Origin of the sequence: Botrimarina sp. (assembly GCF_040219535.1) — a bacterium.
Taxonomy (GTDB): domain Bacteria; phylum Planctomycetota; class Planctomycetia; order Pirellulales; family Lacipirellulaceae; genus Botrimarina.
Genome location: NZ_JAVJSH010000003.1, coordinates 1 through 57,262, shown reverse-complemented (window position 1 = coordinate 57,262; position 57,262 = coordinate 1). Strand labels below are relative to the sequence as shown.

At 71.3% G+C, this 57,262-nt stretch carries 50 protein-coding genes (1 of these 50 cut by a window edge); 20 read left to right on the top strand and 30 right to left on the bottom strand.

The annotated features are described in order from the left end of the window. From RIC11_RS00890 to RIC11_RS00840, 11 genes are all read right to left on the bottom strand, one after another. A protein-coding gene (locus tag RIC11_RS00890; RefSeq protein ID WP_350207936.1) for an FAD-dependent oxidoreductase crosses the window boundary here: on the bottom strand, positions 1-474 show its beginning. The gene continues 1,158 nt to the left of window position 1, outside the view; 474 of the gene's 1,632 nt are visible here — the first part of the coding sequence; its start codon is at positions 472-474; the stop codon falls past the left edge of the window. A 44-nt stretch (positions 475-518) separates the two neighbouring features. Next, positions 519-2,474 (bottom strand): hypothetical protein, encoded by a 1,956-nt coding sequence (locus RIC11_RS00885; protein WP_350207935.1) that lies wholly within the window; start codon positions 2,472-2,474, stop codon positions 519-521. Between the two features lie 247 nt (positions 2,475-2,721). Next, positions 2,722-4,899 carry a hypothetical protein gene (locus RIC11_RS00880; protein ID WP_350207934.1) on the bottom strand — a complete coding sequence of 726 codons (2,178 nt, stop codon included), beginning with the start codon at positions 4,897-4,899 and terminating at the stop codon, positions 2,722-2,724. 34 nt (positions 4,900-4,933) lie between these two features. Then, the gene (dcd, locus tag RIC11_RS00875; protein WP_350207933.1) at positions 4,934-5,506 is read right to left on the bottom strand and encodes a dCTP deaminase; all 573 of its coding nucleotides are present in this window, start codon (positions 5,504-5,506) and stop codon (positions 4,934-4,936) included. Between the two features lie 174 nt (positions 5,507-5,680). Beyond that, complete coding sequence (locus RIC11_RS00870; RefSeq protein WP_350207932.1) at positions 5,681-6,652, bottom strand: dihydroorotate dehydrogenase; 972 nt, start codon at positions 6,650-6,652, stop codon at positions 5,681-5,683. Positions 6,653-6,791: 139 nt separating this feature from the next. After that, positions 6,792-7,064: a hypothetical protein gene (locus RIC11_RS00865; protein ID WP_350207931.1), complete on the bottom strand. Its 273-nt coding sequence runs from the start codon at positions 7,062-7,064 to the stop codon at positions 6,792-6,794. 218 nt (positions 7,065-7,282) lie between these two features. Next, positions 7,283-7,816: an HU family DNA-binding protein gene (locus tag RIC11_RS00860; protein ID WP_350207930.1), complete on the bottom strand. Its 534-nt coding sequence runs from the start codon at positions 7,814-7,816 to the stop codon at positions 7,283-7,285. A 450-nt stretch (positions 7,817-8,266) separates the two neighbouring features. Continuing rightward, positions 8,267-8,701, bottom strand: coding sequence for a YkgJ family cysteine cluster protein (locus tag RIC11_RS00855; protein WP_350207929.1), 435 nt, complete (start codon positions 8,699-8,701; stop codon positions 8,267-8,269). A 195-nt stretch (positions 8,702-8,896) separates the two neighbouring features. Beyond that, positions 8,897-11,845 (bottom strand): FAD-binding and (Fe-S)-binding domain-containing protein, encoded by a 2,949-nt coding sequence (locus RIC11_RS00850; protein WP_350207928.1) that lies wholly within the window; start codon positions 11,843-11,845, stop codon positions 8,897-8,899. Between the two features lie 258 nt (positions 11,846-12,103). Further along, positions 12,104-12,829: an LON peptidase substrate-binding domain-containing protein gene (locus RIC11_RS00845; RefSeq protein ID WP_350207927.1), complete on the bottom strand. Its 726-nt coding sequence runs from the start codon at positions 12,827-12,829 to the stop codon at positions 12,104-12,106. 22 nt (positions 12,830-12,851) lie between these two features. Beyond that, entirely contained in the window at positions 12,852-13,613 is a 762-nt protein-coding gene (locus tag RIC11_RS00840; RefSeq protein ID WP_350207926.1) for a Bax inhibitor-1/YccA family protein, read from the bottom strand. A gap of 207 nt (positions 13,614-13,820) precedes the next feature. Between RIC11_RS00840 and nth the strand changes: the two genes are divergently transcribed. From nth to RIC11_RS00790, 10 genes are all read left to right on the top strand, one after another. Beyond that, positions 13,821-14,498: an endonuclease III gene (gene nth, locus RIC11_RS00835; protein ID WP_350207925.1), complete on the top strand. Its 678-nt coding sequence runs from the start codon at positions 13,821-13,823 to the stop codon at positions 14,496-14,498. Between the two features lie 278 nt (positions 14,499-14,776). After that, complete coding sequence (trpS, locus tag RIC11_RS00830) at positions 14,777-15,751, top strand: tryptophan--tRNA ligase (RefSeq protein ID WP_350207924.1); 975 nt, start codon at positions 14,777-14,779, stop codon at positions 15,749-15,751. A gap of 8 nt (positions 15,752-15,759) precedes the next feature. Next, a complete protein-coding gene (locus tag RIC11_RS00825) occupies positions 15,760-16,056 on the top strand; it encodes a nucleotidyltransferase family protein (protein ID WP_350207923.1) in 297 nt (98 codons plus the stop codon). After that, positions 16,053-16,217 (top strand): ribonuclease HepT family protein, encoded by a 165-nt coding sequence (locus RIC11_RS00820; protein ID WP_350207922.1) that lies wholly within the window; start codon positions 16,053-16,055, stop codon positions 16,215-16,217. Before RIC11_RS00825 ends, RIC11_RS00820 begins: the two co-directional genes overlap by 4 nt. A gap of 159 nt (positions 16,218-16,376) precedes the next feature. Then, positions 16,377-16,631 (top strand): hypothetical protein, encoded by a 255-nt coding sequence (locus RIC11_RS00815; protein WP_350207921.1) that lies wholly within the window; start codon positions 16,377-16,379, stop codon positions 16,629-16,631. A gap of 182 nt (positions 16,632-16,813) precedes the next feature. Continuing rightward, the gene (locus RIC11_RS00810) at positions 16,814-17,794 is read left to right on the top strand and encodes a FliH/SctL family protein (RefSeq protein WP_350207920.1); all 981 of its coding nucleotides are present in this window, start codon (positions 16,814-16,816) and stop codon (positions 17,792-17,794) included. A gap of 117 nt (positions 17,795-17,911) precedes the next feature. After that, entirely contained in the window at positions 17,912-18,121 is a 210-nt protein-coding gene (locus RIC11_RS00805) for a type II toxin-antitoxin system HicB family antitoxin (RefSeq protein ID WP_350207919.1), read from the top strand. After that, positions 18,118-18,303, top strand: coding sequence for a type II toxin-antitoxin system HicA family toxin (locus RIC11_RS00800; protein ID WP_350207918.1), 186 nt, complete (start codon positions 18,118-18,120; stop codon positions 18,301-18,303). The genes RIC11_RS00805 and RIC11_RS00800 overlap by 4 nt, the downstream gene beginning before the upstream one ends. 7 nt (positions 18,304-18,310) lie before the next feature. Then, positions 18,311-19,483, top strand: a complete 1,173-nt coding sequence (locus RIC11_RS00795) for a trans-sulfuration enzyme family protein (protein ID WP_350207917.1) — start codon at positions 18,311-18,313, stop codon at positions 19,481-19,483. Between the two features lie 203 nt (positions 19,484-19,686). After that, a complete protein-coding gene (locus tag RIC11_RS00790; RefSeq protein WP_350207916.1) occupies positions 19,687-20,598 on the top strand; it encodes a sugar phosphate isomerase/epimerase family protein in 912 nt (303 codons plus the stop codon). A 237-nt stretch (positions 20,599-20,835) separates the two neighbouring features. Here RIC11_RS00790 and RIC11_RS00785 read toward each other — a convergent pair whose 3' ends face one another. From RIC11_RS00785 to RIC11_RS00740, 10 genes are all read right to left on the bottom strand, one after another. Beyond that, entirely contained in the window at positions 20,836-21,807 is a 972-nt protein-coding gene (locus tag RIC11_RS00785; RefSeq protein WP_350207915.1) for a polysaccharide deacetylase family protein, read from the bottom strand. Beyond that, positions 21,785-23,215: an NAD(P)/FAD-dependent oxidoreductase gene (locus tag RIC11_RS00780; RefSeq protein WP_350207914.1), complete on the bottom strand. Its 1,431-nt coding sequence runs from the start codon at positions 23,213-23,215 to the stop codon at positions 21,785-21,787. The genes RIC11_RS00785 and RIC11_RS00780 overlap by 23 nt, the downstream gene beginning before the upstream one ends. Before the next feature lie 73 nt (positions 23,216-23,288). Then, the gene (locus RIC11_RS00775) at positions 23,289-24,140 is read right to left on the bottom strand and encodes a glycosyltransferase family 2 protein (protein WP_350207913.1); all 852 of its coding nucleotides are present in this window, start codon (positions 24,138-24,140) and stop codon (positions 23,289-23,291) included. A gap of 103 nt (positions 24,141-24,243) precedes the next feature. Continuing rightward, a complete protein-coding gene (locus RIC11_RS00770; RefSeq protein WP_350207912.1) occupies positions 24,244-25,302 on the bottom strand; it encodes a glycosyltransferase family 2 protein in 1,059 nt (352 codons plus the stop codon). 19 nt (positions 25,303-25,321) lie between these two features. After that, complete coding sequence (locus RIC11_RS00765; RefSeq protein ID WP_350207911.1) at positions 25,322-26,755, bottom strand: O-antigen ligase family protein; 1,434 nt, start codon at positions 26,753-26,755, stop codon at positions 25,322-25,324. Beyond that, complete coding sequence (locus RIC11_RS00760; RefSeq protein WP_350207910.1) at positions 26,748-28,052, bottom strand: MATE family efflux transporter; 1,305 nt, start codon at positions 28,050-28,052, stop codon at positions 26,748-26,750. Before RIC11_RS00760 ends, RIC11_RS00765 begins: the two co-directional genes overlap by 8 nt. A 38-nt stretch (positions 28,053-28,090) precedes the next feature. Beyond that, the gene (locus tag RIC11_RS00755) at positions 28,091-28,810 is read right to left on the bottom strand and encodes a CpsD/CapB family tyrosine-protein kinase (protein ID WP_350207909.1); all 720 of its coding nucleotides are present in this window, start codon (positions 28,808-28,810) and stop codon (positions 28,091-28,093) included. A gap of 50 nt (positions 28,811-28,860) precedes the next feature. Beyond that, the gene (locus tag RIC11_RS00750) at positions 28,861-30,429 is read right to left on the bottom strand and encodes a GumC family protein (protein WP_350207908.1); all 1,569 of its coding nucleotides are present in this window, start codon (positions 30,427-30,429) and stop codon (positions 28,861-28,863) included. Positions 30,430-30,459: 30 nt separating this feature from the next. Further along, the gene (locus RIC11_RS00745) at positions 30,460-31,848 is read right to left on the bottom strand and encodes a glycosyltransferase family 4 protein (protein WP_350207907.1); all 1,389 of its coding nucleotides are present in this window, start codon (positions 31,846-31,848) and stop codon (positions 30,460-30,462) included. 80 nt (positions 31,849-31,928) lie between these two features. Further along, positions 31,929-33,086 (bottom strand): sugar transferase, encoded by a 1,158-nt coding sequence (locus RIC11_RS00740; protein WP_350207906.1) that lies wholly within the window; start codon positions 33,084-33,086, stop codon positions 31,929-31,931. A gap of 421 nt (positions 33,087-33,507) precedes the next feature. On the opposite strand from RIC11_RS00740, the gene RIC11_RS00735 reads away from it, so the two are divergent. After that, positions 33,508-34,278, top strand: a complete 771-nt coding sequence (locus RIC11_RS00735; RefSeq protein ID WP_350207905.1) for a GGDEF domain-containing protein — start codon at positions 33,508-33,510, stop codon at positions 34,276-34,278. Positions 34,279-34,485: 207 nt separating this feature from the next. Further along, positions 34,486-37,425, top strand: coding sequence for a DUF4332 domain-containing protein (locus RIC11_RS00730; RefSeq protein ID WP_350207904.1), 2,940 nt, complete (start codon positions 34,486-34,488; stop codon positions 37,423-37,425). 91 nt (positions 37,426-37,516) lie between these two features. On the opposite strand, the gene RIC11_RS00725 is transcribed toward RIC11_RS00730, so the two are convergent. The 6 genes from RIC11_RS00725 to rimO all read right to left on the bottom strand — a co-directional run bounded on the left by RIC11_RS00725 (position 37,517) and on the right by rimO (position 45,606). Further along, positions 37,517-40,783, bottom strand: coding sequence for an efflux RND transporter permease subunit (locus RIC11_RS00725; protein ID WP_350207903.1), 3,267 nt, complete (start codon positions 40,781-40,783; stop codon positions 37,517-37,519). A gap of 25 nt (positions 40,784-40,808) precedes the next feature. Beyond that, positions 40,809-42,110 carry an efflux RND transporter periplasmic adaptor subunit gene (locus RIC11_RS00720; protein WP_350207902.1) on the bottom strand — a complete coding sequence of 434 codons (1,302 nt, stop codon included), beginning with the start codon at positions 42,108-42,110 and terminating at the stop codon, positions 40,809-40,811. Between the two features lie 160 nt (positions 42,111-42,270). Then, complete coding sequence (locus tag RIC11_RS00715) at positions 42,271-42,609, bottom strand: DUF167 domain-containing protein (protein WP_350207901.1); 339 nt, start codon at positions 42,607-42,609, stop codon at positions 42,271-42,273. Further along, positions 42,606-43,466 (bottom strand): CPBP family intramembrane glutamic endopeptidase, encoded by an 861-nt coding sequence (locus tag RIC11_RS00710; RefSeq protein ID WP_350207900.1) that lies wholly within the window; start codon positions 43,464-43,466, stop codon positions 42,606-42,608. Before RIC11_RS00710 ends, RIC11_RS00715 begins: the two co-directional genes overlap by 4 nt. A 10-nt stretch (positions 43,467-43,476) precedes the next feature. After that, positions 43,477-44,070 (bottom strand): CDP-diacylglycerol--glycerol-3-phosphate 3-phosphatidyltransferase, encoded by a 594-nt coding sequence (gene pgsA, locus RIC11_RS00705; protein ID WP_350207899.1) that lies wholly within the window; start codon positions 44,068-44,070, stop codon positions 43,477-43,479. A gap of 147 nt (positions 44,071-44,217) precedes the next feature. After that, positions 44,218-45,606, bottom strand: a complete 1,389-nt coding sequence (rimO, locus tag RIC11_RS00700; protein ID WP_350207898.1) for a 30S ribosomal protein S12 methylthiotransferase RimO — start codon at positions 45,604-45,606, stop codon at positions 44,218-44,220. A gap of 230 nt (positions 45,607-45,836) precedes the next feature. Between rimO and RIC11_RS00695 the strand changes: the two genes are divergently transcribed. Beyond that, positions 45,837-46,607, top strand: a complete 771-nt coding sequence (locus tag RIC11_RS00695; RefSeq protein WP_350207897.1) for a M78 family metallopeptidase domain-containing protein — start codon at positions 45,837-45,839, stop codon at positions 46,605-46,607. 27 nt (positions 46,608-46,634) lie between these two features. Here the strand turns inward: RIC11_RS00695 and RIC11_RS00690 are convergent, their stop codons facing one another. Both RIC11_RS00690 and RIC11_RS00685 read right to left on the bottom strand, forming a co-directional pair. Further along, a complete protein-coding gene (locus RIC11_RS00690; RefSeq protein ID WP_350207896.1) occupies positions 46,635-47,438 on the bottom strand; it encodes a hypothetical protein in 804 nt (267 codons plus the stop codon). A gap of 76 nt (positions 47,439-47,514) precedes the next feature. Next, the gene (locus RIC11_RS00685; protein ID WP_350207895.1) at positions 47,515-48,198 is read right to left on the bottom strand and encodes a hypothetical protein; all 684 of its coding nucleotides are present in this window, start codon (positions 48,196-48,198) and stop codon (positions 47,515-47,517) included. Positions 48,199-48,493: 295 nt separating this feature from the next. On the opposite strand from RIC11_RS00685, the gene RIC11_RS00680 reads away from it, so the two are divergent. The 3 genes from RIC11_RS00680 (at position 48,494) to RIC11_RS00670 (ending at position 51,949) form a co-directional block, all read left to right on the top strand. Then, positions 48,494-49,924, top strand: a complete 1,431-nt coding sequence (locus RIC11_RS00680) for a hypothetical protein (protein WP_350207894.1) — start codon at positions 48,494-48,496, stop codon at positions 49,922-49,924. A 348-nt stretch (positions 49,925-50,272) separates the two neighbouring features. Next, entirely contained in the window at positions 50,273-51,424 is a 1,152-nt protein-coding gene (locus RIC11_RS00675; RefSeq protein ID WP_350207893.1) for a UDP-N-acetylglucosamine--N-acetylmuramyl-(pentapeptide) pyrophosphoryl-undecaprenol N-acetylglucosamine transferase, read from the top strand. A gap of 144 nt (positions 51,425-51,568) precedes the next feature. After that, complete coding sequence (locus RIC11_RS00670; RefSeq protein ID WP_350207892.1) at positions 51,569-51,949, top strand: response regulator transcription factor; 381 nt, start codon at positions 51,569-51,571, stop codon at positions 51,947-51,949. A 22-nt stretch (positions 51,950-51,971) separates the two neighbouring features. On the opposite strand, the gene RIC11_RS00665 is transcribed toward RIC11_RS00670, so the two are convergent. Then, positions 51,972-53,096, bottom strand: coding sequence for a sulfotransferase domain-containing protein (locus RIC11_RS00665; RefSeq protein WP_350207891.1), 1,125 nt, complete (start codon positions 53,094-53,096; stop codon positions 51,972-51,974). Positions 53,097-53,371: 275 nt separating this feature from the next. On the opposite strand from RIC11_RS00665, the gene RIC11_RS00660 reads away from it, so the two are divergent. From RIC11_RS00660 to RIC11_RS00645, 4 genes are all read left to right on the top strand, one after another. Then, a complete protein-coding gene (locus tag RIC11_RS00660) occupies positions 53,372-53,542 on the top strand; it encodes a hypothetical protein (RefSeq protein WP_350207890.1) in 171 nt (56 codons plus the stop codon). A 46-nt stretch (positions 53,543-53,588) separates the two neighbouring features. Next, on the top strand, positions 53,589-55,472 hold the full coding sequence (locus RIC11_RS00655) for a sulfatase-like hydrolase/transferase (RefSeq protein ID WP_350207889.1): 1,884 nt from the start codon (positions 53,589-53,591) through the stop codon (positions 55,470-55,472). Between the two features lie 582 nt (positions 55,473-56,054). Further along, a complete protein-coding gene (locus RIC11_RS00650) occupies positions 56,055-56,639 on the top strand; it encodes a hypothetical protein (protein ID WP_350207888.1) in 585 nt (194 codons plus the stop codon). A gap of 106 nt (positions 56,640-56,745) precedes the next feature. Then, entirely contained in the window at positions 56,746-57,039 is a 294-nt protein-coding gene (locus RIC11_RS00645; RefSeq protein WP_350207887.1) for a hypothetical protein, read from the top strand. The last annotated feature ends 223 nt before the right edge of the window (positions 57,040-57,262 follow it).

Genomic DNA, 57,262 nt, shown 5'->3' with positions numbered 1-57,262 from the left:
GCCCGCCAGCCGCGCGCCGTAGCGGACGGCGACCCCTGCCTCGGCGAGCATCTCGAGGAAGACCGCTTCGGCGACGCGCGACTGCCAGACGCGCGCGCCGCGGGGGTCGGGGTCGGTCCCGCTGCGTCGGGCCGCTTCGCGGGTGAAGCGGTCGCAGAGGCCGCCGAGGGTCTGGCGGTCGAGGTGCTCGCCCTCGTCGCGGTTGAGGCCGCTGGTGCTCATGCCGCCCACGTGGCGCGTGGGCTCGAGCAGCACGACCGACGCCCCCTCGCGCGCGGCGGCGATCGCCGCGGTGATCCCGCCGGGCGTGCCGCCGTAGACGACCACGTCCCACGGGCCGCTCGCGCCGGCGCCCCGCTCGGGCTGCGGCTGCGCGACCGACTCGGCGCCCCGCGCCGGCGACACAGCCAGGCCGAGCCCGATCAGCAGCAGCGTGGCGAGGAGCGACGAGCTCTTCACGTTCGTTCGAGTCATGGGCGCTTGGCGGCGGGCGCGGGAGGGAGCGACGACTTGCTCGGTCACGGCCGGCGAGACCGCGCCGCGAGCGAGGCCAGCAGCGCGGCGACCAGGCCGGCGGCCGCGGAGGGCTCGGGCACGGAGGCCGCCGTGGCGGTCGCGCCGTAGTTGTCTCGCCAGGTGTCGTAGTCGGAGGGGGTGAACGTGTCGCCGAGGCCGTCGCGCCACACGGTGTAGTCGGCCGCGTCGACGCGGCCGTCGCCGTTGAAGTCGCCGGGCAGCCCCTCGGCGCCGAAGAACGAGCCGGCGCGGCTGAGCGGGTCGCCCGTGTTGTAGACCGCCGCGGCGAAGAACTCGGCGAACTCGGTCTCGTCGAGGCCGGCGGGCATCACCAGGCCGAGGTCGACCAGGCCCGAGAGGTTGACCCCGGCGGGGGCGGCCTCGGGGGTGAGGTTGATCCAGCTCAGCTCGCCCAGCAGGGCCGTGCTGAGGCCGCCGGTCTCGGCCGGGTCGTTGAACGAGGCCGGGCCGAAGCCCGATCCCTCGGACGCCAGCAGCGAGAAGCCGGTGAGCTGCGCGCCGCCGGCGTCGATCCGCAAGCGGCCGGTGGCCGAGTCGTACAGCAGCGCCGCGCCGGCCGGACCGGGCCCGGACAGGCTGGTGAGCACGCCGACCATCGCGTCGGCGACGGTCACCGCGCCGTCGTTGATGGTGTCGCCGTCGACCCAAGATACTTCGCGCAGCGGGTCGCCGATCTGGATCGACTCGTCTTCGATCATCGACAGGCCGACGTTGCCCAGCAGCGGGCTGAGGGTCAGGTCGTCGGCCGTGACCGATCCGTTGCGGTCGAGGTCGCCGATCCGGTAGGCGGCGGCCGCGAAGCGGCCCAGGCCGACCTGTTGGTTCGCGTCCTCGTTGGCCGGGTCCTCGTCGACCGAGGTCTGGTTGATTTCGATGTTGCTGTTGGCGCGGATGATCGTCGGCAGGATGCCGCCCGTTTCACCCGACACGTCGCGCCAGCGGCCTTGCAGTCGGAGGGTGGTGATGTCGCCGATCGGGTCGGTGAGCACGAGGGAGTCTTGGCTCTCCGGGTCGGCGAGCACGCTGCCGGCGCCCAGGCCGTTGGAGCGGAGCGATCGCCAGTTGCCGTCGCCGCTGGCGTCGGGGTTGAGCGTGCGCCACTCGACCTCGTACTGGAAGTCGCGGAAGTCGTTGAGGCGGACGACCGCGCGTTGGTCGAACAGGGTGTTGAGCACCGGCTGGTCGCCGTCGGCGTCGGTCGGGTCGTCGTCCGGCGGTTCGACGCCGTCGCTAAACAAGAACGCGCCGTTGAGCTCCCGGTAGTTGAGGTTGGCGAAGTCGAGCTGGCCGTTGGGGGAGTTGCCGTCGAGCACGTCGCGGACGACCGGCTGCTGCGTGGTCGGGTCGATCACGACCTGGCCCCCTCCGTCGACCTGGTAGAGCGCGCGGCGGGGCTTGGTCTGGTTGGCGCGGGTGCCGCCAGAACCGGCGCTGTTCTTGGTGTTCCAATTGTTCCCCAGCCGCACGCCGGTCCCCTGGTCGTCCTCGAGGGTCAGGTCGAGGTGGGCGATCTCGGTCGAGCCGGCGGCGAAGTTGGAGAAGCTCGAGAACTCGAGCCACACCACGTGCGTGTCGAACTGGCTCTGGGAGAGCGAGAACGGGCGGGTGGCCTTCTGGAACACGTCCCACTGCTGGCCCGAGTCGATCGGCTGGCGGATGTCGTAGGTGAGCACCGTGGGCCCAGCGCCGCCGGTGATCGGGTGCGGCTTGCCCGTCTCGGTCCCGTCGATCTGGCGGCCGATCTGCCAGGTGCTGATGTCGATCAGGCCGTTCTTGGCGCGGCGCACGTCGATCGGGTCGAGCTGCCCGAGGTCGCCGATCAGGTTGGTCCAGCCGCTGGGGTCGCCGGCCGTGTAGTCCTCGACAATCCCCTGGGCCGGAGCGGTCGCGGCGCCGAGGGCGGCCAGCGCAAAGTATCCGAGCATTCCCTTTCGCATCGGGGGTCTCCGGTCGGGGTGTGGTTTAGCGAAGAGGTGTTCGATGAGCGTCGTGCCGGCGAAGCGGCAGCGCAGCTGCGCGCGTCCGCTAGATCGATTTTCGCGGCTGGATGCGCTAGCAAGCGGGGAAGGGATACCGCCGCGCGGCGCCAGAAAAGTCCGCCTGGGCCCGCGATGCGCCGGAATCTACCACCTAGGGGATGCCGCACGCGAACGGTTTGGGCGCGCGGGGCCGCTGCGCGGGCGTTCAGCGGACCGGGTGACCTGGGCCTTGGGCTGGGCCTTGGGCTGGGCCGAGTTCGTCCGGGAAGCCTACCAGTCCCTCGCGCCGCACGACCCAGCCCGGCGGGAAGCCCGGCGTGGCGGGGCCGCCGTCCCAGCCATACGCCATCAGCGCGACGGCGGCCAGCACGCCGCCGTTGGCTGGCAGGTAGCAGGGCAGGCGGTCGCTCTGCCGGCAATGCCCGTTGGCGAGGAAGCGGTTCTTTGGCGAGTCGAGCAGCAGGCAGTCGATGGCCGCCTCGGGCCGGACGAGCCGGGCGGCGGTCATCGCCATCATCGGGCAGTCCCACCCCCAGGTCGATTCGAGGTCCCAGTTGCGACGAACGTCGTCGAGCGTGGCGCCCATCGTGGCCGGGTCGATCAACCCAACCGGGGGCGTGACGCCCAGCGCGGCCAGCATCGACGGGTGGTCGATCCGCCGCGTGTACGGCGGCGACTCGATCGCCGTGTAGACGCCGTCGCGCACGGTCGGGGCGGCGATCCCTTCGGCGACCGCGCGCCATCGGGCGGGGGGCTCTTCGCCCAGGCGCCGCATCCACTCCGACGCGACCCGCAGGGCCCACCGCCACTGGGCCAATTCGAACGTTGGGTTCATCACCGGCTGCCCGTCGACGGGGCGGTAGCACTCTTGGGCTGGGATCAGCACCGGGCCGAGCGCGTAGCAATCGTTCTCTGGGTCGTGCGACGCGTAGTCGGCCATGAACTGGGCCGTGGCGCGGACCACTTCGCGGAAGCGGTGGAGGGTCTGGTTGTTGGGCCGCGCACGGTAGACCTGGGCGGCGAAGAAGATCGGGTGCGGCTGCTGCCAGACGAGGAACTCGCCCACGCCGCTCGGGCTGCTGAGGCCGTCGGGGCCGGTCATCTTCGGCCACCGCACTCCGCGGTAGCCCTGCCGCTGGGCGATCGCGCGGGCGGCGGGGAGTGTGCGGTCGTACCAACCGAGGCTGCGCTCGAGCAGCGCCGGCCGCCCCCACGCGGCGAAGTGGGCCGCGTGCCACCAGTGCATCTCGAGGTGGCTCTTGCCGAACCAGCTGTTGCCCATCAGGCCGGTCTCTTGCGGCGGCATCGATCCCGCGCAATGAACGGCCGTGAGGAACTGCGACAGCACAACGCGCCGCTCGAGCTCGCGCCATCGCGGGTCGGCGCTGCGCGACAGGTCGACGGCGGCGCCGCCCTGCCAGAAGCGCCGCCAGTGTTCGGCGGCGGCTCGGCGGGCCGAGCCGAAGCGTGGCGGCGGGGGTCCGTCGGTCGGCCCGGCGGCGCCCGGTCGCTCGAAGAGGAACGTCGCTTCGAGCCGCTCGGCGCACGGCTGAATGAATCGCAGCAGGTGCGGGTCGTCAGCCGCGCCGGCGGGTTGCGCGGCGGTGGCGATCCGGACGCGGTGGGTGGGGTCGTCGATCGCGCGGTCGACCCGCCAACCGTCCTCGGCGGGCGACACGCGGGTGGTGTGGCTTTCCGGGCGGTCGTACCGCACGCTCGCCGGGCCCCACTCGCCGGTTGGGTAGCCGAAGCGGATCGCCACGCCGAGGCGGCGCTCGGCTACCAACCGCGACTCGACCCGCACGGCGACCGCGTCGACGCGCGGGTGGACAACCGTGCGGACGACGACCGGCACGCCGTCGAGCGTGAAACGGCTCTCCGCCGCGCCCAACCAGAGCGACACGGTCTGCGACACGTCGGTCAGGTCGTCTGCGGCGATCGCCGCGCCTGCCGGGCGCCACAGCGAGATCCTGCCGAGGTCGATGCGGTGGGGATTGGCGCGGAAGTACTCGCCGGCCTCGGACTGCTGGCGGTCGGCGTAGGTGACCTGACGGCCGTGTGCCTCGTACGGCGTGAGCGTCTGCTCGTACCGGAGGCCCGCCGTATTCGGGAAGCGGCTCCACGCCCATTGGGCCATCGTCCCCAGCGGCTGGGCGCCGGCGGCAGGAGTGGGGAGCGTTTGCAGACCGGTGACGTCGAACGAGACGGCGAATTCCCCGTTGCCGAGCGACGCCGGCGCCTCAGGCCGGTAGCGATCGAAGCGGAGCGTGTGCCGCTCGACGAGTTCGCGGCGGTCGATGGCTTCGCGGCCGTCGAGGGGCTCGCCGGCGGAAACCGCGACAGCGGCGATCAGCGCGAAGGCCGCGCCGGAATGGCTACGCATCGTGCAAGAGATCGTTCAGGAGAGGGCCACGGCGTCAGCGGACCGACCGCTCCACGCCGAACGCGAGCGGCAGTTGCTTGTCGTCGGTCTTGTCTTGCAGCTCTTCGAAGAGGAGGCTCGGCTGGATGTCGCGGTTGTGCTGGTACTTGCTCGCGTACTCGGTGATTTCTCCGGTCAGCTCGTGGTAGAAGATCTGGCAGATCGGCACGCCCGCGTACACACGCACCGGCTGCACGGCGAACATCTCGAGCGTCCAGAAGCCAGAGAAGCCGACGTCGCCGAAGCCGGCCGTCACGTGCACGAACAGCCCCAGCCGGCCGACCGAGCTGCGGCCCTCGATCTGCGGCACCAGGTTGTGCGTGGTCGTGCGCTCGGTGGTGCGGCCCAGGTAGAGCTGGTTCGGGCTCAGCACGAGGCCGTCGTCGGGGATCGTCAGGCGGCGTACGCGGTTGGGCTTGGCCATGTCGAGCACGACCTCTTCGTAGACCATCAGCTCGTTGTGGAGCGTGAGGTTGTAGCTGTTCGGGTTGAGCCGCGCAGGGTCGTAGCCCTCGATGACGATGTCGCCGCCCAGGCGGCGTTCGATTTCTCGGCCGGAGAGGATCATGCGAAGGCGGAAAGGGGAAAGGGGAAAACGGAAAGGAGAGCTCCGTCACGACGCGAATCTCGAGGCTGGGCCGTCATCTGTATTCCGCATTCCACTTTCCTCTCTCGAAGCGCCGTTCGGATCGGCCCTCAGTGTAGGGTCGGAAGCGCCACGGCGCGTTGCGCCTGCGCAATGTCACGTGTCCGTAGCGAGCGTGCCGACCACGTCGGCGACGCGCTTCGCGCCGAGGCTCGCCAGCGCAGCCGGCAGGGCTTCGAGCACCGCTGCGGCCGCCGTGGGGCGGTAGAAGTTGACGGTCCCGAGCTGCACGGCCGACGCGCCGGCCACGAGGAACTCCATCGTGTCGTCGATCGTAGCGACGCCGCCCACGCCGACGATCGGCGTGCGGACCGCTTGGCTGGCTTGCCACACGCAACGCAGCGCGATCGGCTTGATCGCGGGGCCGCTGAGGCCGCCGACGACGTTCGCCAGCAGCGGCCGGCGCTTGCGCCAGTCGACGCCCATCCCGAGCACCGTGTTGATCAGTGTGATCGCGTCGGCGCCGCCGGCCTCGGCTGCGCGGGCCATCACGGGGATGCTGGTCACGTTCGGAGTGAGCTTGGCGAGGACCGGCAGGTCGGCGGCGGCGACCGCTTCGCGGACGACCGCTTCGCAGCGCGACGGGTCGCTGCCGAAGTCGACCCCGCCCGACACGTTCGGGCAAGAGAGGTTCAGCTCCACCGCGGCGGGGCGGATCGCCGGGTCGGCTTCGGCAAACCGCCGCGTGAGGCCGACGAACTCCTCGTGCGTGCGCCCCGCGACGCTGACCACGATCGGCGCGCCGACCGACGCCAGGTACGGCAGGTGGTGCAAGAGGAACGCGTCGGCGCCGTCGTTGTCCAGGCCGATCGCGTTGAGCATGCCGGCGGGCGTCTCGACGGTGCGCCACGGCGCGTTGCCCTCGCGCGGCGTAGCGGTGACGGTCTTCGGCAAGATCCCGCCCAGCCGCCCCAGGTCCACGAGCGACGCCATCTCCCGCGCATAGCCAAACGTGCCCGAAGCGACCAGCACCGGGTTGGGCAGGCGCAAGCGGCCGAGCGTGACCGACAGGTCAACATCGGCCGGGTCGCACGACACGGCGGCGGGGAGTTCGGTCCCGGCTGGCATGCGAGCGGGCGGGGGAAGCGGCGGCAGGGCGGGGCTGACATCCCGGAGCCTACCCGCTGGCCGCATCCCGTCCCAGCGGCCCCCCGCGGCGCGATGCCGGCGCGGAGCGTGCTTGTTCGCTTGTTCGCCCGCGCGACGGCTACAAGACCAGGCCGCTGGTGCGGTAGGGCTTCATGTGGCTCGGCGAGTCGAGGAACCAGACGCGTTCCCACTCGTCGAGCAGGGTCCGCAGGTCTTCCGACGTGTACAGAAGCTGCTGCGCGCGGCGGGCCGGGTCGGCCGAGTACATCGGGATCAAGCAGCCGGTGCTCGAGCCGATCGTGCCCAGCGCCAGCAGGCAGAGCAGCCACGCCCGGGGGCGGAGGGCTCGAGAGCCGGCAAGGGTTCGACGCTTTTGCGAGACGGGTCGCATGGGATGTCACTCCTCCGTGAGTGCGGGGCGAGGGGCCCCGGGTCGAGGGTCGCTAGTCGCTCGGTCCGCCGACGGCCTTCCTGGCTTGGCGTGACCTAATCCGTTGTGAGCTGGTCGTTTAGCGGCGGTCGAGGGTGTCGGCGCCGGAGATTCTCAAAGCGGTGCGTCAGGTAGGCAAAGGCGTCAGTTTGGCCCGGAGCCTCAGGTTGGCCCGAGAGTCAAGTAGGGGAGTCGCCGGGGGCGCGGTTGTAGCCGGTAAACGGCGCCGAGTCGCCTGCGGCGTCGGTCGGCGGGGCGTCGGGGTGGTGGTCGGGAGCGTACGCGCCGCGTCCATTGGCCGAGGCCTCGCCGGCGCCCCTTGGCGGGGCGCCCTGCGACGGAGAATTCTGTGGCGGATTGCCGCCGGCGGCGGCGCGCTGGGCCGCTTCGGCTTCTTGGCGCTCGCGAAGGGCGGCCTCTTCGGCGGCGCGGCGCTCCAGCTCCCGGACCCGCTCCTCCATCTCTTTGCCCGGCTTGAACGTCACGACGAACTTCTCGGGCACCGAGACCTTCTCGCCGGTGCGCGGATTGCGGGCTTTGCGAGCCGCGCGGCGCTTCACCTCAAACACGCCGAAGTTCCGTAGCTCGATCCGGTGGTCCTCGACCAGCGTTTCGACGATCGCGTCGAAAGTCTTCTGGACGATTTCCTTCGTCTTCAATTGCGTCAGGCCGATCTCGTCGGCGATCGTTCGCACGATCTCTTTCTTGGTCACGACCGACTCCCCGGCTCCGAAGGCGAAGCTCCCTTGCCAGCAGCCCAGACGCCGGGCCGAGAGGGGCTTCTGAAAAGCCTTCTTAAGACTGGAACTGTCGCCCCAAGTGTAAGTCTGGCAACGATTAGTGTCAACATTCGTCGCCCCAACCCCGCGCGCCGGCGCACGCTCGGCGGGCGCCGAGGGGCCGTCGGTGTTCGATCGTTGAAGGGACCTAAGTGACATACAGGCCGGTAGTTACGACGATTCGCTTGGTCTGGTTTTTGGGTCTAGGCCGTAAGTCGTTGTCATCCAATGACTTGCGGCTGGCTACGCACGAACGGCCCGCCGGCGCTACGGCGCCAGATAACCGTTACGAACCTCATCGGCGCCCGCGCCCGCGTTCTTTAGCCAACCCGCAAAGTCGGCAGATTTCGCGCGACCGCTCCGGCCTCGCTGGGTATGAGCGGCTCAGATCCGGATCACACGCCGCAGGTCCTCGATCTCCTCGGGCGCGTAGAGCCGCCCCTGCCCGCTTCCGGGGCACGCCTGGCAGGCCTCGGCCCAGGCTTCGGGAGATTTGAGGTTGGAGTCCCAGAAGGGCCACGTGCGGCATTGCCGCGGCCGCGCGGAGTAGACGGTGCAGCGGCGGGTTTCCGCGTCGAGCATCACGCAGTCGCCGTCGGCGCGCTCGGCGAGGCTCTTGCGGACGCCCACCTCGATGACGTTCTCCGCTTCGAACCGGTCGACTGTTTGGCCCCGCAGCTCGGCCATCGCGGCGATCTCGGCCTTGTTCAGCCACACGTAACCGGGGTCGCCTGCGCAGCAGTCACCGCAGGCGGTGCAGGTGAAGCGGAGGCCATCGCGGCGCCACTGTTGGTCGTCGACGCCAGTCGGTTGGGCCATCGGACTCGGTGCTCGGGGTCGAAAAGGTGCGGACGGGCCGGATCGTACCGCTGGAGACGCGTTGCGTGGTAGGTGGTGGGATGTTGGCGGTTCTCAGTGGTCCGTTGTCAGTTGTCAGTTGTCAGTTGTCGAATCACGTTGGCGACGACCTAGAGACCACGGTCAACGGACCACGGACAACGGACCACTGACAACTCACGCCGTCAGGCTGGCGAGCAGCTCGCGGATCTCGGGCATTTCGCCGTAGCTTGCGGCGAGCAGCTTGATGGGGTGGATCGTGGGGACGGGCGAGTTTTGTTCCATCTGGGTGCGGCACGAGCCGCACTCGGTCGAGCCGAGTTGGTGCCGGCCGCTACGCATCTCGGACAGCAGTGGCAGCCCCGCGCGGAGGCTGCTGCGGTAGTTGCGCCGCGCCAGGCCGTACGTGCCGGCCATGCCGCTGCAGCCTTTCTCGATCCGCACCAGACGCAACTCGGGGATCAGCCGCAGCAGGTTCTCCGCCGGCGAGCCGATGCGCAGCGCCTTCATGTGGCAGGGGGTGTGGTGGGCGACGTGGTACGGGAGCGGCTGCAGGTCGAGCCGCAGGCGGGCTTCGACGTGCCGGCGCCACAGGTAGTGGCAGGCCTCGAACGTGTTGGCGGCGACGAGCTGGGCGTCGTCGTCGTCGGGCAGCAGGTGGAGGTACTCGTGCGTGATCGCTAGCACGGCCGAGGGCTCGGTCGCGACGATCGCGTAGCCGTCGCGCACGGCCTCGGCGAGCCGCGACACGTTGCGCCGCGCCAGGCGCCGGGCGGGCTTCAGCGCGCCTTGGCTGATGAAGGCCATGCCGCTGTGGGTCTGGTCGGCGGGGGCGTAGAAGCCGACGTTGTGGCGGCGGACGATCCGCTCCAGCGCGACGCCCAGCTGCGTGTCGAAGTGGTTCGCGTAGGTGTCGACGAAGTAGAAGACCTTCTCCGCGGCGGGCGAGGGGCGGTTGAGCCGCCGCGACGCGGCCTGGCTGAGGTAGGTCCGCCGGGCGACGGGCGGCAGCTGGCGCCCGGCCGCAAGGCCGACGGTGCGCTCCAGGACCCAGCGGCCGGCCGGGCTCGACAGCACCGCGTTGGACAGCGCAGGGCTGCGCGACGCGACCTTCGCCAGCGCGTCGATCCGGGCGGCCCACCAGGCCTCGCGCTGCAGGCCGTTGGTGGTCACGTAGCTGGCCTTCGCTTCGAGCATTAGCCGCGGGATGTCGACCTCGGCCGGGCAGTCCAGGCGGCACTGGTGGCAGTTCACGCAGAGGTCGGCGACCTGCTTGGCGTTGTCGAGCAGCAGGGTCTCGGGGGGCAGCTCGCCGGAGAGCACGGCCCGCATCAGGTTCGCCTTGGCGCGGGGCGAGGCCTCTTCGCGCGGCGTGTAGCGGAAGATCGGGCACATGCGGACCTCGTCCCCCTTGGAGCGACAGGCGCCGCACCCGTTGCACGCGCGGGCCGCCTCGGCCGCTTCGCCCGGTTTCCAAGCGAGCTGCAGCTCGACCAGCGGCTTGGCCGGGTCGGTCTCTCCGGTCGCGTCGCCGGCGGCGTCGCCGGCGGGGGATCGGACGGGCGCCTCGTGGCCGGTCGTGCGCAGGTGGTGGGTCATCCGCCCGCCGGGCGAGGGAACCACCTTCGCCGGGTTGAGCACGCCGGCCGGGTCGAACGCGGCCTTGACCGCGCGGAACACGTTGACGAGCGGCCCGTGTTGGCGCGACGCGAACGGCGTCCGGCTGAGGCCGTCGCCGTGCTCGCCGCTGATCGACCCGCCGAGCAGCCACACCGTGTCGTAGAGGTCGCTTGCGAGGGCCTCCAGTCGACGCACGTCGGCGTCGCTGCTGAGGTCCAGCAGCGGGCGCACGTGGAGCTGGCCGTGGCCCGCGTGCCCGTAGACCGACGCGGTCACCTCGCGCCGCTTGAGGATCTGTTGCAGCCGCAGGAAGAACTGGGGAAGGGCCGCGGGCGGGAGGGCGACGTCCTCGACGCCCGGCACCGCCTTCCGCACCCCCTTCAGCCCGTGCAACGCGGAGACCAGGTGGCGCGCCATGAGGCTGAAGAGGGCCTGGTCTTCGGGCGTTTCGGCGATGATCACGTCGGCCGCGAGCGACTCGTGGCTGCGGGCGAAATCGGCGAGCCGCGCGAGTTTCCCGCTCAGCTCGGCCTGGTCGTCGGCGAACACCTCGACGTGCAGCACGGCCTCGGCCGCGCCGGAGAGCATGACCTCGAGCCGGGGGTCGATCTCACGCGCGAGGTTCAGCAGGCGGCGGTCGATGAGGTCGCACGCGCACACGCCCATCGGCGTGAGCATCTGGGCCGCCTCGGCGGCGACCTCGAGGCTGGGGAACGTCAGCAGCATGGCGCCGGTCGCGCCGGGCGCCGGCACGGTCGAGAGCGTCAGGTCGGTGATCAGGCCGAGCGTGCCCTCGCTGCCGACGAGCAGCTGTGTGAGGTCCAGCTCGCCGGCGCCCAGCGCGCGGTCCAGCGCGTAGCCCGACGTGCTCACGCACCCGCGCGGCGTGTACTCTCGGATCGTGGGGCGGAGCGGGTCGAGCATGCCCAGCAGCCGGGCGGAGAGCGCGGCGGCGGCCGGGTCGGCGTCGGCCGGACGGGTCGACACGACGCGCCCTCCGCCGGTGACCAGCGTCACGCCGACCACGTGCTCGCGCGCCGAGCCGTACGCCAAGCGGCGGCTGCCGCTGGAGTCGACGGCCGCCACGCCGCCGAGGGTCGTGACCTGGGTCATCTCCGGGTCGGGCCCGAACAAGCGGCCCGACGGGGCCAGGCGGCGGTTCAGCTCCGCGTGCACCAGGCCCGGCTGCACGCGGACCGTCGGGCCGTCGTCCGACACGATCCGCCGCATGTAGCGCGAGAAGTCGACCACGATGCCCGGCCCCAGGCACCCGCCCGCCAAGCCCGACCCCGCGCCGCGGGCGTGGACGGGCGTTTCGACGCTGGCCGCGTAGCGGACGGTGGCGACCACGTCGTCGGTGAACCGCGGCCGCACGACCACCGCGGGCTGAACCTCGTAGAGGCTCCCGTCGGTCGCGTACAGACGCCGCGACAGCTCGTCGCTGAGCACGTCGCCGGCGATCAGTCCGCGGAGGTCCTCGGCGATACGGCTGGGGACCTGGGGCATGCAGCTCGGGAGAATCGGCGCCGCGCGGGTCGCGCGGCGGGGGCGGAGGTGGACGACTCTCTCTTATCTTACTCGTGTGCCGCTAAGGATTCTCTGGGGGCGGTCCACGCCGTGTGCTGAGAACTCCTTGCTCAGCGCGGCGGCGCCGACTGGGCGGAATAGCGTGAAGCGATGGGAAGAGCACGGCCGCGGAGGAGCGAAGGGCGGGGGCCCTCGCTTCGGTTGCCCGAGGCTACGGCCGGCGACTCGGGCGCCGACTCAATTCGCGCTGAAGGGCGGGGGGAATCCGCGGGGCGGGGCCGATCGGTCGCCGAGCGGCGCGCCGAGCGCGGCGAGCAGGTCGGCCGCGCGGGTCGCCGCGTCGAGCTCGGCCAGGGCGGCTTGCTTCGCGTCGCGCGGCAGCGGCAGGGCGTAGGCGGCCAGGTCGGCGAGCAGCCCCAGCGGCGTGTCCCCCTCGAGCAGCTCGCGGAGCGCGTCGGGCGTCTGCTCGGTGGGCAGGGCCGCGCGGAACGCGCTTATCAAGCGGCTGCGGAGCGCGGCGGCGAGGGCGTCGGTCGCAGGGGGCTCGGCCTCGCTCAGCAGCTCGACCCGCGCCCGGCGGAACGCCAGCGGGGGCTCGATCTCGTCGAGCAGCCGCACCCGCGCCACGCCCGCCAGCAACAGGTTGTAGCGGCCGTCCTCGAGCCGGTGGTGGGTGACGATCGACCCCAGGCAGCCGATCGCCTCGAGCGGCGGGCGGCTCGCGTAGTCGGTCTCCCAGCCGGGGCGGAGCACGGTCATCGCGATCAGCCCGTCGCCGGCCAGGGCGTCGCGCATCAGCTCTCGGTAACGCTCCTCGAAGATGTGCAGCGGTTGCACAACCCGCGGGTACAGCGACGGCGCCGGGAGCGGGAACAGCCGCGCAACGCCCGAGAACGACGACGGGTCGAACTCTAGGGCGCTCCAATCGGGCTGGGAGGGGTCGTCGGAGGGGTCGTTGGTCATCGGCGGCGGCGGGGGCGGCTGGTCAGTCGCGGCTAGAGAGCGCCATGAACAACCGCAACACGTACCAGAACAGCAACGCGACCGACGCGAACAAGGCGAGCGAGGCCGCCACGTGCTGGCCCGGTTGGTAATGGTGCATCACGTTCGACGTGTCGTAGAGGATGTACGCCGACGCGAAAACGATCATCGCGACCGAGAACCAGATTCCCATGTTGATCGGGAAGATGAAGCTCGCGACGATCAACGCCAAAGCGCCCAATCCCACAATCCCCAGCGCGGCCCCGAGGAAGCTAAAGTCCTTGCCCGTGAGCCACGGGATCGCCGACAGCCCGGCGAACAACACGAGGGTCGTCAGCGCCGCCGCGCCGACCACGTTGACTTCTTGGCCCGGCATGTACTCGACGGCCATGTCCTGCGCGAACCAGAGCATCGGCGCGAGGAAGAGGGCCTGGGCGAACACGTACAGCCACAGCCCGGCGTACTGCTTGCTCACGGTCGCCGTCGGGTCCATCGCCCAGCGGTTGGCGATCCAGCTCGCGCCGATGAAGCCGGCGAGCATCAGCAGCATGCCGTAGGGCGTCCCGCCCAGCGCGCGGGTGAACCACTCGGCGAAGCCGGTGCGGAACATCACCCACAAGATCGCCGCCAGGCCGTACACGGCCGCTGCCAAGTGCATGTAGGTCTTGCGGACGAACGCGACCCGCTCGTCGGGCGCCGCGTCGGCGACGACGCCCCTTCCAAACGCGGCGTACGGGTTCTCAGCGGCGATGTCAGCGGCGGCCATCGGGGCGTGCCTTTTTGGGGGATGGGAGGGGGCCGGCGAAGCGGAATGGGGGTTGGGCAAGCAGAGCTGCCGACGCAAGCCTATGGCTAGAGTCGGCCTCCCACAACCATTTGCTGCGCCCAAGAGCGACAAACGGCTGGCGCCCCCGCCCCGCCCGCCCCCGCAAAACCCCTACCACGCCGACCTCCCCCCCTGGCGCCGACCGACATGCCCGCTCCTCCCCCGCCGCCGCCACCCCCGGATGACGACCCGTCCCGCAAGGCCCAGGCGCGGCGGGTGCTGCGGCGGCTCAAGGCCGATTACCCGGACGCCGTGTGCGCGCTGCGGTTCGACACGCCGGTGCAGTTGCTGGTGGCGACCATCTTGTCGGCCCAGTGCACCGACGAGCGGGTCAACCAAGTGACCGAGAAGCTCTTCGCCGCTTGTCCCACGGCGGAAGACCTCGCCGCGCTGCCCCTGCCCGAGCTGGAGGCCTACATCAAGCCGACGGGCTTCTTCCGCAACAAGGCCAAGAACATCCACGCCTGCTGCACGGAGCTGGTCGAGCGGCACGGCGGGGAGGTCCCCCGCACGCTCGAGGAGCTGACGCCGCTGGCCGGGGTGGGGCGGAAAACGGCTAACGTGGTGCTCGGCACGGCCTACGGGATCGCGTCGGGCGTGGTGGTCGATACGCACGTGGGCCGCCTGAGCCGCCGCACGGGGCTCACCACCGAGACCGACCCGGTGAAGGTCGAGCGCGACCTGATGGGGCTGTTGCCCAAGAGCCGGTGGGTCGACTTTTCGCACCAGATGATCTACCACGGCCGCCGGGTCTGCGACGCGCGGCGGCCGAAGTGCGAGGCTTGCTCGATGCGGCGCTTCTGCCCCCGGGTGGGGGTCGGTTGATGAGGGACGAGGGGTGAGGGACGAGGGATGAGGGAGCTCGTGAGCCTGTGGGAGGCACGCCTCCCACGCTTGGCCTTTACTTGGCCTACAACTATCCCACAGTTGCACGCAGTTGACCCACAGTTGAAACGCCTGCCGCGGCGGTTTCTAAGTGAGCGGTCCCGCTTGGCGCCGCGGAGGTGACACCGCCCGATCCCCGTCTACGCCCACGCCAGCCGCCGCCGGACCGAACCCAACACCGCAACCTGCCCCTGCGCCCCGCCATCCCCCTATCTGCTATGCGCGCCCTCTCAGGCATCCAACCGACCGGCCCGTTTCATTGGGGCAACTACTTCGGCGCGATCCAGCAGTACATCGCGTTGCAAGACGAGTGCGACGACGGCTCGTACTACTTCATCGCCAACCTGCACGCGCTGACTACCGTCCGCGATAAGGACAAGCTGCGGCAGTACACGCTCGACGGCGCGATCGACCTGCTGGCCCTGGGGCTCGACCCGGACAAGGCGGTGCTGTTCGTGCAGTCGGACGTGCCGGAGGTGACCGAGCTGTGCTGGCTGCTGCTCACCGGCACGCCGATGGGCCTGCTGGAGCGGTGCGTGAGCTACAAGGACAAGCTCGCAAAGGGGCTCAAGGCCGACGCGGGCTTGTTCACCTACCCGGTGCTGCAAGCGGCCGACATCCTCGCGTACGACGCGACGGTCGTGCCCGTCGGCGAGGACCAGCTGCAGCACATCGAGGTCTGCCGCGACCTCGCGCAGAGCTTCAACCACCACTTCGGCGAGACCTTCGTGCTCCCTAAGGGGAAGGTGCTCGACCAGTCCGCCCGCGTGCCCGGCACCGACGGCGAGAAGATGAGCAAGAGCTACGGCAACACGCTCGCGGTGTTCGACGAGGCGAAAGCGCAGCGCAAGCAGATCATGCGGATCCAGACCGACAGCCGGCCGATGGACGAGCCGAAAGACCCCGACGGCGACGTGCTGTTCGACTTGTTCAAGCTGGTCGCCACCGAGTACGACGTCGGCCGCATGGCGGCCACCTATCGCCAGGGGGGCTTCGGCTACGGCGACGTCAAGAAGGCCCTCGCCGACGCGGCCGAAGCCTACTGGGCCCCCGCGCGCGAGCGCCGCGCCGAGTGGGCCGCCAAGCCGGGCGAGGTCCGGGAGATCCTCGCGGCCGGCGCGGCCAAGGCCCGCCAGCGGGCCGCCGACGTGCTGCGCCGGGCTCAACAGGCGTGCGGCGTGCGTGGGTGGTAAGATAGGGTATGGACCCGTCGATCGATGAGATCCGCCGCCGACTCCGCGACGAGCTGCCACGGCTGCGGCGCGAGCATCACGTCGAGACGCTCGCCCTGTTCGGCTCGCGCCTGCGCGGCGGCCACCGGCCGGACAGCGATCTGGACGTGCTGGTGACTTTCAGCGAGACGCCAGGCTTGATGGCTTTTTTGGCGTTGCAGTACGAGCTGTCCGACCTGCTGGGAGTCGAGGTCGATCTGGTGCTGAAACGGTCGCTCAAGCGCTTTATCGGCGAACGGGTGCTTGCGGAGGCCGAGCCCGTATGACCGGCGACCAACGTGGCCTTCACGACTACTTGCGCGACATCCGCGACGCGTGCAACGCGGCGGCCGAGTTTGTTGCGGAGATGGACTACGAGACGTTCGTGACGGATTTGAAGACACAGTACGCGACTACTACGAGGCCGACGCCGAGCAGGTCTGGCTGACAGCGACGGCCGAGGCGCCGCGGGTGCGAGACCTCGTTGATAAGCTTATCGACCAAGGGCTCTGACCTCGTTTGCCGGCGATGTGCCGCGCAGCGCGCCCCAGGCGTGTGGCGTGCGCGGGTGGATAGGATAGGGCCCCCGGCCTCCCAGGAGACTCCAATGGAAAAAGACGACCTACGCGAACTCGCCCGCAACGCTTCGCGGCAGCCGTTCCGCATCCGCATGACGGGGGGAGAGGTCTTCGACGTGCGTCACCAAGACTTCATTTCCGTGTCGGACTATCACGGCTCCGTCATCATGGTCGAGGAAGGAAAGGAGCACATGCACATCTTCACATTGCTGAACATCAGCACGATCGAGATGCTCCCGACCGCCGCCGAGGCGGAGTCGTCGACCAACGGCGAGTCGGCATAGGGCGCGCCCGATGGGCGGCGCGCTCTCCCCGGGCTGACGCCGCTGGGGCTCAGACCCGCTTTCTCCAGCGGCGCCCCGCGCGCCGGCGCGAATTTGACGGGTCGCCTGTGTCGGCTTACAGTGCGGGCCCGCCGGCGGCCGTTGGCTGTCGGGCCGAGCCCCCCTCAGCCGCCGAGTCGGACGTGTATCGGACCCTAGCCGCAGCCGCGTTGGCCGTCGTTCTTGTCGCGGCGCAGCAGGCGCAGGCCTACCTCGTGCCCGGGCCCTACCAGGTCCACTACGACGACGGCTACCAAGCCGGGTACGACTTCGGCTTCGCCGAGGCGTTCCCCGTCGGCGCCGCGCGGGGCGTGACCGAGGGCACAGCCGACGGCGACGCCGAGGGCTACTCGGTCGGCTACGACGAGACCTACTACCCCTCGTACAGCCAAGCCTACGACGAGCACTTCGGCCCCGCGTACGACGCGGCCTACGCCATCGCCTACGACGCGGCTTACCCCGAGGGTCACGGCGACGGCGCCGATTACGTGCGCGAGCTCGTCGCGACGAACGAGCTGCTGGTCGTAACCCAAGACGGAACCGTCCTGAGCGGTAGTTTCGGATTTGTCACAACGTCGTTGATCGACGACGGGTTTTCGAGCCTGTTCGGCGCCGAATTCACGAGCTGGAATAGCACTCTCTTCGGCAGCGTTGACTTCATCACCCCCGCCGAGGGCGTCGATCCTAGCCAGCACTACTACGACTTGGGGTTCGAGGTCGGCGAGCCGCTCGGTCGCACCGACGGCGACGAGGCCGGCTACGAGTCCACCTACGACGCGGCGTTCGCCGCCGGCTACGAAGCGGGCCTCGTCACGGGCCGCGAAGAGGGGGTCGTCGAAGGCCTGCTCAACGGCGCCGCCGACGGGACCGCCGAAGGAACCGAGGCAGGCGAGTCCGTCGGTGATATCGTCGGCTACCGCACGGGCGTCGACGACGGCGTCGCGTGGGCGTGGGGCCAGCTCGAGTGGACCGCCGTGGGCTCGATCGACCTGGGCGAAGTGCGCCTCGCCGCGCCGGCCTACTTCGCCGTGCACCGCGACACGGCCACGCCCGAGCCGACCGGCGCGTTGCTCCTATCGGCCCTCGCGCTGGGGTCGATCGCGATCGGCCGCCGCGGCCTCTGACCGCCGCCCCCTCGGGCCTGCTGGCCGTTTCGCACTCACGGGACGGCCGCCATCTCGCTGCGGAGTGCCTGCGCGGCTACGATGAGCCCCGTTCCCAACGGCGCAGGAGGTTCTTGTATGGCCACGTACACGGCGGCGATCCGCCAGTCGGGCGAGTGGTGGATCGGCTGGATCGAAGAGGTTCCGGGCGTCAACGCGCAGGAGAAGACCCGCGAGGCGCTCCGTGAGTCTCTCTCCGAGTGCCTTGCCGAAGCACTCGAGATGAACCGCAACGAGGCCCGCGCCGCGGTGGGCGAGGGGTTTGAAGAGATCCCCATCGAAGCATGAAGCGGGTCGATCTCCTGCGCCACTTGAGCCGACAAGGATGCAGCCTGATCCGCGAAGGCTCGCGACACTCGTGGTGGGGCAAGGTCGGGACCTCGCGTCGATCCGCCGTGCCGCGGCATCGAGAGATCGACGACCGCCTGGCCAAGAAAATCTGCCGTGACCTCGGCGTCGATTCCCCCTGATCCGAACATGCAATTCCGCACCCGCGCTATCCACGTTGGCCAAGAGCCCGACCCCGCTACCGGCGCGGTGGTGCCGCCGATCCACCTGGCTTCGACCTTCGTGCAGCCCGGCGCGGGGGAGGAGGGGCCGTTCGAGTACTCGCGCGGCAAGAACCCGACCCGCTACGCGCTAGAGCGGACCGTGGCCGACCTGGAGGGCTGCGGGCCCGACGCGCCCAACGGCGGCGGCGCGATGGCGTTTGCCAGCGGCATGGCGGCCACCGCGTGCGTGATCGCGTCGCTGCGGTCGGGCGACCACGTGCTGGCCGGCGCCGACCTGTACGGCGGCACGTACCGGCTGCTGCACAAGATCGCCAACCGGGCCGGCGTAACCGTCACGATGGCCGACTCGACGCGGCCCGACGTGTTCGCCGAGTCGCTGCGGCCCGAAACCAAGCTCGTGTGGGTCGAGTCGCCCGGCAACCCGAAGCTGTCGATCACCGACCTGGCCGCGATCGCCGAGCTGGCCCACGCACGCGGCGCGGTCATGGCGTGCGACAACACGTTCGCCACGCCGGTCCTCACGCGGCCGCTGGAGCTCGGCGCCGACATCGTGATGCACTCGGCCACGAAGTACTACGGCGGCCACTCCGACGTGATGGGGGGCCTGCTCGCCGTGCGCGGCCAAGCCCTCTACGACGACCTCAAGTTCGTGCAGAACGCGACCGGCGGGATCATGGCGCCGCTCGAGGCGTTCCTCGTGTCGCGCGGCGTGAAGACGCTCGAGCTCCGCGTGCGCGAGCAGAGCCGCACCGCCCAGTCGCTCGCCGAGTGGCTGCTCGAGCAGCCGCAGGTCGAGCGCGTGAACTACCCCGGCTTGCCGGGCCACCCGGGCCACGACGTCGCGCGGCGGCAGATGGACGGCGCGTTCGGCGCGATGATCTCTTTCGAGCTCAAGGCCGGCTTCCACGCGGCCAAGCGGATGGTCGAGTCGACCCGGCTGTTCCACCTAGCCGTGAGCCTCGGCGCGGTCGAGTCGCTCATCGAGCAGCCGGCCAGCATGTCGCACGCGAGCTACTCCCCCGAAGACAAGGCCAAGCACGGCATCACCGACGGCATGATCCGCCTGTCGGTCGGCCTCGAGGCGGCCGACGACCTGCGCGACGACTTGCAACAGGCGCTGGCGGCCTCGGTCGGGTAACCGCCAAGACGCCAAGGTCGCCAAGAGGACGTTGTAGGGGCGGGGCTTTGACAGGATTTGCAGGATCAACAGGATAGAGTGACGGGCGCACCTAGCCGCGCTGAAGGAATCTCCCTCCCGTCAGCCTTGTAAACCGTTTCCCGTTTCTCCTTGGCGGCCTTGGCGCTCTTGGCGTCTTGGCGGTTCCTTTTCCAGGTCTCCCCATGCAGCTCGGTTTTGTCTCGGCGATCTTGGCCGACCAGTCGCTCGACGAGGTGCTCGCTTTCGCGGCGGGCGAGGGGTTCGACTGCGTGGAGGTCCTCTGCTGGCCACCCGGCGGCCCGGACCGCGCGTACGGCGGGGTCACGCACCTGGACGTGAGCCACTTCACCCAGGCCCAGGCCGACGACGCCCGCGCCCTGTTCGACAAGCACGGCGTGGGCCCCAGCGCGTTGGGCTACTACAGCGTGCCCTTGTCGGCCGACGGGGCGCAGGCCGCCGCGGCTGTCGAGCACCTGCACAAGGTGATCGACGCGGCCGCGATGCTCGGGCTGTCGAACGTGAACTCCTTCGCCGGGGCGAATCACAAGCTCACGATGGAAGAGAACCTGGCGAGGTTCGCCGAGGTCTGGCCGCCGATCGTGCGGCACGCGGAGGAAAAGGGGATCCGCATCGGGATCGAGAACTGCCCGATGCTGTACGCGAACACGTGGCCGTTCGGCCTCAACCTGGCCCACTCGCCGGCCGCGTGGCGGCGGATGTTCGAGGTGATCCCGTCTGGGTCGTTCGGGCTGAACTACGACCCGTCGCACCTGCGGATGCAGCTGATCGACCCGATCGCGCCGATCCGGGAGTTTGGGCCGCGGATCGTGCACGCGCACGCGAAGGACATGCGGATCGACCGCCACCGCTTGGACGAGCTGGGCAGCTTCGCGTTGCCGATGGACCGTTCGACCGCGAAGATCCCCGGCCTCGGCGAGATCGACTGGGGCGCGTTCATCGGCGCGCTATCCGACGCGGGCTACGACGGGCCGGTCTGTATCGAGGTCGAGGACGAGGCCTTCACCGACTCGCTCGCGGCGCGGCAGCGTTCGCTGCGGATCAGCCGCAACGTTCTCCGGCCGCTGATCGGGTGATCGGCAGCCGCGGATGAACGCGGACGAACGCGGATACAACCTAAGCGATGGGCTTTGATCGGGCTCCGCTCTGGGCGGGGTCTCCAGACCCCGATGACGGCTCGGCAGTGGGAGGGGTCTCCGGACCCCGATGACGCTGTGCCGAAGCACGGCGGCTGACCTACCGCAATCGGCGTCTGGAGACGCCTCCCACAGATTCGAGACGTTCCCCAAGAATTCGGGACAGCTCCGAACCCGTCATCTGTGCCCATCCGTGCCCATCCGTGGCTCCCCCTGCAGCGCGTGCTCGGCGGTGGTGAGCACGGCGCGGCCCGTCGCTAGCCTGTCGAGCGTGTCGGACAGCAGCTCGAGCTTGGCCCGTCGCGCGAGGCCCATCCCCGGGAAGTCGGCTAGCTCCGGCACGTCGGCGCCGCCGAGGAAGTCGAGCGGGTGCAGCAGCAGCGAGGGGCCGACCCTCCGCAACCGGCAGAGCCGCATCGCCGTTCGCCAGTACGCCCGCGCGGCGGCCGGCGACTTTTGGGCGAGGAACGACAGATAGGTGAAGTGGATCGGCGCGCGGGCGAGCGGCATTGTGGTGACCGGCAGCTCGACGAGCGAACCGCACGGCGTGGCGACAGCGTGCGGCCGGAGCGGCCGCAGCGCGTCGGCCAGGGAGCCGAACCGCTGCTCCGGCGCGTCGTCCGACGCGGCCTTTCGGAAGCCGCTGAGCCTCACGTATGCGCGGGCGAGCGGGCCGACGAACGTCGGGAACACGCTCGCGTCGTAGCGGTAGCCCCGACGCGCCAGGACCTTGAGCAGCTCGGGCGACCAACTGAAGCCCGGGGCGCGGAAGCCCGCGGGCCGCACGCCGGCGACCTGCTCGATCAGGCGCTCGGCTTCGGCGACCTCGCGCTGCATCTCCTCGGGCGGGAGCGTGTCCAGCCACGGCCAGTGCGACTGGCTGTGGTTGGCGACCTCGAAGCCGGCCGCCGCGATCCGCTCGACCTCGCGCGCGCCGGGGTCGCGGGTGAGGTCCTCGCCGACGACGAAGAACGTGCAGCGAAGGCCACGCTCGCCGAGGAAATCGACGATCCGCGGCGCGACCTCCGGCAGGTACGTGGGCCGCGCGCGCCAAGCGGCGTCGCCGCGCGAGCGGAGGTACGCCCACTTGTCGTCGAGGTCGACCGACAGGCTGGCGGCCCGGCCGTTAGCTTGCGGCGAGCGCGGCATCGGGCAGGGCGTCGGGGCGGCGCGGCGGGGCCTGGAGCGCGGCCGCGAGGGGGCCGGCGATCGCCTGGTCGGCGACCTGGATCGTCTCGTTGACGTTCAGGTTCCCCTTGAGGATGTGGGCCGAGTTGACGACCCACACGCCCGGCACGCTGGTCTGCATCGGCGGCAGGCGCTCGCTGTAGCCCAGCGTGGGGAGCGCCATCACGCTGCGCACCCTGGAGAACCGCATGGCGACCACGTCGTCGCGCGAGAAGCCGGGGTGCATCTTCTCGAGCGCCGCGAGCCACTCTTCGCGCAGCTCGTCGTCGGACCGATCGAACACCGGGTCGTCGCCGGTCGCGTACTTCGGCAGGTAGACCAGGAAGCGGCCGCCGAGTTCCGCCGGGTCGACGAGGGTCGTCATCTCGATGACGGCCGTGAGCGGAACCCAGCCGTCGGTGATGTTCGTGACGTAGTACTCGGTGATCGGCTTCTTGAGCAGCAGCGAGGCGCACACGATGCCGAGGTACTCGATCCCCTCGTGCCGGCGCCGCTCTTCGTCCGACAGGCCCGGCACGACACGCGCCACGACCGACGAGGGGGTCGTGAAGACCACGTGGTCGAACGCCATCGACCCGCCCTCGTCGGCCAGACGCAATTCGACGCCCCCGCCGGGGCGGGCGACCGCCGCGGCGACCGGCGCGTCGGTGCACAGGTCGACGCCCGCCTCGTCGAGCACGTCGGCGAAGCGCTCTAAGAGCCGCGCGTAGCCGCCCGGCACATACCCGAACATCTCTTTCTTGTGGCCGGTGCGTCGCGCCGCGTACATGCGGCTGATGTGCGCCCAAATGAACGCCGCGGAGACCCGCTTGTGGGCGTCGCCGAGTTTGGCCTGCAAGAGCGGCAGCCAGACCTTCTCGAAGGCGCCGTCGCCGGACCATCGGCGGAGCCAATCGGTCACCGGCACACGCTCCAGGCGGCGCCAGTCGCGCATCTTCGACGCGGCGAAGATCGTCGCGCCCAGGCGGAGCTTCTCGAGCAGCCGCAGCGGCGGGAACGTGAGGAACTCGAGCGTCGAGGACATCGAGTGCATCCGCCCGCCGGTGTAGAAGCCGGTCTTGGTCTCGACGAAGCGGAGCTCGTCGGCCAAGCCGATCTCTTCGAGCAGGCGCCGCAGGCGGGTGTCGGAAAGCAGGGTCACGTGGTAGTGGCGGTCCCAGGTGACCTGCCGGCCGGATTGGGCGTCGTTGAGCGTCCACGCGCTGGCCAGGCCGCCGAGTTCCGGCGCGGCCTCGAGCAGCGTGACCCGCACGCCGCGCTTGCGCAGCTCGTGAGCGAGCGTCATGCCGAGCATCCCGCCGCCGACGACGGCCCAGTGGGCCCTCGGGGTGCGGTCGGTCGCGGCGGGCGGGCGGGGCGGGGTAGGCATCGCGCTTCAGAGGCGGCTTGCTAGCAGCGTGGGCGTGGTCGTGGCGCGGTCGTGGCGGGGGGCGGGGCGGCCGTCAGGCGCCGCGCAGCCGGCGGCGGACGACGAGCGAGAGGGTCTGTCGCACGGTGCGGAGCACACGCATCTTGCTCGCGCCCCCCTTCTGGTCGTAGCGGAGGACCATGGGCGCCTCGCCCATGACGAGCGGCCGGCCGTCGAGGCGCAGGCCGCGGAGCTTCAGCAGCACATCGACCATGCAGGAGAAGCCGGCTTCGCTCACGAAGCGGTCGCCGTAGAGGTCGATCGCCGCGGCGAGCGGCCCGACGCGGTAGGCGCGGAAGCCGCACGTGTAGTCGCGCACCCCGGGGATCGGCAGCACGGCCTTGAAGACCCACCGCGCGGCGACGCTCAGCAGAACGCGGTCCAGCGGCACGCCGATCACGCGCGAACCGGGCCGGAAGCGCGACGCGATCACCACGTCGTGCCCCTCGTCGACGAGCGAGAGCATCCGCGGGATCAGCCCCGCCGGGTGGGTGTTGTCCGAGTCCATCGTGATCACGACGTCGCCCGGCGCCGCGTGCCGCACCGCGTCGACCAACCCCGTCCGCAACGCGGCGGCGAGCCCTTGGTTGTGCTCGTGCTGCACCAGCCGCACCGGCATCGAGAACGACGCGCGGCTGGCGATCTCGGCGGTATCGTCGCTCGAGCCGTCGTCGACCACAACGATCTCGTGCGCGAGCCCAGCGGCCGACAGCGACGCGTGCAACGAATCCAGCAGTCGCGGCAACGACTCGCCCTCGTTGAACGCGGGCAACGCGACCCGCACGACGCGGACCGCCGCGCGGAGGTCGTGCCGCAGGTCGGCGCCGGCCGGCGCCCCTTGAGCCGGCGCCTGGGGGCGGGTGGGGGTTTCGAGGGTGGTCGCCATGACGAGTCGTCGCCGGATCGGTAAATCGCAGGAGAGGGGCGCCGCGGGCCGCTGGGGTGCTGGGGTGCTGGGGGTGAGCGAGAGCCGGGCAGCGGCGCCCGACTCAGCCGGCTCCGGCCGCGCCCCTTCGCATCAGCCGCTCGCGCCCGGCACGGAAGTCGGATGGCGAATCGCTTGCGGGATCGGTCGATTCCCCGTGAAGGACGAGCCGGCTGGCGAGCGACAGGTAACCCCGCGAGCGCCACAGGAGCGACCTCGCGCCGAGCGCCCGCTCCCGTTGACGGGTCAGTGTAAATAGCAGCCAACGCGGAAAATAGCTGAGCGCCGCTTGCGCTGCGCGAACGCCCATCATGACGCCCAGTTTTGCGCGGCCCCAGTCGCGGAGCTCGCGCAAGGCGAGGTGCTCGCCGTGCCGTGTGGCGGTCCAGCGCATGTAGTCGTCGCCGAGTCGCTGCGGCGGGATCAGGTGGTAGACGATCGCGTCGGGCGTGTACCAGGCTTCGTAGCCGGCGCCGCGGAGGCGCCGGTACAGGTCGGCGTCTTCGCCGCCGTTGGTCAGCCGGGTGTCGAACCCGCCGACCGCGTCGATCACCGAGCGGTGGAAGATGAGGTTGTTGGTGCCCGGCACGCGCTTGCGCGTGTAAGGCTGCTCCGCGTCCCAGCCGACCTTCTCGCCCAGCAGCACGCGGCAGGCGGGGGCCAGCCGGCGGGTGTTGTCGTGGGGCAGCACCAAGTGCACCGCGCCGCCAGCGACCTTCACGCCGCGGCGTCCGGTGAGCTCTAGCAGCCGCACGATCCAATCCGGGTGGGCCCGTTGGTCGTCGTCGTGGAACGCGATCCACTGGCCCACGGCCTCGGCCATGCCGCGGTTCCGCGCGTGGCTCACGCCGGCTTGCTCCTCGTAGAAGCCACGCAGCCGCGCCGCTGCGCCCCGGTTCTCTGGCCGCGAGTAGTGTTCGATCACCTGCTGCGTGTGATCGGTCGACGCGTTGTCGACCACGACGACCTCGTAAACGAAACGCTCGCCGGACGCGGACTCGGTCGACAACGCCGTCAGGCTCGCCAGGGTCTCGGCGAGCATGTCGGCGCGGTTGTAGCTGCCGACGACGATCGTGACGTCGATCGGCTCGTCGGCGGCGTGCGGTCCGTCTGCGGTGGTCATCGGCTCTCGTTGCAATCGATCAGGCGAAATCGGGCAGCGCACGCGGGCGGGCGGGAGGGTCGGCCGGCTCGGGCTGGGTGGGGAACCAGAGCGCCGCGCTCAACAGCGCGCACACGCCGATTGCCGGCGGGTAGCGGATGTCGGTGAACAGCGACTCGAGCAGGCTGTTGGCGGCCGCAAGCGTCACCACGCCGACCGCGAACGCGTAACCGGCGTCGCGGGTCTGGTCGTACGCGGCCACGAGCGTGGCGCCGCCGGCCACGAGCACCCACACCCCCAGCGCCAAACCCACCACGCCCAGCTCCAACGCGATGTCGAGGTAAGCGTTGTGGGCCGACTGGATAGACCAGTTCTGGCTCTTCATGATCTCGGCGATCCGGTCGGGGGTCCAAAACCCCTCGTAGCCGTAACCCGTCAGGGGGCGCCGCTCGGCGATCGACAGCAGCTCTTCCCACAGCGGCACGCGCCCGGTCAGCGTGCCGGCCTGCTCGGTGCGGCCGAGCAGCGCGGCGTCGACCGCGCGGTTGCGGGCGCCGTCGCCGACGCTGGCGAAGTAGATCGTGACGGCCGCCACCGCGGCCACAAGCAACGCCACGCCCGCCCAGCGGACCCGCCCCGGCAAACGCAGCGTCCCCACCACGACGAGCGCGACCAGCAGCGCGACCAGGCCCGTCCGCGAGCGTGTCGCTAGGAGCAACGCGAACGAGCCGAAAAACATCGCCCGCAGCAACCATCGGCCGCCGAAGCCGATCGGCTGGCAGTAAGCGGCCAAGCAGAGCGTGCCGAGGTAGGCGGCTTGGGCGTTGGGGTGGAGCGTGCCGCCGAAGCGGTAGTCGCCGCCGGACCAGGGGCCGCCGCCGTGGGCGACGTCGACCGCAACCGACACGCACACGAACGCCGACAGGCTCAGCAGCGCGCCGGTCAGGATCTGGCCCGGCGTGAAGCGCCGCGCGAGGCCCGCCGCGCCCGCCAGCACGCAGCCGAGCACCACGAGCCGTTTCAGCGTGACCCCCGGCTGCTCCGACCAAGCGACGCTCAGCGAGGCCCAGCCGAGCAGCAACACGAGCGGCGCCGCCACGCCCCACCGCACGCGCCACGGGGCCGGTCCCGAACCCAGTAAAGCGGCCAGGCCCCCCACGCCGAGCACGAGCAACGCGATTTGGCGTTCCCAGTGGCCCGATTCGATCTGGTCGATGTACTCGTCGCGGATGTCGCGCTCGGCCACGTCCGCGATCGCAGAGTTCGCGTAGATCGTGCGGTGCTCGACGACCCAGAAGATCGCCAAGAGCCCGAGCAACAACCCGGCGACCAGCGGCGTCCGGCCGGCCGAGCAGGCGGCGGATCGATCGGCGTCGGCCGAGCCGTGGGGCGGGTAGTCGCCGGCTGCGGCCCAACCGTCGTTCCCCAGCGCAGCGGCGCTGGTCAGCGGTGGCCGGCGGTGGGGCTCAAGCATGGCGAGCCTCCCGGGCGAACGAGCGCCACTGCCACGCGAGCGCGACCAGGCTGCCCGCGAGCAGCCCCACACCGATGGCGACCGCGCCGTACGCGGCGACCAGCGCGAAACCGACCGTCGCGTTGATCGCCAGCCGCACGACGGCCGTCATCGCCATCAGCCGCGCGCGGCCCAGGTTGATCGACGCGAACTCGATCGGGATCAGCATCGCCTCGGAGAGCGCGCCGGCCGCGATCGATACCAACAGCAGCGTGCTGACCTGGTTGGCCGTTTCCCCGAACACGCCCTGCACCACCGGCAAGCCGAGCAGCCCGACCCCCACGAGGTAGGCGGCGATCGCCGCGGCCATGGCGAGCGAAACGCGGATCGTGAACCGCCACAGGGCGCCGACGCCCCCCTCGGCGAGGACCTTCGCGCTGGCCGGTCCGAGGTAGTTCTGGCCGCCCAACAGGATCGGGTTGGTCACCTGCACGATCACCTGCGCTGCGCCGAAAGTGCCCAGCTCGGCCACGCTCGCCACGGCCGGCAACAGCCACACGTAGCCCTGCTTGCCCAGCAGCACCGCGAGGCCGCCGCCGGTGAGCCACTTGCTGGTCGCCCAGCTAGCGCGCCAATCGGGCGCGACGCGACGCCAGTCGACGCCCCACCCGGTCCGCCGCGCGGCCATCCAGGGGACCGCCAACAGCGACGCGGCGGCCATCGCGCCGTAAGCGGCTGGCGCCGACATGCGGCCGGACCAGGCGAGCCACCCCAGCGCGGCGAGTTGGGCCACGGCGACCAGCGTGTCGAACGCGAGCACCTCGCGGAGCTGCAGCCGCGCCAGTCCGAGCCGCCGCACGTGCTCGCGCAGGAGCATCGCGGCCGCGAACGGACCCACCCCGGCCAGCGCCGCCGCGTAGGCCCCGAGGCCGGCCGCGGACGCGGCGCCGGCGCAGGCGAGGATCGCCAGGCAGGTGGCGGCCGCGAATCCGATCAAGTGGACCGTCGCGCTGCCCGCGGCGAGGCGCCGCTGGTCGGGCCCGAGGCCCGCGTGCCGCTGGGTGTAGGTGGTCCACACCACGGCGCGACCCAGCCCCAGCGCGAACAGATAGAGCGACACGCCCAGCGTGAAGAACCCGAGCTGCTCCTGGCCGCCGAAGCGGCCCACCAGCACGACCGCCGCGAAGTTCGCCAGGCTGACGATCGCCTGATCGGCGAACGCCCACGAGCTCTTCGGCGCGGCGGCCGCCGATCGCTTAACCAGCGGCGACGCCGTGGGGCCGGGAGCGACGGCGGTTGGGGCGGTCGAGACCGACAAGGATTAAGCCAGAAGTGCGGAGCGACAGGGCAAGCCGATCAGAGCCATTTGGCGAGCAGGCGCGGGACGTGCCGTCGGCGACGCGACAACACGCAACCAACCAGCAGAGCGCCGTCGGTGCGGAGCTGGCTCGCGGTGCGCCGCACGTCGTCGCGGCGCGTGGCCTCGCTACGCACCGCCAACACCGAGGCGTCCAGCCGCCGCGCAAGCAGGAGCGTCTGGCGCAGCTGCGGCGCGGCAGGCAAGTCGACGAACACCAGCTCGTACGAAGCCCGGATCTCCGCGAGCATCGCGTCGAGCGCGTCGGGCGACAGGCCGATGCGCCCGATCAAGCGGGGCGAGCCGATCGGCATCACGTCCAGGCCGTCGGCGTGCGAGCGGTGCGCGGCGTCGCGCAGGCCGCAGCGCTCGGCGAGCAGGTCGGTCAAGCCCAGCGCCTTCTTGAGGCCGAACCGCCGCGCCTGAACGGGCCGCTCGGTCGCGGCGTCGATCAGCAGGACCGGGCCCATGCAGTGGTCCGCGGCGCGGATCGCGAGGTTAGCGGCGATGGTGCTCACCCCGGCGCGGCGCTCGCAGGCGGTCACGCCGACCATGGTCGCCGCCCCCACGTCGGCCGACGCGAGCGAGTCGAGCCGCGCCTCCAGGCGCCAGAGCAGGGAGTCGTACGCGTCGGCGCCGCGGCGCGTGGGGACGGTTCGGCGCCGCCGGACCGACTGGTCGTTCGACGCGGCCTTCATCGAGTTTTCTAGCCAGGTCATAGCCATTCTGCTCTTGGAAGCCCGGGGGCTCCGGCGGGACGCGGGGCGGATCAGGAGGTGAGCACACGCTTGTAAGACTTCGACTCGGGTATCGACGCGAGCAGCGGCACGCCGCTGGCCTGTTCGAGGGCGTCCTCGGAGCGTACGCGGTCGTTGAGCTGCTCGAGGCCGAGCACGGTCGCGACCGTCAGCCCGACGGCGAGCGCGATCGCCCCCAGGCCGACGATCGCTTTGGAGGGGCTGACCGGCTTTTCCGCGAGGGTCGGCGACTGCGCCACGTTGACGCTCGAGATGCTCTTGGCCTGGAGTTGTTCGTCGATACGGGCCTGCTCGAGGTTGTCCGTGTAGCGGTGGAACTTGCGGCTCAGGATGGCCTCGTCGCGCTCCAGCCGGGCGATCTCTACCTGCTGCGTGTTGACCCGCTCGAGATCCGACCGGACCGCGTCGGCTTGCTTGGCGAGGGCGGCCAGGCGGGCGTCGAGGCTGGCGAACTGGCTCTGTTTCTGCTTGAGCAGGAGGGAGAGCTCGCGGTGGATGGGGTTGATGTCGTCGGTGGTTTCTTGCCGCACGGTCGACTGCCCGTCGACGACCTTGGTCGCCTCGTCGACCTGGCGGGTCACGGCCACCACCAGCGGGTGGGTGTCGCTGTAGCGGGCCTTCAGGTCGGCTTGCCTGACTTGCAGCGCGTACAGCTGGTCGCGGAGCAGGTCGGCGCCCTCGTTCGGGATCGAGCGCTTCGACGCGACGAGCCGTTCGGGCAGCTCGCCGAGCTTCAGGCCGAGGTCGACGAGCTCCGCGGCGAGCGCGTCGCGTTCCGCCTCGGCTTGGTAGAAGGCCAGCTCGACCGACTGCAGCTGGTTCTCGAGGTTCTCGCGGCGGGTTTCGATCGACGCCACGCCCATCTTGTTCTTGCTGTCGCGGAGGGACCGCATCGCTTCGTCGAGCTGCTCGCGGAATTGGGCTTCTTGCTCTTGGAAGAAGCCGAGCGACCCCTCGTTGCGGTGCACCCGCAGGTGCTCGCTCCGGTACACGTCGATCAGCGTGTCGAGCACCCGCTGCGCGCCCAGGGGGCTCTTCGTGCTGTAGGTGACGAGGATCAGCGTGGAGTCGCGTTCGGCGTCGACGTCGAGGTTGTCTTCGACCTCGATGATGGCCTCCTCCCGCTCGGATATCGGGTCGATGCTCTTGACGGCGCCGATCACCGACTCCAGCGGCGCGCCGAGAGTGTTCTGCAGCACCCGGCCGGCCGGCGAGAGCGGCGCCCGTTCGCTGTCGGGGCCCCCACGCAGCACGTACTCCGGGCCCAGCCGGTCGACCACCTTGGCGATCACGCCGCGGCTGCGTAGCAGGTCGATCGCGGTCTTCACCTCGCTCTCGCGGCCCATCTGCTGCAGGCTGATCGTCTGCTGCCCGGTCTGCGCGACCGGGTCGATGCTCACGCTCTGCCGCCCGACGCGCAGCGCGAGCTTCGCCTCCGACCGGTAGGTGCGGGGCATGAACAGCGCGACGGCCAGGCCGGCGCCGATCACAACGGTCGGGATCAGCAGCACCTTCCACTTGTGGCGGAACACGACCTCGGCGACGTCGCGCGGGGAGCTGCTGGTTCGGGAGGAGGGCATCGCAGTCGCTTCGGAGGAGACAAAGGAGGCTTAGGCGCGAGCGGCTGCCGTCCGGGGCCGCGTGGCGACGGGGCGGCTGGGGCCCGACGAGGACCGGGCCGGCGAGCGCCCCTCGACGGCCAGGTCGTACCAGCGGAGCAGCGCTTCGGCTTCGCGCGTGGCGGTGTACTCTTCCGCACGGCGCAGCGCGCCGCGGCTCAGCCGCCGCCACAGCACCGGGTCGGTCGCCAAGAGGGTCAGCGCCCGGCTGAACCCGTGGACGGTCTGGCTCGGGCGGCCGACGGGGATCGGCAGGGCGCAGTCGGGCGTCATGATGTCGGCCGCGCCTTGGTGGTCGACGCCGACGATCGGCGTGCCAGCCGCGAGGGCCTCCAGCAGACCGGTCCCCGACGTGTCGCGCATGCTGGTGAACGCCAACGCGTCGGCCGCCGCGTAGTGCGGCAGCGTTTGCCGGTAAGCGGGCCAGCCGAGCCACTCTACGCGGTCGCCAATCCCCAGGCGGTCCGCCAAGCGGCGCCAGCCGCGCTCGCTCGAGCCCACCCCCAGCACGCTCAGCCGCCAGTCGACCGACGCAGGCAAGAGCGGCAGCGCCCGAAGCAACAACGGCAGCGTCTTCCAAGCCCGCATCCGCCCCGCCCACAAGATGCGGAACGGCTCGCCCTCGGCGCGGGGCTCGCGGGGCGGGGCGATGGGGTGGTCGATGGCCGTCTCGAGGCGCACCGGCGGGCGGCGGCCCTGGGCGGCCTCCAGGTCGTCCGCTGCGCGCCGCGTGGCGGCGACCAGCACCGCCGCCTCGCGCGTGGCGGCGCGGACCCGCGGGCAGAGCCGGAGCTGAATCCCGTTGACCACGTTCCGGCTGATCTCGAACAGGGCTTCGCCCGGCGCCAGTTGCGACAGGTAGGCCGTCGGGAAGTTCTGGGTGCCGCCGACCGGCCCCCACACGAACGGCACGCCCAAGCGCCACGCGTCGCCCGGCTCGCGGAAGCCGCAGTAGGTCGTCTGGTGCACAAGGTCGAAGGGGCGCTGCGCGTGCAGCTGTCGCGCGACCCGGTACGCGTCGGCGTGCCAACGGCGGTAGCCCGCGTAGTAGGTGAGCGAGTGGCGGCTGAGCAGTTCGCCGATCGCGCCGCGCCCGACGGGCACGAAGCGCAGGTTCGCCGACAGCCCCAAGCGTTCGGCCTCGCCGATAAGCAGCGGCTGGCAGCCGGGACGGCCGTGCAGAACGGTGACATCGTGCCCCCGCCGCGCGGCGTGCACCGCCCGGCGCCAGCCGATGCGGGTCTCCATCGACGTTTCCGGGTGGCAAGCCACCGCGACCTGCAGCACCCGCAGCCCGCGCCGCACGGCGACGGCGGGCGCCCCCGGCGGAGGATCGCCCCCAGCGGAGCGGCGTTGGCTATCCACGGTCGAGGCGGTCATCGGTGATGAACAGCACGGGGCTTCGGAGGCGAGAAGGAGCGGCCCGGCCGGCGCGACGCGCGAGCGGCCGCTTCCACCGCTCACCTTCCGTTCAGGCGCAGCAGCGACGGGCACGTGCGCGCGACGAGCACCAGGTCGAGCCACGGGCTGCGGCGGCGGGCGTAGTCGAGGTCCATCCTAATCCACTCGTCGAAGGGCACCACATTTCGCCCGTAGACCTGCCAGGTGCAGGTCAGGCCGGGCGTGACGTGCAACCGGCGGCGTTGCCACGGCTGGCATGCGAGCGACTCGTCGATCGGTAGCGGGCGGGGGCCGACTAGCGACATGTCGCCACGCAGCACGTTCCAGAGCTGCGGCAACTCGTCGAGACTGGTCCGCCGCAGCAGCCGGCCGAACGGCGTGACACGCGGGTCGTCGGCGATCTTAAAGGCGGGCCCGTCTTGCTCGTTGAGGGCGCGGAGCTGCCGCTTCAAGCGTTCGGCGTCGGTGCGCATCGTGCGCAGCTTGTAGATCCGAAACCGCTTGCCGCCGAGGCCTTCGCGCTCTTGGACGAACAGCGACGGGCCCGGCGACGTGAGCCGCACCGCGACCGCGGCGGCCACGATCACCGGCGCCGCGACCACCAACCCGATCGACGCGCCGACGATGTCGAACGCCCGCTTCCACGCCGGGAGCGGCGCGGCGAGCACCGCGTCGAGGGCGGCGCCCGGCGCGCCATCGACGACAGCCCTGTCGTCGTGCGGCGCGAGGGCCTCGGCGGCCGAGTCGGCGTGGGCCGGGCGGCCGGCCACGGTCGGCGTTTCGCCGGCGGGCTGGTCGGAGGCCTCCGGCCGCCGGCGGCGGCCCCCTTCGGGGTAGAGCACCACCTCGCAGTCGGGCCGGTCGGCGCCGGCGTCGTACGCGTCGCAGATGTCGGCCGCCACCTTCCACGCGCCGGACTCGGGCGTGTCCGGCAGGAGCAGGCCGAGTCGCCCGTCGCGCAGCCAACCGGCGGTGTCGGTCAATCGCAGCCGCGCGGCGAGCCGCGCTTCGAGGTCGCGCACGTCGGCGTTGGAACTCTTGCTCGGCGACAGGCGGATGACCAGCAGCGAGAGGACCGACCCGTTCCGGTCGACACGCATCCGTTCGCCGGTCGCCGCCAGTTCGAACTGCTTCGCCGATAAGAAGAACGGTTCCTCCGGCGCACGGCGGGGCGCCGATGCCGATCGGCCGATCAGCGGACGCACGAATCCAAGCATGTTTTCTCGATCGGCGACAGAACCAACGTGAGCCACCGCCACGAGGAAAGGGCCCCGACCGGCGCGACTCCGCTCTTCCCTGACACAGCCGTCCTTGTTTTCCGACCGGCAACAGACGCCGGCGTCCTCTGCACGCAGCTAGGTGCTCATCGACGCGGACCGCGGCAGGGGGGGGCGGTGGCTGGCGGGCGCCGCCGGGTCGGGTTTGTCCGGCCGTGCGGCATGGTGGTGGGGGGGCGCTGGCGGGCCGAACGCGGCACACGCCCAGCGGGCCGACTATACTTGTCGGGTATCCGATGTCGAGTCGGAAGTTGCGGATTTTGCGATTAACAACGCGCGGCTTGGGCGCCAAACGCCGCACGTGTCGCTCCGCTTTCCGAAGCGCGATCCGGACCCCGACCAGCGCCGCGCCGCCGCCGATATGCCCCCCTCCCTCGATTGCTCGCCGATCGCCGCCGAGGCGGCCAACCTCGCGCGCACGCCGCTTGCGCTGGCGACTCTGTCGGGTGGTCGCTTGTGGTGCAACCAGTCGTTCATCGAGGCGGCCGCGTCGCTCGGCGTGTCGACCGACGAGTTGGTCGGCCTCTTGGTGTCCGACCCTAAACGCCTGGGGCCGAACGCGGCCGCGCAGCGCGTCAGCTTGCCGGAGCACGGCCAGGCGTGGCTGCTCGAGTTCACCCCGCGGCCCGCGCCGGGGGCGGCGGGCGAACCGCAAACGGACGCGCTAACCGCCGTGCTGAGCCGCGCGGCGCTGATGCACACCCTCGACCGGTGGTTCGCGAACCGCGTCGCCGAGCCGTTCGCTCTGGCGTTCCTCGACCTGGATGACTTCAAGCTCGTCAACGACCGCCACGGCCACCTCGTCGGCGACGCCTGCCTGGCCGAGGTCGGCGGTCGGCTGCTGCGTGCGACCCGCGGGGGCGACGTCGTCGGCCGCTTCGGCGGCGACGAGTTCGTCGTGTTGCTCGCGGGCGTGACCCAGCCGGCCCAGTGCGAGCCGATCCGCCGCCGGCTAACCGAAGGGGTCCGAGCCCCGCTCGCTTGCCACGACGCCGCCGGGCCGCTGGGCGTCAGCATCGGCGTGGCCTTCTCCGGCGATTCTTTCGACACGCCGCAGGCGATGATCTCAGCGGCCGACGCCGCGATGTACCGCGACAAACGCGGGAGCGACCGGGTCAGGGCGGGGCAATGAAATGCGGAGTTCGGACGTCGGGTTGCGGGATGAGGTGATCGGCAGCGCTGTGGCAGGCGCCTCCCGCGTGTCGAGAGCCTCCGCCGCCACGCCCGACGTTGCCGATCCGCCCGAACTTCGCTAGTTTCACGGGCTGTCAAACGAGCCGCACGGCCCGAGCGGGGCGGCGGCGATCGCCGCGAGCGTGTTCCTAGGGAAGGGAGTGCGATGAGGATTATCGAAGCGTCGGTCTCGCGCCCGACTCCCGGTCGCGATGCGGTCGAGCGTTTGTCGCTGGGCGCCGTCGGCGACGGCCTGGCTTGTTACCGCGTCCGGGACCGCGACGACTCCGCCGCCTTCGCGGGGCTGTTGGCCGAGCTGCTGCTGGGCGCGAGCGACCCGAGGTGGCCCGACCTCGGCGAGGGCGTCGCGCGGATCGCGACACGGCACGGCGACCTAAAGCTGCGACGCTCCGGCGGCGCCGGTGGCCCTCGGCTGTCGATGGCTCTGGCCGGCCCGCGGCCGGCCGACGCGCCCCCGCCGGGGCCGAGCGACTGGCAATCGATCGTGCCGCCGCCGGTGATCGCCGCGGTCTTCTTCGCCTCGGCCGACGAGCCCGCCGCGCTGGACCGGCTGCTCGGCGACGACGTCGCCCAGGCGTACACGCGGCTGGCGGAGCGCCGGCCGCGTCGGGCTTCGGCCGCGGGCCGCACTACGAGCAGCGCAGCCAAGAGCTTGCTCAACGAACGCGACGAGCTGGTCGCGCGGATCGAGGCCACGCTCGCCGACCGCCGGCGCGAGAGCGCGCAGCTCGACGAGCAGATCGAAGAGTGGGAGCGGCAGCGCGCCGCGCTCGCGCAAGAGGTCGACGAGCTCCGCCGCCGAGTGGACGGCTTGACCCAGCGCCTGACCACGGAGGGCGCTCGGCGCCGGTACGAAGAGGCCTCGCGCCTGGCGGCCGAGGCCTCCGGCCGGCACGCCCAGGACCAATGGGCCCCGCGTGTCGAGGAGCTCGACGAGGAGGTCGCGCGCTGGCGGGCCACGCTCGCGGAGCTCGAGCGGCGCGAGTCGTGCGTGCGCAGCGAGCTTTCGCGCCTGCACCCGGACGACACGGCGCCGCAGCTGTTGCTGGCCGATCAACGCGCGTCGGTCGCGGTGGCGACCCGCTTGGTGGCCGACCTCGAGGCGGAGGTCGCGCGGTTCGCCCGCGCGGGCGGCTCGCCCGAGTGTCTGTGCTCCGACGCACACGCGCGGCTCAACCCGCTGGTTGAGACCCTCGGCCGGCACGTGGCGGAACTCGGTCGCCTCGTCGCCCAGCAGGACGACGCGCAGCGTATCCAGGACCTGCTCGGCGAGGCGCACCAGCTCGAGCGGTCGCAGACCGAGCTCCGCCGGCAGCTCGACCACCTGCTGCAGCGTCGGCAGACGCTGTGGCGGAGCACCCGCGCGCGGATGAGCCGCGACGACGGGGCGCCGCCGGAGGAGGCCGACAGCGGCGACGACCGGCGGCAGCTGCGTCGCTGGTCGGACGAGCTCGCCGAGGCCGAGGCCGCGCTCGACTCGACCCAGCGCTCGCACGACGACGCGCTCGAGCGACGCCGGCGGCTGCTCGACGACTCGCTCCTGGAGGCCTGGCGCCGCGAGCTGGACCGCGTGCAAGCACGGATCGACGGGGCCGCCGCCGGCGGCTGGGCCGAGGGCGAGTCGCTCCGGGCGTCGGAGGTGCTCGCGCGGCTCTCCGACGGCGAGTGGACCGAGCTGCGGCTCGCGCCGGGGGGCCGTCGTGTCGAGCTACGCGACCGCAGCGGCCGGGTGCACGCGCAACGCGACGTGTCCGCGCCGGCACGCCGGCTGGTGGTTTGGGCGCTGCGGCTGGCGCTGGCCGACGCGGCCCACGCGGCGGGCGCGCCGTTGCCGCTGGTGCTCGACCAGCCGTTCGCTTCGCTCGACGAGCGTGCGGCCGCCAACCTCGCCACGTGCCTGGACGACTACGCGCGTCGCGGCAGACAGGTCCTGCTGTTCACGACCGATGGTCCGGGCCTCCAGCGGCTCGTGAGCCTGGGTGTGTCGGTCCGGCGGATCACGGAGGGTGAGGCCCTAGCCGAGCCGCGCGGCGAGGCGCCCCCGCGTGTTGTGGAACAAGAAGAGTCGTTCACCCGGCCTTGCCTGTTGGACCCCGAAGACCCGATCGAGCGGTTCCCCGTGCCGCTGCCCGACCGCGCCGTGGCCTTCGGCAGAGCGCGGGTGCGCACGGTGGGCGACCTGCTGGGCGCCGACCCCAGCGCGGTCGCCGAAGAGATGGCCGTCGATGGCGTCACGGCCGAGCTCGTGGCGCTTTGGCAGGCGCACGCGGCCTTGGTGGCGTTCACGCCGCGGCTCGAGCTGAGCGAGGCCAAGCTGTTGGTCGAGTGCGGCGTGTTGTCGGTCGAGGAGCTCGCGTCGGCCGACGCCGACCGCGTGGCCGACGCGCTGCGCCGCCGGGGCGTCGACAACGGGGAGGCCGCCGCCGTTGCACTGGCGTGGATCGACAGCGCCCGAGGCGCCGTCGGGCGTTGGCGGGACAGCCGCTGGGCCGACTCCTGGCGCCGCAACCGCGACGAGCGGCGCGAACGGATCCGCGACAACGCTCGCCGCAAGGTCGCGGCCGACGGGGCGCCGGCGCCCGCTCGAGCAGAGCAACGGCCGCCGCGTCGCGAGCAGCCGCGGCCGGCCGACACCGCGAAACGGCGGATGCGGTTCTACCTCGAACAAGAAAGCGACATCGAAGCCGCGCCGTCGATCGGCCCGAAGCGCGCCGACCAGCTGCGGGCGATCGGGGTCCGCACGGTCGCACAGTTGCTCGAGGGCGACCCCGAGGAGATCGCCGAACGATTGGACCACCCACGCGTGGACACCGCGCGGGTCGTGGCCTGGCAACACCAAGCGGGCCTGATGTGCCGCGTGCCCGGCCTCCGCGGCCACGACGCGCAGATCCTCGTCGGCTGCGGCTTCACCGCGCCCGAGGAGATCGCCGGCATGAAGCCCGCCGAGTTGCTCGAGTTCGTCGACCCGTTCTGCGACTCGCGCGAGGGCCAGAGGGTGCTCCGTGGCGCCGAGCGCCCCGACCTGGCGGAGGTGACCGAGTGGGTCCGCGGCGCGCGGCAGCGCCGCGCGGTGGGCGCCGCGTGAGCCGAGCGGCCGCTCGGCTGGCTTCGTGCGTGCGTGCGGGTCCTGGCGCGCGGTGCGGGCAGGTGGTGCGGACGCGTTCCGCTCCTCGTGGTCACGCCCAGCCCAGCGATCGGGCCGCCGCGACGACGCCGCTCTCGATCGCCGGGAGCACGACGAACAGCAGCGCAGTGAACGCCGCGAACGTGACGACCTCGCTCAGCCGCGGCCGCACGTAGGCCAGGCTGTAGCAGCACGGGATCACGACCAGCGTGAGCAGCGTGGCGAACGCCAGGCCGAACACCACCGCGCCGGTCAGCGGCTGCCAGAACTCGGCCCCGCCCGACACGTTCAGCAGCAGCGGCAGCAGGCCGCCGCAGGTGGTGAGCGTGGTCAGCATGACCGGCCGCAGCCGGTTGATTCCGGCCTCCATGATCGCGTGCTGCACGCCGGCGCCGCGGGCGCGGGCCTGGTTGGCGAAGTCCACGAGGACGATCGCGTCGTTGACGACGATGCCGGTGAGGCTCACCAAGCCGATGAACGTGGCCAGGCTGAAGGGGAACCCGCACGCCCACATGCCCAGTCCCACGCCGATGAACGACAGCGGCACCGCGGCCATGACGATCAGGCTCTGGCGGAAGCTGTTGAACTGGATGGCGAGGATCGCGGCGATCAGCACCACGGCGATGACCATGCTGCGGAGCAGGTAGCCGAAGTTCTTGTCGCGCTCGTCGTTCTCGCCGGTGAACTCGGCCTGCAGGCCTTCGGCGAGGGTGGCCGGCTCGCCGAAGTAGGCCTTGCTGAAGCCCTCGATGGTCTTCTCCGCGCCCTCGGCGGGGCGGAAGCCGAGTTCGGGGAGGACCTCCTTGGCGAGGACCTCGAACACGTCGGCGGCGGAAGTCGACTCGTCGACGTCGCACTTGGCCACGACGGCGCGGTTGCGGTCGTAGCGGTTGATGCTGAACAGGCCGGTCTCGCGGCGCAGGTCGGCCACGGTGCGGATGGTCGTCTTCTGCCCGCCGGCGCCGGTCAGCATCAGCCGGCCCAGCTCGGCGGGCGTGCGTTGGTGCTCGGGGGCGAGCTGGATGCGGAGGTCGACGTCCTCGTCGTCGAGGGTGACCTGGATGCGGTTGTCGCCGGCGATGGCGATTTGCACCGCTTCGGCGACCTGCGCGTCGGTCATGCCGAACAGGCCGATCACGTCGGACTTCGGCTCGATGACGAGCTCCGGCGTGTCGGGGCGGTAGTCGGTCGACACGTCGACCGTGCCGCTGATGTTCTTGAGCCGCGCGGCCACACGCTCGGCCACCTCGCCCAGTTGCTCCAGGTTCTTGCCGGTCAGCCGCACCGAGACCTTCGCTCCGCCGGGGGGGCCGTCCTCGATCTCTTCGACGCTGAACTTCATGCCGGGCAGCGGCTTGATGTTCTCGCGCAGGTAATTGATGACCTCGGTCTGCGACACGTTGCGGTCCATCGGCGGCAGCATCTGCACCTGGACCTGGCCGAACTCGGGCCCGGCGGCGGCGTCCTCGTCGACACGCATGGCCAGCGCGCCGCTGGAGCCGACCGAGGTAACGTAGTGCTGCAACGCGCCGGTCTCCCGCCAGCGCTCCAGCGGCTCGGTGATCACGTCCGCGGCGGCGAGCGTCTGGTCGATGCTGTACCCCAGCGGCAGCTCGTACTTGACGATGAACTGTCCGCGGTCGCTGGTCGGGAAGAAGTTGAACCCCAGGTAGCCGACCAGCGTCCTCGTGCCCAGCACCGCGAGCACCACCCACACCAGCACCAGCGCGCGGTGGTGCAGGCAGAACCGCAGCATGGCCGCGTACGCTCGGGTGAACGGGTCGAGCTTCGGGCGGACGCGCATCGCCTCGGCGCCGGAGCGGCCGGCCAGCTCCGGCGGGACCTCGCGCCGGCGGTACCACCGGGCGGCGAGCGTGGGGATCAGGAAGTGGTCGACGAGGATCGAGCCGGCCAGCGCGGCGGTGACGACCTTGGGCATCACCCCCATGAAGTCGCCCATGATGCCGGGGACCAAGAGCATGGGTAGGAACGCGGCGATGGTCGTCAGGTCGGCGGCGATCACCGGCACGCCGACTTCCTCGATGCCGATCTTGGCCGCGTCGACGGGGTCCTCGCCCCGCTCGATGTGGCGGTGGATGTTCTCCGCGACGATGATCGCGCCGTCGACCACCATGCCGAGCACGAGGATGAAGCTGAACACGACCATGTTCGACACCGGCACGCCGGTCGCGTACAGGAACGCCAGCGCGACGGCCATGCTGCAGGGGATCGCCATGATCACGAGCGTGGCGATCCGCAGGCCCATGGTCCAAGCGAGGATCACCAGCACCAGGGCCGCGCCGAAGATCGCGCTGGACCCCAGCACGCGGAACATGACCCAGATCTCCGCCGAGGAGTCGCGGGTGGTGTCGAAGCGGAAGCCGGGGTACTGCTCGCGGAGGTTGGCGACCATCGCCTTGACCGACCGGGCGGCGCCGAGCGTGTTGATGCCGGACTCTTTGTTGACGATCAGCGTGGCGCCCGGCTGGCCGTCGAACTCGGCCGCGTTGAGCACGCGGCGGTAGCCGTCGACGACCTCGGCCACGTCCTTCACGCGGATGACCCGCCCCCCCTCGGAGCGGACGACCGCCTCGGCGATGTCGTCGACGTTGCGGAGCTTGGTCTCGTTGCGGACCGAGCGGTTGAAGTCGCGGGTCTCGAACGAGCCGGCAGGCAGCTCCGCGTGGAAAGCGGCGAGCGCCTGCCGCAGCTCGGCGAGGGTCACGCCGTACTCGGCCGCCAAGTCGGGGTCGATGTTGACCTGGATCTCGCGCTCCTTGCCGCCGAACAGCTGGGTGTTGCTCACGCCGGCCACGGTCTCGATCTGGTCCTGCACGTCCTCGGCGATCTGCTTCAGCGCGCGCTCGTCGAAGCCCTCCGGCGCGCGGATGTTCAGCAGCATCAGCGGCAGGTTCTCGAAGTCGACGTCCGTGATGAACGGCTGGACCTCGCGGCCCGCGGGCAGCTCGTTGCGGATGCGGTCGACCAGGTCCTTCACCTCGCGGCGCGCCTCGGCCGGCGTGACGCCGTCGAGGAACACGACCTGGGTCACGCCGGAGCCGCGCATGCTGGTCGACGCGATGAAGTCGACCGCCTCGAGGTCGGTGAGCGCGTCCTCGACCTTGCGGATGATCTCGTTCTCGGTCTCGGTCGGCTTCGCGTCCGGGTAGGGGATCGCCACGAGGACGACCGCCTTGGTGATCGCCGGGCCGAGCTGCACGGGGGTCGAGATCGCCGCGAAGAGCGCCACCAACAGCGTCAACGCGGTCCCGATCAGGACCAGGCGGGGGCGTTCGATGGCGGCGTTGCTGATCTTCATGGCTCGCGCGGCGGGGGGCCGCGTGTCAGCGGGCGACCGGTTGGGGGGTGCGGCTGAGCTGCTCGGCGTCGTCCGACGACCGCCCCACGATCCGGACGAGCTGGCCGTCGCGCAGGCGTTGCTGGCCGCGGGTGACGATCGCCGACAGGTCGAGCCCATCGGCCGGGATGAGCACGGTGTCGCCCTGGTCGATCCACCGCGAAAGCTCGAACCGCTTGGCTCGGTAGAGCGTGGCGCCGCCGACCTCCCAGAACATGACCGGCAACGCGGCGTCGACCGACTCGACCGTGAACGCGTAGGTCGCGTCCTCGCGGAACAGCACGGCCGGCTCCGGCGCCGCGTACGCGTACACGCGGTCGGTGACGATCTCGGCCGTGGCCACCATCCCGGGGCGGAGCAGCCGCTGCGAGTTGTCGATCTCGACCTCGACCTCGAAGAGGCCGCTCACGTCGTCGGCCCGCTCGGCGATGCGGTGCACCTCGGCGTCGATCGACGGCCACGGCATCCCGAACAGGTCGTCCCCTTCCAAACGCACGTGGGCGCGGAACACGGCGCTCTCGGGGTCGTCGCTGGCCGCGCCGGCGCGCCGCGCCTGGGCGACGGCCCGCCGGCGGAGCTCCAGTTCGCGGACGCGGGCCTCCGGCACGTTGACCACCAGGCGCAAGCGGTCGTTCTCGACGATCTCGAACACCGTCTCGTTGGCGTTTATCGACTCGCCGGGTTCGACCAGCCGCCGCGCGATCGTCCCGGCGACGGGCGACACGAGCGTCGCGTCGATCAGGTTCTTCTCGGCGATCTGCTGCGCGGCCCGGGCCTGGGCGCGCTCGGTCAACTCGAGCTGGTATTCGGCCTCGGTGATCGCGCTGGGGCTCACCTCGCGGACGCGGCGGGCGCGGCTCACGTCGGCCGCGGCCATCTCGAAGTTGGCGACCGCCTCGGCGACCCGCGCGCGGAGCACGGTGTCGTCCAGGCGCGCGAGGGTCTGGCCGGCCTCGACGCGGTCGCCGTCGTCTAGCGGCTCGCCGCTCTGGTTCTCGCCCAGCGAAGCGACGCGGCCGCCCACCTCGAAGCCTAGGGAGTAAGTCTCCCAGGCCTGGATCTTGCCGCTGTAGCGAACGACCACGTCGCGCCACTGGGCCTCGAGCGGCTCGGCCAGCACCGGCACGCGGGGCTGCGCGGCGAGCGGCGTGGCGGCCACCGGCGTGGCTTCGACCAAGTCGGCGGCCGTGTCGTTCTTGCGGCTGACCCACCACATCACGACGCTCGCCGCTACCGTCAGGCCGATCAGTACCGCGTACCGCCCCACGCGGGCGAGGAACTTCGTCATGGGGACGCTACGCTTGGATGGCTGGTGGCTGGTGGCTGGTGGCTGGTGGCGGGAAAGGAGGGGCGCCGGGCGGGGGGTGGCCGAATGGTGGATCGTAGGGGCCAATCGCCGATCCAGCAACGCGACGCGGGGTCGCACCGGCGCGGCCCCCCATCGGGGGTTATCCGCGGGGCGGGAGGCCCTGACCCAATGCGGCCCGGACATCGTCCCCTTGTACGCCGTCGATGGCGAAGAGTTTCCGCCGGCTGGTCGGGCCCGCTACCAGAGCGATGTCCCCTCGGCTGACCCGCAGCACACGCGCCAGCAGGGCGGCGATCGCGGCGTTCGCTTTCCCGCGATCCGCCGGGGCCGTGACGGCGACCTCGACGTGCCCGTTGCGGACGCCGACGAGCCCATCGCGGCTGGCGCCGGGCTTCGCCCACACGCGGAGGGTCACTCGGTCGCGGCTTGCCCGGATGGCCGCGTCGAGCTCGCCGCTGTAGGGGCCGTCGACGCTCAAAGCTCCGCCCCGGCGCGCAGCGCCGCGTACGCGACCGAGAGCGACACGCTGTTGAACGCCATGTGCATCGCGACGACCGCGGCGAAGCTGTGCGTCTGCCGGTACACGTAACCGAGGCCCAGGGCGAGCACCACAATCGCGACCGGCGCCACGCCGTGGCCCGCGTGGGCCAGGCCGAACGCCACGGCGCTGGCCGCCACCGGCCACCACGCGTGCTTGCCGGCCACGCGCTGCAGGCCGCCCTGCAACAGAACGCGGAACGCGAACTCCTCGAAGAGCGGCGCTGCGACCACCGCGAGGATCGCGGTGGCGAGCAGCGTGTGGCCGGTCGGGTCGCCCATCAGGCTCTCGATCGCGGGGTGGGGCGTGCGGTCGCCGGTGATCAGCACCATCGCGAGGTTCACCGCGTACACCAGCGGCAGCATGGCGGCCGCCGCGGCGACGCCCGTCGCGATGTCGCCCGCGGTCCGCGTGGCGCCCCAGCCCAACCCAAAGTCGCGCAGCGTGAGTTTCCGCGGGCGGTGTCGCGCCACGATCAAGGCGAGCGCCGTCGCGGAGAAGAGCGTCATGATGGCCAGTTGCGACGCGACCAGCTCCAGGTCCATCGCTATCGGCTCGGCTTCATCGGCGGGGGCCGGTCCGGCGGAGAGCGCCGCGAACACCGCCGAGAACAGGTACAGGCCGGCCAAGATGGCCCCCTCCCAGCCCCACGGCGGGCGCCGCAGCCGCCGCCGAGCGAGCGGCGCCGACCCGCGCATGAAACGCCAGTACACCGCGGACCAGACCGCCACCCCCAAGCCGAGCACACCCAGCGCTAAGCAACCAAGCCACAGCGGCGGCGCGAAGTCGTCTGGCACGGTTTTCCTGTCAGGGTGCGCCGCGCAACGCGGCGATAGCCGAGCGGGTGTAGGTCACGCCGGAGTAAACCGTGATCGCGACCATCGCCCACAGGAAAAAGTCGACCACACCGGTCGCGAGCGAGCCGGGGGTCGGCCAGCCGGCCGTCCGCCACGGCGACACGAAGAGCAAGCACAGCGCGGCCGAGACCACCTGCAACGCGAACTTCCACTTGCCGATCCACACAGCCGAGAAGTCCCCGCCCGCGCCCTCGACCATCGCGCGGAGCGTGGTCACGAGCAGCTCGCGCGCGAAGACGACCACCGCCATCCACGGCGCGACCCGCGAGCCGGGGATCGCCGCCAGGTAGGTGAACGCGCCACAGATGAGCAGCTTGTCGGCCATCGGGTCGAGCACGCGGCCGAGCTTCGTGATCGGCCCCCACCGCCGCGCCCAATAGCCGTCGGCCCAGTCGGTCGCCGCGGCGAGCACAAAGAGCACCAGCGCCGCACGGAACCAACCCAGCGACAGGCAGACGAAGCACGCGAGGGTCACCGCCAGCCGGGCCGTGGTGATCGCGTTGGGCGGATCGCTCAGCGAGCCGAGCGGCGTTTCGTCAGCCATTACCACTTAGCCACAGATGAACGCAGATGAACTCGGATGCCGCAAACAGGTTCTCATCGAGCGGCTCAGCAGGACACCCGCGTGAGCCGGTTGATTTGTTTCAGCGGACGACATCCGTGTCGATCTGCGTCCATCTGCGGCTCACTTTCAATGCGGCTCGCCCAAGGCGACGGCCACCAGGTCGTAGTCGTTCCGCGCGACGACCTCGCAGTCGACCAGGTCCCCCGGCTTGAGGCCCTCGCCGGTCACGTAGGCGACGCAATCGACGTCCGGCGCGTCGGCGGTGGTGCGGCCGATCCACGCGGTCGACTCGCCGGGGATGGCCCCGTCGATCAAGACCGGCATCCGCCGACCGACTCGGCTGTCCGCCCACTCGAACGCGATGCGCTGCTGGATGGCCATCAAGTGGTCGCGACGCTCGGTCTTCAGGTCGTCGGGCAGGTGGTTCGGCAGCCGCGCGGCCGGCGTGTCGGGCTCGAGTGAGTAGGTGAACACGCCCAGCCGCTCGAAGCGGAACTCCTCGACAAACTCGCACAGCTCGGCGAAGTCCGCGTCGGTCTCGCCGGGGAAGCCGGTGATGAAAGTCGTGCGCAGCACCAGCCCCGGGATCCGCTCGCGCAGCTTGTGCACGAGCTCGCGTGTGGGCCCGCTCGCCACGCGACGCTGCATCCGCTTGAGCATCCGGTCGCTCGCGTGCTGCAGCGGCATGTCGAGGTACGGCAGGATCTTCTCGCTGCGGGCGATGAAGTCGATCAGGTCGTCGCCGAAGTACATCGGGTACAGGTACATCAGCCGGACCCAGTCGAGTCCCTCGACCTTCTCCAGCTCGGTGAGCAGCTCGACCAGCCGGGGCTCGCCGTACAGGTCCATGCCGTAGTAGGTCGTGTCTTGCGCGACAACGACCAGCTCGCGCACGCCGTCGGCGGCCAGCTGCTGGGCCTCGGCGACGACCTCGTCGATCGGCTTGGTCGCGTGCTTGCCGCGCATCTTGGGGATCGCGCAGAACGTGCACAGGCGGTCGCACCCCTCGCTGATCTTCAGGTACGCGAAGTGGGCCGGCGTGATCCGCAGCCGGCTGGTGTCCTCCAACGGCTTGGCCGGCGCCGGGCGGAAGACCAGGCGTTGTTCCTCCAGGCCGCCGAGCAAGCGGTCGGCGACCTTCGTCACCTCGTCGCGGCCGAACACGCCGACCAGGTGGTCGATGTCCGGCCGGTGCTCTAGCAAGGCCTCGCGCTGGCGCTCGGCCAGGCAGCCGCTGACGATCACGCCGCGCAAATCGCCGCGGCGCTTGAGCTCGAGCATCTCGTCGATAGCGGCGAACGACTCGTTCCGCGCGGCCTCGATGAAGCCGCACGTGTTGACGATCGCGAAGTCCGCGTCCGCCGGGTCGCCGACCAGGTCGTAGCCGTCGAGCTTCAGCAGGCCGAGCATCCGCTCGCTGTCGACCGTGTTCTTCGGGCACCCCAGGCTGATGAACGCGTACCGCCCCTTCGCGCGGTCGGCTTGGCGGAGGTCGTCGGTAAAGGTCTGGGTCAAGTCGTTGGCCGTTGGGCGCGGGTGGGGAACAGGCAAACCCGTCATTCTCGCTGCGCCGGGCGGCGGGCGGCAAGGCTTCGCGGGGCGTAAACGCGCGGTTTTTCGCGCGCCCACTGCAAGAAGCGAGAAACGACGCAGCCGATTACGCGGAGTTTGCTTGCATCGGCGGATCGGCTGGCTATAGTGATCGCCCGTACAGTTCACCCGCCGCTCGCCCGGAGGCCCACGCCATGCTCGCCGAGTTGCCGCTGCAGGAGTACCTGGCCACGCTCGACCGCTGCGCCGAGGACCTCCTCTGGGAGGCCGGCGTCGGCGCGCCGCCGATCGACGCGTTCCGCGTCGCACAGCGGCTCGGCATCGCCGTGGTGAGCGACGCCCGAATGCTCACCAGGGCGCGCTTCGCCCGGCTGGCGAGCGAATCGCCCTGCGGCGTGGTCGAGACCATCGCCTTGGCGCCCGAGTGCCGCGAGGAACGCCGCCACTTCGCCGTGGCGCACGAGGTCGGCGAGGCCCACGCGGTGCGCGTGTACCAGATGCTCGGCGTGGAACCGGCCGAGGCCGGCCCCCGCGCGCGGGAGGCGATCGCCAACGCGTTGGCGGGGCGGTTGCTCGCCCCGCGCCGGTGGCTGGTGGGCGTGTGGCGCGAGTCGGGCGGTGATCTGCTGGAGGTCAAGTCGGTCTTCGCGACCGCCAGCCACGAGCTGCTCGCCCGCCGCCTGCTGGAGTGCGTGCCCGCCTCGATGGTGGTCACGATCACGGACAACGGCCGGGTCGCGTGGCGGGGCTGGAACCTGCCCGGCCCGGCGCCGCCACGCTCGCCGACCGAGATCGAGTGCCAACGGCAGGCCCAGCAGGAGGAACGCCCCGTGTGGTTCGACGACGTGCCCTCGCGTGCGGCGCGGCGGATCGCTTGCGTGCGGTGCTGGCCGGTCTACGAGCCGGGCTGGCGCCGCGAGATCACCATCGGGCTGCTGGAGGCCGAAGAGCCGGTGTGGCTCTGACCGATTCGCGCTCGGGGCGACCGGGCCTCACGCTACGGCGCGCAACGGGACCAGGGTCGTCGCGTCGGCGAACCGGGGACCGCGACCCGGTCGGACGATGGCCGCGCGAGCCGCTTGGGCCAGCAAGCCGGCGTCGACCGGCTTGCCCACCACCGCCGCGGCGCCAATGCGGCGCGCGGCCGCGACGATCTCGGCGCGAGGGAAGTCGACCATCAAGATCACCTGCGCCCCGCGGCGCCGGGCCGCGCGGCAAACGGCGGCGAGTCGGTCCGCCTCGCGGCCGCCGAGCTGGATCGCGTCCAGCAGGAGCAAGTCGGCTTCTTGCTCGCCGGCGGCCACAACGAAGCCTTCCGCGGCGAGCGCCCAACCGACGCCCGCTGCCAATTCAGGGTCGCGGCTCACGACGCAGAACGACGTTCGGCCCGGCCCCTGATCCGCCGCCGGCGATCGCCACCGGTTTCGCCACCACAGCGGCCAAGCGTGCCAGAAAACCCGCTCGGCGCCCTCCGCCGTGCGGCCCGTGCGGCCCTCGCCCTCACACCACGCGCCGAGCAGTTGCACGAACCGGCCCGGCGCGGCGGCGGCCAATCGGCTGGCGGCCGCGGCGTCGTCGAGCGGCGTCGGGCACGCGAGCACCGTGAGGTCCCATGCGTGCGGCTCGGCCAAACGGCCGAGCGCGTCGTCGGGTCGGTCCACGCAACGCACGTGCGCGTGATCGCTCACGAGCCGCAGGCAGGGCCCGAACTCCGGGCCCGTCGGGCGGCCGACCCAGAGCACTCGGGGCGGGCCGGGCCAGTCGGGCCCAGCAGGGTTCAGCAGCGGATCTTCCATGGCGCGTCCTGGTCCTCCGGATAGGGGCCGGAAAGTAGCAAAACCCCTCGCGCCGACGCCACGCCGGCTGCCGCCGTCAAGGCCGCGGCATCCGCCGCTTGCAGCAGACGAACCCGACGCCGAGCGCAGCCATCACGCCAGACGCCGCTTCCGGAACCACGCGGCCGCGAACGAACGTTCGGATAAGGGTCGTCGGCGGCGACCGATGGAAGAGCCCTTCGCCGCCCAAGAAGGTTTGCACGGCGACGAACGCACTCTGGTCGGGCTGCGTGTCGACCAAGTGGGAGTGGAGCGAAACCCCCGGGTTGTCCGGCTTGTTCGATGCGCCGAACGCGTCGAACCCGAACACGAGCGCGTACCAACCCGGCTCGAGGTCTGCTTCTAGCGGGACGGTCACGTCTGCCGAAATGCCCGCCGGCAAGTCGACCAGGCTCGTGGCGACGAGATCGCCGGCGTCCAGATCGAGCGCGTCGGGAAAATCCTGCGGCCCGGACAGGCTCACCAGCGCGGCGAATGCCGTGAGCGACGACGACTCGGCGTTGGTGATCCCGCCACCCACTCCGCTCACCCGCACCGGCGAGTCGAGGTAGAAGCGGTGACCCGGCCAAAACTGATCGCTGATACCGAGCCCGAGGATACCCGAGGCCGCGCCCGGACTGCGGGCCGATTCAAAGACGATCGGTTCCAAGGGGGGCGACTCGGACGCGGCGGCGCCAGCGGCGATCGCCGTGGCGAGCAAGGCGCAGAGGAACCGTGGCATGAGATCCTTCGGTGGCTAGGAAGACCGCCCCGCTGCATGCTAGCAGCATCAAGGCGTGCCCGCGGGGCTTTGTGCGGCCGTACGGCATCCTATCACCACGCGCTCGGGGGCCGGATCCGCGGGGACGCTTCGCGGATCGGCGCGAGGCAGGCGCAGCAGCGGGGTTTTTCAGTGGCGGCCCTGGCGGCCCCACAGAACCGCCTTGACGCTCGGCGGCGATTCTTGAACTATCCGGCCCGCTCGGAACGGCCCAAGGAGGGGCCGTCCGGCTACTCGGCAAGGAAGCTAAACCGACGTGCCAACTTTCACTGGTCTGCCGCTGCGCCTCCGCGACCTGTTGCCCGGGGCGCGCTACGTGCCCGCCGACGCGGACCCGACCGTCGGGGCGGTGCGGCTGCGGGCGGCTTCGGTCGAGCCGGGCGACCTCTACGTGCACACCGACGAGTTCGACTTCGCGGGCATCGAGCTGGCCGCCGAACGGGGCGCCGCCGCGGTGGTGACCGAGCACCCGGTGCGCGGTCTCGCGGCGCCGCAAGCCGTCGTGAGCGACGCCCGGGCCGCGTTGGCGGCGGTTCAGCAGAACACAACCAGAGCGTCGAGCCCGCTGCGGGTGATGCGTGTCGGCGGGGCGTCCGGCGGGCAGCGGTCGGCCACGCTGCTGGCCGCGATCTACGCCGCCGCCTGTCGGCCGGTCGGCCTGAGAACCGAGAGCCTCGAAGACGACGGCGAGCAGTGCGTTCGCCGCGCGCCGCGTTCGTTGCGTGGGCCGGAGGCCTGGATGCGGCGCTGCCGGCTGGGCGGCGTGGGCGCCGTGATCGACCAAGCGATCCCGGTCGTCGAAGCCGTCACGGCGGAGCCCGCGCAGCTCGCGTGCGTGACCACGCTGCGATGCGACGGGCTCGACGCGGCCGGCCGACGTGTTTGGCCCTCGCCCCACAGCCACCGCGAGTCGGTCCTCGCCGCGCTCGGGCCGATCACCGCGGCGACCCAGCTCGTCATCAACGCCGACGACCCCGACGCGTGCCGCTTGGCGGCAGACCACCGGGGCCCGGTGCTCACCTACGGCGAGTCCGGCGGCGCCGACCTGCTGGTCGCCGCGCTCGAGCAGCACAGCGGCGGCCAGTCGCTGTTGTTCTGCTTCGGCCCCGAGAGCGCCTGCGTGCAACTGCCCACCCCCGGCCGCGCGGCCCGGCGCGACGCGGCCGCCGCGCTGGCCGCCGCGTTGGCGTCCGGCACACCGCTTATGCAGGCGGCGACCGGCCTGGAGGCCGCGCCGCCCACGCCGCTCACGATGGAGCCGCTCGTTTGCGGGCAGCGTTTCTCGGCTTGGCTCGACACGGCGGTCCGGCCGGGCGACCTGGCCGACGCGCTGGAGGCCGCCGGGTCGGTCGCGCCGCGGGTGCTGGCCGCGGTGAGGCTGTCGGCGTCGCTCGGCGTGGCGCGCGAGCAACTCGCGGTCGCCAGCCGGATGGCCGACCGGGTGCTGGTGCACGGGCCGGCGATCGCCCGCTTGCCCGAAGAGGCCTACCCAGAAAACACCACGCCGGTCGACGACCGCTTGGCCGCGCTAGCGGTCGTGCTTGGCCTGGCGGACGACGGCGAAGCCGTGGTGATCGCCGGCTGTGTCGACGCGGAGATCCAGTCGGACGGGCGCCAAGCCGACCGCGCTACGGCCGCCGACCTGCTCCGCCGCCGCCTCCGGCACGACGACCGCGCCGCGGCTTAGCCCGAACCTAAAAACAGCAACCCAAACCACAACCAACACATCCCAAGTTTCATCGTCGGCTGTCGTGGATTGCGGGGTCCGCACAGCTACCCCCCCCGGGGTGAAGCCTAAATCGCTCGCCGCGAATCGGTTACTGGGTCAACCGAGCCGTGGCGGGAGCTTCACGATGGAGCTTACGGCTGGGCGTCGGGATGGTCACAAGCCGTCCCGGCGCCCAGCGGACACAGCGTTAGGCTTGAGGCCCGAAGCCCGAAGCCCGAAGCCCGAAGCCCGAAGCCCGAAGCCCCCCGTCCCCCGTCCCCCGTCCCCCGTCCCCCGTCCCCCGTCCCCCGTCCCTCATCCCTCCCCATGACGCCTCGGCCCAACGTGCTGTTTGCTGGCGGCGGGTCGCTCGGTTGCGTCTACCCGGCGTTGACGATCGCCAGTCGTTTGGCCGCGCGGGCGCCAGGGATGCGGGCCACGATCGCCGGCGATGGCCGGGCCATCGAGCGCCACACCGCTCGCGGCGCGGGACTCGGCTACACCCACGTGCCCGGCGACGACACCCTCCAGCGGATCTCGACCGCGCCGCTGAGGTGGCTCCGGCGGAGCGCGGGTTGGGCAGCAGCCCATTGGCTGCTCCGCGAGCTCGACATCAACCTGGTGGTCTCACTCGGCGGCTCGACCTCGGGCCCCGTTTGTGCGGCAGCGCGGCAGTCGGGCGTGCCGATGGTGCTGGTCGAGGCCGATTGCTTGCCGGCCGCTGCCACGGTGCGGCACGCGGCGGCGGCCAAGGCCGTTTGCCTGGCGTTCGAAGAAACCCGCGCGAGGCTGCCGCTGGCGACCGGCGCGATCGTGACCGGCGGGGTCGGGCGGCCGGGGTTCGAACGCTTCGCCGCGCCCTCGATCGCGCCGCCGGTGACCGGTGGCGACTCGGCGCCGACGCTGATCGTGCTCGGCGGCGCCGCCGGCGCCAGCTCGCTAAACCACTCCGCGCCCGATGCGCTGCGCCGGCTGGGGCCCGCCCTGGAGGGCTGGCGCGTCGTGCACCAGACCGGCGCCGGCGCGCTGGCCGATACCGAGGCCCGCTACCGCTCCGCGGGCGTGGACGCGGTGGTGGTCACCTACATCGACGAGCTGGCGGACCTGGCGGCCAGCGCCTCGCTCGCCGTGTGCCGCCCGGCCGGATCGACCCTCGCCGAGCTGGCCCTCGCGGGGCTGCCGGCCGTGCTCGCGCCCGACACACGCCGCCGCGACGACGTGCACGGCGCGAACGCCCGGGCCGCGGCGATCGAGTACCGTTGCCCAAGCGTCGACGAGCGGGGCGATTTCGCAGCGGCGCTCGCCCGCTCGCTCGGCACGCTGCTGACCGACGCGGCGGCTCGGCAAGCGATAGCCGACCGCATGCGGCGCCGCGCCCGGCCCGACGCGGCCGACCTGGTAGCGGGCGCCTGCTGCGAGGCGCTGGGCATCGAGCCCGCGCCGGCCGCCCTGGCGCCGCGCCGGCGGCGGGCCGCGTAGCCCGGCGGGCGCCGCCGCGCGGCCCGCGCGGGGCTGGTATTCCACCGCTTTGTCGGTATACCCAAGAGATTCGGGCTCAAGCGGCGACCCCACCGCCGGCCCGCCCGCCCCACGTTTTTGCCGCGCCAGCCCTAAGACCGTGTCATGAAGACCGCTTCCGGTACGAAGCGAGTGCTGCTCGTCGACGACGACGCCGAGATCGTCGAGTCCCTGCGCCTGGCGCTCGAGGCCAACGGCTTGGAGGTGCTCGTCGCGCGGGACGGCAACCAGGGGCTGGCCCTCACCGAGCGCGAGGACCCGGACCTGGTGATCCTTGACATGATGATGCCCAAGCGGTCCGGCTTCCTCGTCCTGGAGCGCCTGCGCCGGACCAAGGACGACAAGTCGCCGCCGGTGATCATGATCACCGCGAACGAGGGGAACCGCCACAAGGCCTACGCGGAGATGCTCGGCGTGGACGACTACCTCCGCAAGCCGTTCCCGATGGACCGGCTGATCGACAGCGTGAAGCGGCTGCTCGGCTGAACGCGGCCCGCCCGGGGGTGCGTCACGCGTCGAACGCCAGCTCGGGGTACAGGTCTGCCAGCGAGCGGCCGCGGCGCGCGAGCTCCGCGCGGCGGCCGGCGAGCAGGCGCTCGCGGAGGGCGGCCGGCACGGCTTCGTGTCGCTTGGCGACGCCGCTCACCAGGAAGCCGCCGGGCCGTTGCAGCAGGTGCGGCGGGTGCATCTCGAACACGTCCTCGTTCCGCTTCATGTAGTCGAATCCGCACCTGGCCACGCAGCGGGCCAGAGCGGCGTCGTCTAGATCGGCGATCCCGAGGAACCCGGCGACGCGCGCGGCCACGCCGGGCAGATCGCTCTGCATGTCTTCGAAGCGCACGACCAGCACGTTGTCCGACTCCGCGGCCCGGTCGCGCCAGCCCACCACGTGCTCGACCCAGTCGCCCCACCACATCAGGTCGTCCGACGTGAACCACTCGAGCGCGTCCTCCAGCGAGACGCGAAACCGCCCCGCGTTGTTGCGCACGAAGTCGACGCAGCTAGCGAAACAGCCCGTCGGGCTGCGGACCACGTAGACGTACTTGGCCCGCGCGTCGAAAGGGCAGAGCGAAGCCGGCAGGTGGGTCTTGATGATGCGAGCACACGGTGACTGGCCGACAAGCGGCGCGTCGGCCACGCCGACCGTGCGGTTGGACTCCAGCCAAGGAGAGATGGCGTTGAGCGTCGTCTGCTCGGCGGCCAGGTCCCGCTCGCCGCGCGAGAGCAGCTGGAAGACCAGGTGCTGCATCCAGGTCGTGCCGGAGCGCATCTGCGTGACGACGAACACGTCGTCGGCCCGGGGCTCGTAAAGCGTCGCGGCCTCGAACGTCTCGGGTGAACAAGACCCCGCCGCCGGCCCGGGCACGCCGCGGTAGCAGAACGTCGCGTCGCGGAAGCGGAACCGCTTCTGTAGCGCGAACCAATTCAGCAACGGCGACAGCGCCCACGCGTGCCACGCGAGCCGCCGCTTGAACCGCCGGCGCTCGGCGGCCGGCGCGCCGCAGTACGCCATCCCGGCCGTGCGGCGATCGGCCCAGCTCACGACACACGCCAAGTAGACCGCCTGCCCCACCACGAGCAGCACGAGGGCGACCGCCCCGAGAGCGGCGACTGCGAAGATGCTGGTTTCCACTGGCGGGGGCAAGCACACCGGGTTGCGACGTCAGGCCGTTTCGCTGCAAACGTAGCACCGCCCCCGACGCCCGGCGAAACCGCTGGCGACGGCCCCCGTCGGGCGAACGGTCTTGCCGGTTGCAGCGGCGGTGACGATCGACGCTCGATGGGCCGGGCCCACGGGCGCCGTACGCCCGGTTCACCTGCGCGGCCGGCGCGAATGCCGACCTAAGTTCTCAGTAGACGAACCCGCTCCGAGCCCCCGCACGGCTGTTCCGCTCACCGGCAATCGCTATGTCTTCGCTCTTGATCGCGTACATCGGCCCCGAGACCATCCTGCCGCTGACCTCGGTGCTCGCGGCGATCGGCGGCGCGGCGATGATGTTCTGGGGCAGGGTGCGGGGCGCCGTTGGCTGGGCTGCCAAGAAGCTCCGCGGCGACTCGGCGGCCGACACCATCGGCTAGAGCCGCCACCGCCCCAGCGCCTGCCCGCCAGCCAGCAGCACCCGACATGTCCGACACGCGCGTCGAACTGCGCCGGGGGCTCGCTTTCACGCCGCGGACCGCCCTGGTCCTCGCCGCTTGGGCCACGCTCGCGACCGGCGGTGTCGAAGCGGCCTACTGGGGCGTGAAGCGCTATGTGCTGGGCGAGATGGCCTTCATGCACCCGCACTTCGTGTGGATGGCGCCTGCCGCGCTCGCCCCCTTGTTCTTCGCACTGGCGGCGATCGTTTGGGTATTCGCGCGGCGGAAAGCGCCGGCGGACGCACTGGCGGTCGCCGTTTCGTGCTTCGCGTTCGCCGCGCTGGTGAACTTGTCGCTGCTGGCCGCACCCGGATTGCACTTCGCATCGCGGCTGCTGCTTTGTGGCGGGCTGTCCGCTTTGGCGGGTCGCACGGCGAAGCCGCACGCGGCGTCGCTCGAGCGGTTGGCAGGCCGCTCGGCTCTCGGCATGGCGGCCACAATCCTCGTGGCTACGGCGGCGGTCGTGTCCCACGAGCGACGCCCCGCGCGCGCGGCGATGGCAGACACGCCCGCCGCGCCCGACGACGCGCCGAACGTGCTGCTCGTGGTGCTCGACACGGTGCGTGCCGACGCGCTGTCGGTCTACGGCGCCGACGCAGGCTTAACGCCCAACCTGGCCCGCCTCGCCGCCGCCGGCGTGGTGTTCGACGACGCGTCGGCCACCGCGCCGTGGACGCTGCCCTCGCAAGCGGGGATGTTCACCGGCCGGCCCCCGCACGAGCTGTCGGCCGACTGGTTCTCTCGGCTGGACAACGCCCACCCGACGCTCGCCGAGGCCCTCGCCGGGCTCGGCTACGCGACCGGCGCGTTCGTCGGCAACGTCCGCTATTGCAGCGCCGAGACCGGCCTCGACCGCGGCTTCGGCCGCTACGAAGGCTACCGCTACTCGCTGGCCGACTTCGCCCGCTGCACAGCGATCGGCCGCGCCTTGATGTTCGGGCCCTTGCCGGCGCAGCTCGGCTACTACGACCTGCCCGGCCGCAAGCGGGCGCCTGAAATCAACCGCTCTGTGTTGCGATGGGTCGCTGATCGCGGCGACCGGCCGTACTTCGCGTTCGTCAATTACTGGGACGCGCACGACCCGTACGTCGCGCCGCCGGAGTACCGCTCGACGCCGCTCGACGGGCCGACCAAGCGGCTGCTACGCGACTGGTGGTGGGCCGAGAAGGCGTGGATCGAGTCGCAGCAGTTGGCGGCGCTGCGCGGGTGTTACGAGGACTGCCTCCGCGGGCTCGATCACGAATTCGGCCGCTTGCTCGCCGAACTCGACCGCTCTGGCGAGCTGGCGAACACGTGCGTGATCGTGACCGCCGACCACGGCGAGCACTTCGGCGAGCACGACTTGTACCTGCACGGCAACAGCCTCTATCAGGAGCTGCTCCGCGTGCCGCTGATCGTCGCGTGGCCCGGCCGCGTCGATGGAGGCCGCAGGGTCGACACGCCGGTCTCGCTCGCAGGTCTGCCGCAGACCGTGTGCGACCTGATCGACGCGGCGGCGGGCGACCGATTTCCGGGACCGTCCTTCGCGGGCCTCGTGCGGGGCACGGGCGAGGAGGGCCGACGGGCCAGCGCCGCGTTCGTCGCCGAGATCGCCAGCCAAGCCGGCTGCCCGCCCTGCCACGGCCGCTCGCCCGTGGCGGCCGGCCCGATGCGGTGCGTTCGCAGCGGTCCGCTGAAGCTCATCGAGCGGGCCGACGGGGTGCGAGAGCTGTTCGACCTGCGCGTCGACCCACAAGAGCGGGTCAACCTGGCCGACGACCCGGCCTTCGCGTCGACCATCGAGCGACTCCGCTCGACCGGCGCCGGCCTTACGGAGGCCGCCGACGAGCCGCTGGACCCGTCGCAAACCTTCGCAGCCGACGGGTTTTGAGCCCCCTTACGGGCCGCTTCAGAGCCCCAGGGCGTCAGCCCGGGGAGCGGCGAGCCGACAAGACTCCGGGACACTCCCCGGGCTGACGCCCGAGGCTCAGGCGGGTGGCCAGAGGCTGCAGGCCGTAGGCCGTAGGACGCGCGGGGGGCGGAGCTTGATGGTCGAGGGTGGGGCGGCGCCAATAACGCGGTGCGCCGCCCGACGCGGGACTCCCGACAGAAAGCCCGCGCGGCGAGGTCTTGGCGAAGCCAAGCCGAGACCGCGAAGAGAGGCCCGCGCGGCGAGGTCTTGGCGAAGCCAAGCCGAGACCGCCCAGAGACGGAGCCGCTAGCTGGGGATCAGGGACTTGAACCCCGACTAACGGAATCAGAATCGAGCCCCCCGCCTCCCTTTGTACGCTGTTAGAATTAAAACCCGAGGTTTAGGGCACACGTCGCCCGGCGGAACAAGCGTTCGGGCGGCGATTAGGTAACGTTTCAGGTAACACTTAGCCAGCCGGGGAGTAGCTACCCCATGGCCGCCGCGTTCCGCTCCCAATCCGGCGGGGCGTGGCGGCCGGGCTGGCGTTAGGAGGGTTGGACGATGGCTGACCAAACTCACCGTGGGCTGTTTGCGGAGCTGCTCAAACGACCAGATTTCCAACGCGGGCTAGCTAAGTCGCAGACGCGTCTCCAGGCGGTCGCCGGATGGTGGGACAAACCCGAGGTCAGAGCCGAGGCCGCGGCGGCGGTCTGCGAGCAGCTTGAGAGGCTTCACTCGGCTGACCTCACCACCGAGCCTGAGTGGGTCGAGACGCTTGTCTTTGTGGCGGATATCTGCGAGTTCGACGCCACCGGCCTGAGTTCCGACGAAGTCGTGCGCAAGGCCCGCGCCTGGGCTGAGCGTGAGCGGTTCCGGGATAGGGTAAGGCGGGAGTCCGAGAAGCCCGAACGCGACCCGCTCGACAATGTCAGCGACACCGCCGCCGGGGCGTACCACGCTCTGCGGAAGCTGTGCGCGTCCGACAATGAGCACCGCTGGTTCACGCGGGACGAGTGGGCGGACGCGACGATTTGGAAGGAGAGGCATATCTCCCGCGTCGCCAACGAGGAGCTGATTCCCGAAGGACTCGTGCTGAAGGGCCCGCGCAACCGCGGATTCCGCGTCGCGACTCGGGACATAAAATGACCCGACCTTGTCCCGAAGTTGGCCCGACCTAGCGACCAAACTTCCGTTCAGCGTTGTTCGAAGCCGCCCACAAGCGGCGACCACGAACCCCTGAACGGAGCGAGACGTGAAGACTCTCAAGCGGACGAAGGGCCCCGGCCGGCCCACGGCCCACGCGGCCAACACGTCGGGCATCGAGCCCGGCGTGGTCTACACCCGAGCCGGCGTCATTCAGGCGTCGGGCATCTCCGCGACGCGGCTGGCCCTTCTGGCCGCCGAGGGCATCAAGCCCGACTGGTTCAACCTCGGCCGTCGTCAGTACGTGCAGGGGTCGGACTTCATCGCGTTCATGCTCGCCGCTGCGGAGCACGAGGCGAAGAAGAAGGCCGCCGACGCCGAGATCGCCCGCTACGACGACTGACCCGCTCGCCCGCGCCGTAACGGCCCGCGGCGCGAGGTGGGCTTTCTTTTTTGTGGGCCGCAGGAGGTAAGGACGATGCTTTCCGTTGCTAAGAGACCGACCCGAACTACCAAGGCCGCCGACACCGGCCTCAGTGGCTTTCTGGTCACGCTGCACCTGTTCCCCGGCGACGACTTGCCGCAGGGGCTCTTCCCGACGCACGCGGCCGCTAAGCGATACGCCG

Coding starts and splice junctions, on each gene's coding strand:
- RIC11_RS00655 (WP_350207889.1), top strand. CDS start 53,589: ATGTCCGACACGCGCGTCGAACTGCGCCGGGGGCTCGCTTTCACGCCG.
- pgsA (WP_350207899.1), bottom strand. CDS start 44,070: ATGGCTGACGAAACGCCGCTCGGCTCGCTGAGCGATCCGCCCAACGCG.
- RIC11_RS00725 (WP_350207903.1), bottom strand. CDS start 40,783: ATGAAGATCAGCAACGCCGCCATCGAACGCCCCCGCCTGGTCCTGATC.
- nth (WP_350207925.1), top strand. CDS start 13,821: ATGCCCGCTCCTCCCCCGCCGCCGCCACCCCCGGATGACGACCCGTCC.
- RIC11_RS00855 (WP_350207929.1), bottom strand. CDS start 8,701: ATGGCCCAACCGACTGGCGTCGACGACCAACAGTGGCGCCGCGATGGC.
- RIC11_RS00775 (WP_350207913.1), bottom strand. CDS start 24,140: ATGGCGACCACCCTCGAAACCCCCACCCGCCCCCAGGCGCCGGCTCAA.
- RIC11_RS00865 (WP_350207931.1), bottom strand. CDS start 7,064: ATGCGACCCGTCTCGCAAAAGCGTCGAACCCTTGCCGGCTCTCGAGCC.
- RIC11_RS00675 (WP_350207893.1), top strand. CDS start 50,273: ATGACGCCTCGGCCCAACGTGCTGTTTGCTGGCGGCGGGTCGCTCGGT.
- RIC11_RS00780 (WP_350207914.1), bottom strand. CDS start 23,215: ATGCCTACCCCGCCCCGCCCGCCCGCCGCGACCGACCGCACCCCGAGG.
- RIC11_RS00660 (WP_350207890.1), top strand. CDS start 53,372: ATGTCTTCGCTCTTGATCGCGTACATCGGCCCCGAGACCATCCTGCCG.
- RIC11_RS00685 (WP_350207895.1), bottom strand. CDS start 48,198: ATGCCACGGTTCCTCTGCGCCTTGCTCGCCACGGCGATCGCCGCTGGC.
- trpS (WP_350207924.1), top strand. CDS start 14,777: ATGCGCGCCCTCTCAGGCATCCAACCGACCGGCCCGTTTCATTGGGGC.
- RIC11_RS00800 (WP_350207918.1), top strand. CDS start 18,118: ATGAAGCGGGTCGATCTCCTGCGCCACTTGAGCCGACAAGGATGCAGC.
- dcd (WP_350207933.1), bottom strand. CDS start 5,506: ATGATCCTCTCCGGCCGAGAAATCGAACGCCGCCTGGGCGGCGACATC.
- RIC11_RS00770 (WP_350207912.1), bottom strand. CDS start 25,302: ATGACCACCGCAGACGGACCGCACGCCGCCGACGAGCCGATCGACGTC.
- RIC11_RS00755 (WP_350207909.1), bottom strand. CDS start 28,810: ATGACCTGGCTAGAAAACTCGATGAAGGCCGCGTCGAACGACCAGTCG.
- RIC11_RS00795 (WP_350207917.1), top strand. CDS start 18,311: ATGCAATTCCGCACCCGCGCTATCCACGTTGGCCAAGAGCCCGACCCC.
- RIC11_RS00845 (WP_350207927.1), bottom strand. CDS start 12,829: ATGACCAACGACCCCTCCGACGACCCCTCCCAGCCCGATTGGAGCGCC.
- RIC11_RS00720 (WP_350207902.1), bottom strand. CDS start 42,110: ATGACGAAGTTCCTCGCCCGCGTGGGGCGGTACGCGGTACTGATCGGC.
- RIC11_RS00840 (WP_350207926.1), bottom strand. CDS start 13,613: ATGGCCGCCGCTGACATCGCCGCTGAGAACCCGTACGCCGCGTTTGGA.
- RIC11_RS00695 (WP_350207897.1), top strand. CDS start 45,837: ATGCTCGCCGAGTTGCCGCTGCAGGAGTACCTGGCCACGCTCGACCGC.
- RIC11_RS00670 (WP_350207892.1), top strand. CDS start 51,569: ATGAAGACCGCTTCCGGTACGAAGCGAGTGCTGCTCGTCGACGACGAC.
- RIC11_RS00885 (WP_350207935.1), bottom strand. CDS start 2,474: ATGCGAAAGGGAATGCTCGGATACTTTGCGCTGGCCGCCCTCGGCGCC.
- RIC11_RS00805 (WP_350207919.1), top strand. CDS start 17,912: ATGGCCACGTACACGGCGGCGATCCGCCAGTCGGGCGAGTGGTGGATC.
- RIC11_RS00790 (WP_350207916.1), top strand. CDS start 19,687: ATGCAGCTCGGTTTTGTCTCGGCGATCTTGGCCGACCAGTCGCTCGAC.
- RIC11_RS00745 (WP_350207907.1), bottom strand. CDS start 31,848: ATGACCGCCTCGACCGTGGATAGCCAACGCCGCTCCGCTGGGGGCGAT.
- RIC11_RS00650 (WP_350207888.1), top strand. CDS start 56,055: ATGGCTGACCAAACTCACCGTGGGCTGTTTGCGGAGCTGCTCAAACGA.
- RIC11_RS00740 (WP_350207906.1), bottom strand. CDS start 33,086: ATGCTTGGATTCGTGCGTCCGCTGATCGGCCGATCGGCATCGGCGCCC.
- RIC11_RS00825 (WP_350207923.1), top strand. CDS start 15,760: ATGGACCCGTCGATCGATGAGATCCGCCGCCGACTCCGCGACGAGCTG.
- RIC11_RS00870 (WP_350207932.1), bottom strand. CDS start 6,652: ATGCCAGCCGGGACCGAACTCCCCGCCGCCGTGTCGTGCGACCCGGCC.
- RIC11_RS00765 (WP_350207911.1), bottom strand. CDS start 26,755: ATGCTTGAGCCCCACCGCCGGCCACCGCTGACCAGCGCCGCTGCGCTG.
- RIC11_RS00690 (WP_350207896.1), bottom strand. CDS start 47,438: ATGGAAGATCCGCTGCTGAACCCTGCTGGGCCCGACTGGCCCGGCCCG.
- RIC11_RS00815 (WP_350207921.1), top strand. CDS start 16,377: ATGGAAAAAGACGACCTACGCGAACTCGCCCGCAACGCTTCGCGGCAG.
- RIC11_RS00785 (WP_350207915.1), bottom strand. CDS start 21,807: ATGCCGCGCTCGCCGCAAGCTAACGGCCGGGCCGCCAGCCTGTCGGTC.
- RIC11_RS00730 (WP_350207904.1), top strand. CDS start 34,486: ATGAGGATTATCGAAGCGTCGGTCTCGCGCCCGACTCCCGGTCGCGAT.
- RIC11_RS00820 (WP_350207922.1), top strand. CDS start 16,053: ATGACCGGCGACCAACGTGGCCTTCACGACTACTTGCGCGACATCCGC.
- RIC11_RS00850 (WP_350207928.1), bottom strand. CDS start 11,845: ATGCCCCAGGTCCCCAGCCGTATCGCCGAGGACCTCCGCGGACTGATC.
- RIC11_RS00880 (WP_350207934.1), bottom strand. CDS start 4,899: ATGCGTAGCCATTCCGGCGCGGCCTTCGCGCTGATCGCCGCTGTCGCG.
- RIC11_RS00750 (WP_350207908.1), bottom strand. CDS start 30,429: ATGCCCTCCTCCCGAACCAGCAGCTCCCCGCGCGACGTCGCCGAGGTC.
- RIC11_RS00735 (WP_350207905.1), top strand. CDS start 33,508: ATGCCCCCCTCCCTCGATTGCTCGCCGATCGCCGCCGAGGCGGCCAAC.